Source organism: Asticcacaulis endophyticus (genome assembly GCF_014652575.1).
Lineage (GTDB): Bacteria > Pseudomonadota > Alphaproteobacteria > Caulobacterales > Caulobacteraceae > Asticcacaulis > Asticcacaulis endophyticus.
This window is the reverse complement of record NZ_BMZB01000010.1, coordinates 1-57,555: the sequence shown is the minus strand read 5'-3', so window position 1 is coordinate 57,555 and position 57,555 is coordinate 1. Positions and strand designations below refer to the sequence as shown.

At 57.1% G+C, this 57,555-nt stretch carries 49 protein-coding genes; 23 read left to right on the top strand and 26 right to left on the bottom strand.

Features of this window, described 5'->3' with window-relative positions; all coding sequences use genetic code 11:
- Nucleotides 1–315: 315 nt before the first annotated feature.
- On the bottom strand, nucleotides 316–1,125 hold the full coding sequence (locus IE102_RS17750) for an RNA methyltransferase (RefSeq protein WP_189489301.1): 810 nt from the start codon (nucleotides 1,123–1,125) through the stop codon (nucleotides 316–318).
- Between the two features lie 128 nt (nucleotides 1,126–1,253).
- Here IE102_RS17750 and IE102_RS17745 point away from each other — a divergent pair, with 128 nt between their 5' ends.
- The 5 genes from IE102_RS17745 (at nucleotide 1,254) to IE102_RS17725 (ending at nucleotide 5,915) form a co-directional block, all read left to right on the top strand.
- A complete protein-coding gene (locus IE102_RS17745) occupies nucleotides 1,254–1,727 on the top strand; it encodes an SRPBCC domain-containing protein (RefSeq protein WP_189489299.1) in 474 nt (157 codons plus the stop codon).
- Nucleotides 1,724–2,041, top strand: coding sequence for an ArsR/SmtB family transcription factor (locus IE102_RS17740; protein ID WP_189489297.1), 318 nt, complete (start codon nucleotides 1,724–1,726; stop codon nucleotides 2,039–2,041). Before IE102_RS17745 ends, IE102_RS17740 begins: the two co-directional genes overlap by 4 nt.
- A 122-nt stretch (nucleotides 2,042–2,163) precedes the next feature.
- Nucleotides 2,164–3,378, top strand: a complete 1,215-nt coding sequence (locus tag IE102_RS17735) for an NADP-dependent isocitrate dehydrogenase (protein ID WP_189489295.1) — start codon at nucleotides 2,164–2,166, stop codon at nucleotides 3,376–3,378.
- 258 nt (nucleotides 3,379–3,636) lie between these two features.
- Nucleotides 3,637–4,761, top strand: coding sequence for an SGNH/GDSL hydrolase family protein (locus tag IE102_RS17730; RefSeq protein ID WP_189489293.1), 1,125 nt, complete (start codon nucleotides 3,637–3,639; stop codon nucleotides 4,759–4,761).
- Nucleotides 4,758–5,915: an SGNH/GDSL hydrolase family protein gene (locus tag IE102_RS17725; protein ID WP_189489290.1), complete on the top strand. Its 1,158-nt coding sequence runs from the start codon at nucleotides 4,758–4,760 to the stop codon at nucleotides 5,913–5,915. Before IE102_RS17730 ends, IE102_RS17725 begins: the two co-directional genes overlap by 4 nt.
- On the opposite strand, the gene nhaA is transcribed toward IE102_RS17725, so the two are convergent.
- Nucleotides 5,916–7,082 (bottom strand): Na+/H+ antiporter NhaA, encoded by a 1,167-nt coding sequence (gene nhaA, locus IE102_RS17720; RefSeq protein ID WP_189489288.1) that lies wholly within the window; start codon nucleotides 7,080–7,082, stop codon nucleotides 5,916–5,918. It abuts the gene before it with no gap.
- Nucleotides 7,083–7,248: 166 nt separating this feature from the next.
- Between nhaA and IE102_RS17715 the strand changes: the two genes are divergently transcribed.
- A complete protein-coding gene (locus IE102_RS17715) occupies nucleotides 7,249–7,482 on the top strand; it encodes a hypothetical protein (protein WP_189489286.1) in 234 nt (77 codons plus the stop codon).
- Nucleotides 7,483–7,523: 41 nt separating this feature from the next.
- Nucleotides 7,524–9,077, top strand: coding sequence for a tryptophan halogenase family protein (locus IE102_RS17710; protein ID WP_189489284.1), 1,554 nt, complete (start codon nucleotides 7,524–7,526; stop codon nucleotides 9,075–9,077).
- Nucleotides 9,078–9,186: 109 nt separating this feature from the next.
- Here the strand turns inward: IE102_RS17710 and IE102_RS17705 are convergent, their stop codons facing one another.
- A complete protein-coding gene (locus tag IE102_RS17705) occupies nucleotides 9,187–10,398 on the bottom strand; it encodes an alginate export family protein (protein ID WP_189489282.1) in 1,212 nt (403 codons plus the stop codon).
- A gap of 199 nt (nucleotides 10,399–10,597) precedes the next feature.
- On the bottom strand, nucleotides 10,598–11,968 hold the full coding sequence (locus IE102_RS17700; protein ID WP_189489280.1) for a cation:proton antiporter: 1,371 nt from the start codon (nucleotides 11,966–11,968) through the stop codon (nucleotides 10,598–10,600).
- A 236-nt stretch (nucleotides 11,969–12,204) separates the two neighbouring features.
- Between IE102_RS17700 and IE102_RS17695 the strand changes: the two genes are divergently transcribed.
- Both IE102_RS17695 and IE102_RS17690 read left to right on the top strand, forming a co-directional pair.
- Entirely contained in the window at nucleotides 12,205–12,462 is a 258-nt protein-coding gene (locus IE102_RS17695) for a type II toxin-antitoxin system Phd/YefM family antitoxin (protein ID WP_189489279.1), read from the top strand.
- Nucleotides 12,462–12,962, top strand: coding sequence for a PIN domain-containing protein (locus tag IE102_RS17690; RefSeq protein WP_189489277.1), 501 nt, complete (start codon nucleotides 12,462–12,464; stop codon nucleotides 12,960–12,962). Before IE102_RS17695 ends, IE102_RS17690 begins: the two co-directional genes overlap by 1 nt.
- On the opposite strand, the gene IE102_RS17685 is transcribed toward IE102_RS17690, so the two are convergent.
- Nucleotides 12,959–13,726: a Crp/Fnr family transcriptional regulator gene (locus tag IE102_RS17685; protein WP_189489269.1), complete on the bottom strand. Its 768-nt coding sequence runs from the start codon at nucleotides 13,724–13,726 to the stop codon at nucleotides 12,959–12,961. The two genes, IE102_RS17690 and IE102_RS17685, sit on opposite strands and share 4 nt — an antisense overlap.
- Nucleotides 13,727–13,929: 203 nt before the next feature.
- Here IE102_RS17685 and IE102_RS17680 point away from each other — a divergent pair, with 203 nt between their 5' ends.
- The gene (locus IE102_RS17680) at nucleotides 13,930–16,632 is read left to right on the top strand and encodes an ATP-binding protein (protein WP_189489267.1); all 2,703 of its coding nucleotides are present in this window, start codon (nucleotides 13,930–13,932) and stop codon (nucleotides 16,630–16,632) included.
- Here the strand turns inward: IE102_RS17680 and IE102_RS17675 are convergent.
- Complete coding sequence (locus IE102_RS17675) at nucleotides 16,622–18,736, bottom strand: exonuclease domain-containing protein (protein WP_189489265.1); 2,115 nt, start codon at nucleotides 18,734–18,736, stop codon at nucleotides 16,622–16,624. The two genes, IE102_RS17680 and IE102_RS17675, sit on opposite strands and share 11 nt — an antisense overlap.
- A gap of 57 nt (nucleotides 18,737–18,793) precedes the next feature.
- On the opposite strand from IE102_RS17675, the gene IE102_RS17670 reads away from it, so the two are divergent.
- Nucleotides 18,794–19,018: a hypothetical protein gene (locus IE102_RS17670; protein ID WP_189489263.1), complete on the top strand. Its 225-nt coding sequence runs from the start codon at nucleotides 18,794–18,796 to the stop codon at nucleotides 19,016–19,018.
- A gap of 128 nt (nucleotides 19,019–19,146) precedes the next feature.
- On the top strand, nucleotides 19,147–19,317 hold the full coding sequence (locus IE102_RS17665) for a hypothetical protein (RefSeq protein WP_189489261.1): 171 nt from the start codon (nucleotides 19,147–19,149) through the stop codon (nucleotides 19,315–19,317).
- Between the two features lie 52 nt (nucleotides 19,318–19,369).
- Here the strand turns inward: IE102_RS17665 and IE102_RS17660 are convergent, their stop codons facing one another.
- Nucleotides 19,370–23,572 (bottom strand): response regulator, encoded by a 4,203-nt coding sequence (locus IE102_RS17660; RefSeq protein ID WP_189489259.1) that lies wholly within the window; start codon nucleotides 23,570–23,572, stop codon nucleotides 19,370–19,372.
- Between the two features lie 94 nt (nucleotides 23,573–23,666).
- Nucleotides 23,667–24,119: a MarR family winged helix-turn-helix transcriptional regulator gene (locus IE102_RS17655; RefSeq protein WP_189489257.1), complete on the bottom strand. Its 453-nt coding sequence runs from the start codon at nucleotides 24,117–24,119 to the stop codon at nucleotides 23,667–23,669.
- Between the two features lie 80 nt (nucleotides 24,120–24,199).
- On the opposite strand from IE102_RS17655, the gene IE102_RS17650 reads away from it, so the two are divergent.
- Genes IE102_RS17650 through IE102_RS17640 form a run of 3 tightly spaced genes read left to right on the top strand, consistent with a single transcriptional unit; the run spans nucleotide 24,200 to nucleotide 25,913 of the window.
- The gene (locus IE102_RS17650; RefSeq protein WP_229807863.1) at nucleotides 24,200–24,658 is read left to right on the top strand and encodes a nuclear transport factor 2 family protein; all 459 of its coding nucleotides are present in this window, start codon (nucleotides 24,200–24,202) and stop codon (nucleotides 24,656–24,658) included.
- An 11-nt stretch (nucleotides 24,659–24,669) separates the two neighbouring features.
- Entirely contained in the window at nucleotides 24,670–25,050 is a 381-nt protein-coding gene (locus IE102_RS17645; protein ID WP_189489255.1) for a hypothetical protein, read from the top strand.
- Nucleotides 25,051–25,106: 56 nt separating this feature from the next.
- Nucleotides 25,107–25,913, top strand: coding sequence for a ThuA domain-containing protein (locus IE102_RS17640; protein WP_189489253.1), 807 nt, complete (start codon nucleotides 25,107–25,109; stop codon nucleotides 25,911–25,913).
- A gap of 121 nt (nucleotides 25,914–26,034) precedes the next feature.
- Here IE102_RS17640 and IE102_RS17635 read toward each other — a convergent pair whose 3' ends face one another.
- From IE102_RS17635 to ppc, 8 genes are all read right to left on the bottom strand, one after another.
- Nucleotides 26,035–28,626, bottom strand: a complete 2,592-nt coding sequence (locus IE102_RS17635; protein WP_229807862.1) for a glycoside hydrolase family 3 protein — start codon at nucleotides 28,624–28,626, stop codon at nucleotides 26,035–26,037.
- A 756-nt stretch (nucleotides 28,627–29,382) separates the two neighbouring features.
- A complete protein-coding gene (locus IE102_RS17630; protein WP_189489251.1) occupies nucleotides 29,383–30,510 on the bottom strand; it encodes a LacI family DNA-binding transcriptional regulator in 1,128 nt (375 codons plus the stop codon).
- Nucleotides 30,511–30,648: 138 nt separating this feature from the next.
- Entirely contained in the window at nucleotides 30,649–31,293 is a 645-nt protein-coding gene (locus IE102_RS17625) for a bifunctional 4-hydroxy-2-oxoglutarate aldolase/2-dehydro-3-deoxy-phosphogluconate aldolase (RefSeq protein WP_229807861.1), read from the bottom strand.
- A gap of 60 nt (nucleotides 31,294–31,353) precedes the next feature.
- The gene (locus IE102_RS17620) at nucleotides 31,354–32,370 is read right to left on the bottom strand and encodes a glucokinase (protein WP_189489249.1); all 1,017 of its coding nucleotides are present in this window, start codon (nucleotides 32,368–32,370) and stop codon (nucleotides 31,354–31,356) included.
- Between the two features lie 6 nt (nucleotides 32,371–32,376).
- On the bottom strand, nucleotides 32,377–34,188 hold the full coding sequence (edd, locus tag IE102_RS17615; RefSeq protein ID WP_189489247.1) for a phosphogluconate dehydratase: 1,812 nt from the start codon (nucleotides 34,186–34,188) through the stop codon (nucleotides 32,377–32,379).
- Between the two features lie 12 nt (nucleotides 34,189–34,200).
- The gene (gene pgl / locus IE102_RS17610; protein ID WP_189489246.1) at nucleotides 34,201–34,965 is read right to left on the bottom strand and encodes a 6-phosphogluconolactonase; all 765 of its coding nucleotides are present in this window, start codon (nucleotides 34,963–34,965) and stop codon (nucleotides 34,201–34,203) included.
- Nucleotides 34,958–36,460, bottom strand: coding sequence for a glucose-6-phosphate dehydrogenase (zwf, locus tag IE102_RS17605; RefSeq protein ID WP_189489244.1), 1,503 nt, complete (start codon nucleotides 36,458–36,460; stop codon nucleotides 34,958–34,960). Before zwf ends, pgl begins: the two co-directional genes overlap by 8 nt.
- A 265-nt stretch (nucleotides 36,461–36,725) precedes the next feature.
- Nucleotides 36,726–39,419 (bottom strand): phosphoenolpyruvate carboxylase, encoded by a 2,694-nt coding sequence (gene ppc, locus IE102_RS17600; RefSeq protein ID WP_189489242.1) that lies wholly within the window; start codon nucleotides 39,417–39,419, stop codon nucleotides 36,726–36,728.
- Between the two features lie 99 nt (nucleotides 39,420–39,518).
- On the opposite strand from ppc, the gene IE102_RS17595 reads away from it, so the two are divergent.
- The gene (locus IE102_RS17595) at nucleotides 39,519–39,698 is read left to right on the top strand and encodes a hypothetical protein (protein WP_189489240.1); all 180 of its coding nucleotides are present in this window, start codon (nucleotides 39,519–39,521) and stop codon (nucleotides 39,696–39,698) included.
- Nucleotides 39,699–39,878: 180 nt separating this feature from the next.
- Here the strand turns inward: IE102_RS17595 and IE102_RS17590 are convergent, their stop codons facing one another.
- Nucleotides 39,879–40,283 (bottom strand): group III truncated hemoglobin, encoded by a 405-nt coding sequence (locus IE102_RS17590; RefSeq protein WP_229807860.1) that lies wholly within the window; start codon nucleotides 40,281–40,283, stop codon nucleotides 39,879–39,881.
- A 141-nt stretch (nucleotides 40,284–40,424) separates the two neighbouring features.
- On the opposite strand from IE102_RS17590, the gene IE102_RS17585 reads away from it, so the two are divergent.
- Nucleotides 40,425–40,997 (top strand): hypothetical protein, encoded by a 573-nt coding sequence (locus IE102_RS17585; protein ID WP_189489238.1) that lies wholly within the window; start codon nucleotides 40,425–40,427, stop codon nucleotides 40,995–40,997.
- Between the two features lie 6 nt (nucleotides 40,998–41,003).
- On the opposite strand, the gene IE102_RS17580 is transcribed toward IE102_RS17585, so the two are convergent.
- Entirely contained in the window at nucleotides 41,004–41,417 is a 414-nt protein-coding gene (locus IE102_RS17580; protein ID WP_189489236.1) for a hypothetical protein, read from the bottom strand.
- A gap of 251 nt (nucleotides 41,418–41,668) precedes the next feature.
- On the opposite strand from IE102_RS17580, the gene pepN reads away from it, so the two are divergent.
- Both pepN and IE102_RS17570 read left to right on the top strand, forming a co-directional pair.
- Complete coding sequence (pepN, locus tag IE102_RS17575; RefSeq protein ID WP_189489234.1) at nucleotides 41,669–44,296, top strand: aminopeptidase N; 2,628 nt, start codon at nucleotides 41,669–41,671, stop codon at nucleotides 44,294–44,296.
- 92 nt (nucleotides 44,297–44,388) lie between these two features.
- Nucleotides 44,389–44,880, top strand: coding sequence for a response regulator (locus IE102_RS17570; protein ID WP_268247498.1), 492 nt, complete (start codon nucleotides 44,389–44,391; stop codon nucleotides 44,878–44,880).
- Here IE102_RS17570 and IE102_RS17565 read toward each other — a convergent pair.
- The gene (locus IE102_RS17565; protein ID WP_189489232.1) at nucleotides 44,877–45,359 is read right to left on the bottom strand and encodes a VOC family protein; all 483 of its coding nucleotides are present in this window, start codon (nucleotides 45,357–45,359) and stop codon (nucleotides 44,877–44,879) included. The two genes, IE102_RS17570 and IE102_RS17565, sit on opposite strands and share 4 nt — an antisense overlap.
- 206 nt (nucleotides 45,360–45,565) lie before the next feature.
- On the opposite strand from IE102_RS17565, the gene IE102_RS17560 reads away from it, so the two are divergent.
- The 4 genes from IE102_RS17560 to IE102_RS17545 all read left to right on the top strand — a co-directional run bounded on the left by IE102_RS17560 (nucleotide 45,566) and on the right by IE102_RS17545 (nucleotide 50,351).
- Nucleotides 45,566–46,390 (top strand): toll/interleukin-1 receptor domain-containing protein, encoded by an 825-nt coding sequence (locus tag IE102_RS17560; protein ID WP_189489230.1) that lies wholly within the window; start codon nucleotides 45,566–45,568, stop codon nucleotides 46,388–46,390.
- Nucleotides 46,391–46,602: 212 nt separating this feature from the next.
- A complete protein-coding gene (locus IE102_RS17555) occupies nucleotides 46,603–49,164 on the top strand; it encodes a sensor histidine kinase (protein ID WP_229807859.1) in 2,562 nt (853 codons plus the stop codon).
- 127 nt (nucleotides 49,165–49,291) lie between these two features.
- Nucleotides 49,292–49,978 carry a response regulator transcription factor gene (locus tag IE102_RS17550; RefSeq protein ID WP_189489221.1) on the top strand — a complete coding sequence of 229 codons (687 nt, stop codon included), beginning with the start codon at nucleotides 49,292–49,294 and terminating at the stop codon, nucleotides 49,976–49,978.
- 10 nt (nucleotides 49,979–49,988) lie between these two features.
- Nucleotides 49,989–50,351, top strand: a complete 363-nt coding sequence (locus IE102_RS17545) for a hypothetical protein (protein WP_189489219.1) — start codon at nucleotides 49,989–49,991, stop codon at nucleotides 50,349–50,351.
- 573 nt (nucleotides 50,352–50,924) lie between these two features.
- On the opposite strand, the gene IE102_RS17540 is transcribed toward IE102_RS17545, so the two are convergent.
- The 7 genes from IE102_RS17540 to IE102_RS17510 form a co-directional block, all read right to left on the bottom strand.
- Nucleotides 50,925–51,467 carry a periplasmic heavy metal sensor gene (locus IE102_RS17540; RefSeq protein WP_189489217.1) on the bottom strand — a complete coding sequence of 181 codons (543 nt, stop codon included), beginning with the start codon at nucleotides 51,465–51,467 and terminating at the stop codon, nucleotides 50,925–50,927.
- Nucleotides 51,468–51,471: 4 nt separating this feature from the next.
- Nucleotides 51,472–51,912: a hypothetical protein gene (locus IE102_RS17535; protein WP_189489215.1), complete on the bottom strand. Its 441-nt coding sequence runs from the start codon at nucleotides 51,910–51,912 to the stop codon at nucleotides 51,472–51,474.
- Nucleotides 51,913–51,928: 16 nt separating this feature from the next.
- Nucleotides 51,929–52,504, bottom strand: a complete 576-nt coding sequence (locus IE102_RS17530; protein WP_229807858.1) for an RNA polymerase sigma factor — start codon at nucleotides 52,502–52,504, stop codon at nucleotides 51,929–51,931.
- Between the two features lie 467 nt (nucleotides 52,505–52,971).
- Nucleotides 52,972–53,328 (bottom strand): endonuclease domain-containing protein, encoded by a 357-nt coding sequence (locus tag IE102_RS17525; protein WP_189489211.1) that lies wholly within the window; start codon nucleotides 53,326–53,328, stop codon nucleotides 52,972–52,974.
- An 84-nt stretch (nucleotides 53,329–53,412) separates the two neighbouring features.
- Nucleotides 53,413–53,793, bottom strand: a complete 381-nt coding sequence (locus IE102_RS17520; protein ID WP_189489209.1) for a hypothetical protein — start codon at nucleotides 53,791–53,793, stop codon at nucleotides 53,413–53,415.
- Nucleotides 53,790–54,236, bottom strand: coding sequence for a hypothetical protein (locus tag IE102_RS17515; RefSeq protein ID WP_189489207.1), 447 nt, complete (start codon nucleotides 54,234–54,236; stop codon nucleotides 53,790–53,792). Before IE102_RS17515 ends, IE102_RS17520 begins: the two co-directional genes overlap by 4 nt.
- Nucleotides 54,237–54,280: 44 nt before the next feature.
- Nucleotides 54,281–57,226 carry a bifunctional [glutamine synthetase] adenylyltransferase/[glutamine synthetase]-adenylyl-L-tyrosine phosphorylase gene (locus IE102_RS17510; protein WP_189489204.1) on the bottom strand — a complete coding sequence of 982 codons (2,946 nt, stop codon included), beginning with the start codon at nucleotides 57,224–57,226 and terminating at the stop codon, nucleotides 54,281–54,283.
- Between the last annotated feature and the right edge of the window lie 329 nt (nucleotides 57,227–57,555).

The window sequence follows — 57,555 nt, the reverse complement described above, 5'->3', positions numbered from 1 at the left end:
AAAATCTAACCCATCAACACCACCAACCAGAACCAAATCCCATCAGCGGAGCGGCGTAAGTAGTGACTACCAAACGCCTTGTCAATCAACTTTTTGAAAGAATTTCAGAAACCGAAGTTCTTCAGAATTTTGACCGACACCCTCAGACTTTAACACCACTTTAGGCCTTAGTTATCAGTGAGTTACCTCACCGAAGAACGTCGTCGCAAAAGCGTTTGTGTGTGTTTCCGTCGTCGGGAGGTCGGCTTCTATAGGCCCCATCCGGGTGAGTCAACGCCGGTTATGACGTTTTTATGTTTTACCCACAGACAGGGGCTAATCGCCGTCTTTTTCCTGAGTTTCAGCCCGCCTAGCCAATACTTTGCCCCTACCCTTAGTCAAAGCCGTTACTACACCCCGGAATGTGCGCACTTCCTGTTCAGTAAATCGCGCCCGCCCCAGCGCAACGCGCAGGTTACGCACCATCGAGTCTTTCTTTTCCGGCGGAAAGAAAAAGCCTGCCTTTTCCAGTTCATCCTCAAGCTGACCATAAAGGCCATGCACAATATTCAGGTCGGCCGGCGCGTGCATATTTTGGGTAAACTCCGGCTTGGGCGCATCCAGCACCTGCAAGCGCCACTCATAAAGGACGATGTTGACCGCCTGGGCCAGATTGAGCGACTGAAAATGGGGATCGACCGGAATGGTTATAATGCCCTGACACAGGGCGATATCCGAAGTCTCAAGCCCCGCCCGCTCCGCCCCGAACAACAGGCCGGTTTTGGTGTGGTTGTGCGCATCCCTATATAGAGTATCGGCGCACCCCCGCGGCGTCACAATGGGAAGCTGAGTTTCACGCGGGCGGGCGGTCGTCGCATAGACATGCTTCAGATCGGCAATCGCGTCAGCCACCGTCGCAAACACCTTGGCCTCATCCAGTGGCCAGTTCGCCCCTGACGACATCGACCAGGCCCGCTCCTGCGGCCAGCCATCGCGCGGCGCCACCAGACGCAGTTCATGCAAACCGAAATTGGCCATGACGCGCGCGACCGCCCCGATATTGTCGGCCAGTTGCGGCCGATCGAGGATCACACACGGCGGGGTCAGGTTAAGATCGCGCTCAGGCGCAGGGCGTTTATCTTTCATGAGGCGGCTTATAAGGGAACTGGCAACACTCGCAAACCGGCTTTTTAAATAGTGAAGCTAAAACTTGACCATTGACTCACCGCATGATACTCAAGTTTTGACTTTACTTTCAGAAAGAGAGATACACCATGCCCGTAACTCACGCATCTTTCGTTATCGACAAGACCTACCCTCACCCTCTGGCGAAAGTTTTTGCGGCCTTTGCCGAACCGTCCTTGCGGGCGAAGTGGCAAAGCCCGGACGGCGGGGCACGCCCTGGCGACCATATCGCGTTTGAGTTTAAGATCGGGTGCCATGAAAGTGCGCGCTGGGTGATGGGCGACGATACGCCGTTTCCGGGCGCGGTCATATCCTCAGAAGGCATCTTTCTGGATATAGTGGATCAGAAGCGTATCGTCAGTGCCTCAAACATGATGATGAATGGCACACCGTTCTCAGGCTCTTTGCTCAGTTTTGAATTTGCCGAAGAGGGTGCGGGAACGCGCCTGACCTGCACACATCAGGGGGCCTTCTTTGAAAATTCGGACGGGCCTGAGATGCGCAAAGATGGCTGGGAAAAGCTGTTTGAGAGCCTGTCTGCGTTTCTGGATACCGAAGCTTGACCACCGCCGCACAGGTATTTCAGGCGCTGGGGGATGCCACCCGCCGCGACATGATGGAGCGCCTGACGGATACAGCGCTAAGCGTATCGGCGTTGGCCGCCCCCTATGACATGACCCTGACGGCAGTCGGCCAGCATCTGGCCATACTGGAGGCCGCTGGTCTTATTAAGACCGAAAAGATCGGCCGCGTCCGGTCGTGCGCCATAAATCCGGCAGGTCTTGAGGTGCTGGAGCAATGGGCCCGCGCCCGCCGCCCCCTATGGCAAAGGCGGCTGGATAGGTTAGGGGATATGCTGGATGAGGACGACGCCTGATATACGGTGTCGAATCCCCCTTTCATCCCCACCCTCTTTTCGTCTATAGGGAAACCTCCCTCGCTGCGGGAATGGCCCTGTGCGCCCTCCTGCGAAGCGCCGGTCTATTTTAAGGAAACCTCATGGCTAAGATCAAAGTTGCAAATCCGGTCGTCGATATTGACGGCGATGAAATGACCCGCATCATCTGGCAGTGGATTAAGGACAAGCTGATCCACCCCTATCTCGACATCGACCTGCAATATTATGATCTGGGCATGGAAAACCGTGATGCCACCGACGATCAGGTCACCATCGACGCGGCCAACGCCATTGCCGCCTGCGGCGTCGGCGTCAAATGCGCCACCATCACCCCTGACGAAGCGCGCGTAAAAGAGTTTAACCTCAAGAAAATGTGGAAGTCGCCCAACGGCACCATCCGCAACATCCTGGGCGGCGTTGTGTTCCGTGAGCCGATCATCTGCAAGAACGTGCCGCGCCTCGTCCCCGGCTGGACCCAGCCGATCGTGGTGGGCCGTCACGCCTTTGGTGACCAATATAAGGCGACGGATTTCCTCGTCCCCGGCCCCGGCAAGCTTACCATGAAGTTTGAAGGTGACGACGGCAAGGTGCAGGAATACGAAGTGTTCAAGTTCCCCGGCGCCGGTGTCGCTATGGGCATGTACAACCTTGACGAGTCGATCCGCGACTTTGCCCGCGCCTCATTTGAATACGGCATTTCGCGCAACTATCCGGTTTACCTGTCGACCAAGAACACGATCCTTAAGGCCTATGACGGCCGGTTCAAGGACATCTTTGCCGAAATCTTTGAGGCCGAATATGCGGCAAAGTTCAAGGAACTGGGCCTGACCTATGAGCACCGCCTGATCGACGACATGGTCGCCTCGGCGCTGAAGTGGTCGGGCGGGTTCGTCTGGGCCTGTAAGAACTATGACGGCGACGTGCAATCCGATACGGTCGCGCAAGGGTATGGCTCGCTCGGCCTGATGACCTCGGCTCTGGTCACTCCGGACGGCAAGATCATGGAAGCCGAAGCTGCCCACGGCACGGTCACCCGTCACTTCCGCCAGCACCAGAAGGGCGAAGCCACCTCGACCAACTCGATGGCCTCGATCTTTGCCTGGACCCAGGGCCTGTCGCATCGCGCCAAGCTGGATGGTAACGAAGAACTGGAGCGCTTTGCGGCGACCCTTGAAAAGGTCTGCGTCGATACGGTTGAAGCCGGCTTCATGACCAAGGATCTGGCCCTGCTGGTCGGAGATAAGCAAGGCTGGCTGACGACTGAGGGCTTCCTCGACAAGATCTCCGAGAACCTCAGCAAGGCCCTTACTGTCTAGCCAATATCATACCTCCCCAGCTTGCTGGGGAGGGGGACCGTCCGAGCAAAGCGAAGGATGGTGGTGGGGGTTCTGACTTAGCCCCCACCACCACATCTCAGCCGCAAACGGCTTCGTGCGGCCCCCTCCCCGACAAGTCGGGGGGTATAAAATGTAATGAAGGCCGTCCGTTCTGCGGGCGGCCTTTTTAGTTGGCCGCGCTTGACAAGGCTGTCATGGCCGGATTGAGTGGGGCATAATTATAAGACGGGGGCAGGGATGAAACGGATCGCAATCGCATTGCTATCGGCACTTGCCGTCTCAGGGTGCTCAACGCCTCCTGACGCTATAAATCTCGATGCCCTTAATGTCTCTGGACGCACCCAAATCGGTGAAGAACTTATCGTTAAACAACAGAGCTTGGGTACGAAAATGTATGGTGTGGAAATGCACACCTACCAGTGGCCCGGCGTTTATATCGAAGGACGATTTAAAGGGGAGTCGGTGACGGTCAAGCTTAACGACAGTGCCAATATTCTGAATATTATTGTTGATGACCGCGCGCCCATCATTCTTAACCGTCCCGGTCTGATTAGTCACCGCATCGACGGGTTAGGTCAAGGCGAGCACACCATCCGGCTTGAAAAACGCACGGAAACACAAGGCACCACCGGCACATTTTGGGGATTTTCATTGCCTGATGGTGGAAAACCTCTCCCCGCCCCTCTACCGCGCGCGCGGCAGATCGAATTTATCGGCGATTCCGATATGGTCGGATATGGCAACACCTCGACCAAACGCGACTGCACCAAGTCCGAAGTCTTTGAGACCACCGACAGTCAGCAAGCCTATCCGGCACAGGTGGCGCGCACATATAATGCCGACTTCCAACTGAACGCCTATTCCGGCATTGGCATTGTGCGCAATTATGACGGCATGGAGCCTGACCGGCCCATGCCGGTGCTGTATCCACGCGTGCTGTTTAACGATCCGACGCCCTATGACCGCAAAGGCTGGACACCGCAGGTGATTGTGGTTGCGCTGGGCGGTAATGATTTTTCAACGCCGCTCAAGCCCGGTGAAAAATGGAAAGACGTGGCCGCGTTACGCACCGATTGGGAAACGACCTTTGTGAAATTCCTAAGTGATATCCGCGCCCAAAATCCTGACGCCTTTCTGATAATGGGCGCGCTGGAAACCTTTAATGCCGACTATCTGGCCGCTACAAAATCCGTCCTTGCTGCCCGTAAAGTCGCAGGTGATGCCCGCATTGATCTGGTGACCTATCCGCAACTGGAACTTACCGCCTGCGACTGGCACCCGTCGTTGAACGACCACAAAACCATGAAAAATATCGTCGAGGCCTTTATCGATCAACAGCCCGACATCTGGCAGGGAAAATGATGAAACCGATTACAACTGCATTTCTGGCATCTCTGACTATAGCCGCTTCTGCTCAGGCGCAGGTTTCACCAACCCCACTGAGTGAACATGTTGGAGGCCGCACGATTACCGGCATTACTATGCGCCCGATCCCCGGTGCGAAACCTCAACCGATGCGGCTATATCCGGGGCGTTCGATCACACCCACCCAGATGGTGGTCAGTCATACCCATCAGTGGCCAGGTATCTACACTGAGGTCGCATTCGAGGGCACAGACCTGATTGTCAGGCTGAACGATCCCGTAAACATCCTGCGCCTATACATAGATGATCAACCGCCTGTAACGCTGACCAAACCCGGCCAGATTGATTATGAGGTCAAAGGGCTGCAACCCGGCGCTCATAGGATAAGGTTTGAGAAGATCACCGAATCCCAAAGCGATACCGCAAAGTTCGAGGGTTTCTATATTGTTGGGCACGGTCATGAACTGCCCGCGCCCCCACCCCGTCTCCGCCAAATCGAGTTTATCGGTGACAGCTTCACCGTCGGTTATGGCAATACCTCACCCAAACGCGAATGCACCACGGATGAAGTGTGGGCGACGACTGACACGTCTCAGGCGTTCGGCCCGCTGACGGCCAAAGCCTATAATGCCGATTACCAGATCAACGCTTTTTCCGGTCGCGGGGTGGTGCGCAACTATGATGGCTTTGCGGGCGACACCTTGCCCGTTCTGCACAACTACACCCTGTTTGATGGCAAGACGGAATACAAGGCCACAAACTGGCAACCACAGATCATCGTCATCGGCCTGGGCACCAATGACTTTTCAACCGCGCTCAAGCCCGATGAGAAATGGAAAACCCGCGAAGACCTGCGCGCCGAATACCGCAACACCTATGTGACATTCGTCAAAACCTTACGCGATAAAAACCCCAAGGCGCAGTTTATCCTGATGGCCTCAGACCAATCCGACGGTGAAATCCGCGATCAGGTCTTACAGGTCGAAACAACCCTGGAATCACAAGGTGAAACGAAGGTCGATACGATCATTTTCACCGGGCTTGATTACGCAGGCTGTCACGCGCATCCGTCCGTGGCCGATGATTTGAAACTCAAAGGCTTGCTGATGGACTATATCGACGCCCGCCCCACCTTATGGCAGGGCAAATGATCATCTGGCTTTCTTACCGCAGAAACTGAGCACGATATAACCGATCACGCCCGACAGGATCGAGCCCATCAACACGCCAATTTTCACCGCATCCTGGGCTTCAGGATGGGTCGGAAAGGCCAGCAGACCGATAAACAGGCTCATCGTAAAGCCGATCCCGCACAGTAGCGATAGCCCGTAGATTTGCGGCCAGCTTGTGTCCTTGGGCATGGGCGCCAGACCGCTTTTGATCGCTAAAAATGCGGCCGCAAACACCCCGACCTGCTTGCCCAAAAACAAACCGGCGGCCACACCCAGCGGAATGGGCAGCAACAGGGAGTCGAAACTGAACCCTTGCAGCGACACCCCGGCATTGGCAAAGCCAAAGATCGGCACGATCAGGAACGCCACCGGTTTGTGCAGGGCGTGCTCAAGGCGCACCAGCGGCGAATGGTGATCATCGTGCGCGCCCTTGTGGGTATGGAGCGGGATAAACAGCGCCGTCGCCACACCGGCCAGAGTCGCATGGACGCCGGACTTATAGACAAACCACCACAGCACCGCGCCCACGGCTAGATAAAGCCACAGCGGCTTGACCTTAAAGCGGTTCATTAGGAACAGCAGTACCAGCATCGCGCCCGCCGCCCCCAGCATCTGAAGGTTCAGATCAGCCGTATAGAAAATAGCGATAATGATAACGGCGGCCAGATCATCGATGATCGCCAGCGCGGTCAGAAAGACTTTAAGCGCCACCGGCACGCGCGCCCCCAAAAGCGCCAGAACCCCCAGCGCAAAAGCAATATCGGTCGCGGTGGGAATGGCCCAGCCGCGTAAACTTTCCGGCGATCCGGCATTAATCCCGATATAGATCAGCGCCGGTGCCACCACCCCGCCCAAGGCTGCGATGCCGGGCAGTGCCCGCCGTGACCAGGTCGATAACTGCCCCGTCAGCACCTCACGCTTGATCTCAAGCCCGACCATCAGGAAAAAGACCGCCATCAGGGCGTCATTGATCCAGTGCTGAAGGCTCAAACCCGCCACATAGACATGCAGCAGGTGGAAATAATCCTCAGACAACGGCGAATTGGCCACCACCATCGCCGCCACCGCCGCTGCCATCAGGATCAAGCCGCCCGCGGCTTCGCTTTTGAGAAATGACGCGGTCATGGAGAAGGTTTTGCGGATCATGGCGGGCCTTTTGTAGTCTCAACATTGAGTCTCCATCATAAGGAGAATCCCCATCAGGTCACCCTTTTTCGGGCCATATCGTCCGCTTATTTGTGACTAATGACATCGCACTGACACCTTATGGAAGGGAGCGCATAATTATCCAAAACCCATAAGGAGAGACGAAATGCCCCCTCATGATCCAAACCACATCGATACCGACGAGCCTGGTAAACCGCCGGTCAGGGGCTTTCCGTGGGTGATTATCACCGCGGTGGCTTTGGTTGTCGGCCTGCTCATTGCCTTTACAGCGATTAACCCATCCAGCACGACCAACAATGCCGCCGATGCCGTATATCAGGACAACCACAAAGGTTCGATTTCTGATCCGGCGTCAACTCAGGCCGTGGGTGTAAATTAAACCGACTTTCTCCCGCTTGAAAACCAAGCTATGTTTCGCGGATGAACTCTAAGCGGAACATTCTGATTGTTGGCGGCGGCACCGCCGGATGGCTGGCGGCAGCTTACCTCGCCAAATTTTTTGATATTGGCGAGCAGCAGCAACTCAATATCACCCTGCTGGAATCGGCTGACATCGGTATTATCGGCGTGGGCGAAGGCACGTTCCCGACCATTCGCAATACCCTGAAATTCCTGGGCATCGACGAAGCTAAGTTCATGCGCCAGACCTCAGCGACGTTTAAACAAGGCATCCGCTTTGCCGATTGGGTGAAGACGCCCCAAAACGGCCAGCATGAACATTATTTCCATCCGTTCGAGGCGCCGTTCTATACCGAAGGGGCGGGCCTCCTGCCCTACTGGCTGCTGCAGGATGAGGCGACCCGTCTGCCGTTTGCGCAGGCGGTGACCTTTCAGAAGCGTGTGGCCGAAGCGCAACGTGCCCCCAAACGCCCCCACGAAGGCGACTTCACCGGGCCGCTCAATTACGCCTACCATTTCGATTCGGTGAAACTGGCCCATGTGCTGGCTGAACGCGCCAAGGCTTTGGGCGTGCGTCACCTAAGCGGCACCCTCAAGGGCGTTGAGCTGGATAAGACCGGTGCGATTGACCGGATTTTAACCCATGAGCACGGCGCGCTCACCGCCGATCTCTACATCGACTGCACCGGCTTTCGCGCTGAACTTATCGGCAAGGCGCTGGCCGCGCCGTTTCATTCTGTGCGCCAATACCTCTTCACCAACCGCGCCATTACCTGCAAAATACCCTACGACCGGCCTGATTCACCGATCGAGAGCTACACGGTTTCGACCGCCCACGAAGCGGGCTGGACGTGGGATATCGGTCTCGATGGGATGCGCGGGATTGGCTATGTCTATTCCAGCGACCACACTACGGATGCTCACGCCGAAGCCACCTTACGCCGCTATATCGGCCCTAAATCCTATGAATTACAAACCCGCGTCATCCCGTTTGAGCCGGGTTATCGCACCACTCAGTGGGTTAAGAACTGCGTGGCGGTCGGTCTGTCGGGCGGGTTTATGGAGCCGCTGGAATCGACTGGCGTGGTGATGATCGAAGTGGCCATCAGCATGATTGCGGAGTTGTTCCCACACAACGGCCCGATCGATGCGCCCGCCGCCCGTTTTAATGAACTGATGGTCAAACGCTATGACAACATCATCAACTTCCTGAAGCTGCACTATGCCTTAAGCCAGCGCGAGGAACCGTTCTGGCGTGATAATACCGAGCCTGCGTCTGTGCCGGAACGCTTAAGTGAATTGCTTGAGCAATGGCGCTACCGCCCGCCGAACCGGTTTGATTTCCTGCTCGATCTGGAATCGTTCGCGTTCTTTAACTACCAGTACATTCTCTACGGCATGGGCTTTAAGACCGACCTGTCGGGGGGGCGATCCAACTTCCCCAATGCGGCCGAAGCCGAGCGCGTGTTTGCGCGTATCATCTCATTCGGAGAGCGCGCCACCAAAGACCTGCCGTCCCACCGCGCCCTGATCCGTCAGATCTATGATCAGGGCTTTAGTGAGACAGCGGCTTAGTTTAGTCCCTCGCCGGGCGGTGGCTACGCCACCTTGGCCGCCGCCGCAATGGCGGCTTAATTAGCCCCTCGCCGGGCGACAGCTACGCCAAGTGCGCGTCCGAACAAACCTAAAGCTTATATTCCAGCGCAACCCATACCTTGGTGCGTGACGCGGGCATGGGCGGGCCATCGCGTTCAAAGTCGGCATATTTCAGCATCAGGCTGAGGTTCTTGGTCAGATCCGTGGTCGCCATCGCATCCCATTCGCTGCCCACGGCCAGCCCGGTCGTCTCGGTCTCGAACTCGCGATAGATCAGGGTCAGAACCGGTTTTTTCAGGAAGGTCACCGGGCTTTCAGGCGTCAGAACTATACCAACATTGCGGTCAACCAGCCCCGCAGGCATAGTCTTATTGCCCGCCGTGCTGAACGCATCCGCCCAGCCGCGGAAGCCGTGATTGCTGGCGATGGGGGTAATAAAGCCGCGCACGCCATTGCCCTCCAGGCTTTCATACCCCACGCGCAGGGTGGCGATACCGTGGGTCAAACCGCCATCAAAGCTAAAGCTGTTCAGATCGAAATCCGCCGGATTATTGCCGTAATCCTTTTGGCTGGCATAGTTGGCGGCATAGGTCAGTTTCACGCCCGACAGGGTCTTTTCACCGCTTAAACGCGCGCCCAGCGTATTGGTCGAATTGGCCGGAGCCCCCTCGAAATCCAGCGCATAATCATAGACCTGAACCTTAAGCGCCGGGCTATAGGCGTAGGCGACATTGATCAGATGGCTGTCGCTATCCCAATCGGCGGTTTCGGCCGCGGTGCGGTTGACCTTAGACACATAGGCATAGGTCACCGCCCATTTGCCGTGCTTGAAATCACCGCGCAGGGCATCAAAAGTTTGCTCATCCTGACGCCAGCCGGAATTGCCAACAAACCGGCCATCATCGAGCACGATACGCTGGCGACCGGCGATAAAGGTGGCGGCTTTGTTCGGCGTCCAGGTCAGTTGCAGGCGGTTAAGCTCCGTGCCTTCGGGATCGCCGACACCGGCAAAGGTCGTCTTGCCATTGATGCCGGAATTGTAATCGTCCTTAAGTGCGCGCACGTCCTCAAATTCGACCAGCAGTTTCAGCTTATTGAACTCACCGCTCTGAAAGCCAATACGGTTGCGCCACGTCAGGGCTTCAGCCTTTTGTAAGCCCGCCTGATCGTTGGTTTCCGACCGCAGCCGGGATTCGAGAATGGGCTTTGACGCCGCCAAGGCTTCGCTGAAAGTTTGCGCATTGGCGGGCGCATAGGTTGCCGTAAACGCGGCAGCCGTCAAAAGGAAACGACGGAACATACTGTTCTCCTGGCACCCGACCCCGGATGCGGTAAAGCAAAGAAAAAAGCGCTTCATGCCTCAGCATAGAGGCCGTGAAACGCTTTCGTTACACAGGAGGAACTATATGACGCGGGCCTTACGATTCACTTAAAACCCGTCAGTTTTTTAAAGGGACTGTAACCAGTCACCGGCTACAAGTCCCTAAAAAGGTTGATTTTTAACTGCTGGCCGAGTTATCGGGCACGGCATCCAGCTCACCGCTTTCACGAGCCTTTTTACCATAAACCGCCTCAAACAGAGGGGATGCCATGACCGTCGTGACAATCGCCATCAACACCAGCATCGAGAACAGCGCCGGCCCGATAATACCTTTTTGCAGACCGATATTGATGATGATCAATTCCATTAGGCCGCGTGAGTTCATCAGCGCGCCGATCCCCAAGGCCGTGCGGTTATCCTCACCTGACAGACGCGCGGCGGCATAGCAGGCGCCGAACTTGGCCAGAACAGACACGGCCAGAATGGCCAGAGCAATCACCAGCAATTGCACGCTGTTGACCATATCGAGGCGCGTATTCAGACCCGAATAGGTAAAGAACATCGGCAGCAGCATGATAACGGCCAGCGGCTCGACCTTCTTTTTCAGTTCCTCAGCAAACTTGCCGCGTGGCATGACGACCCCAAGAATAAAGCCGCCGAAGATGGCATGGATGCCGACGGCGTCCATGACAAAGGCCGAAATGAAAAACGCCATCAGAGTGATCGCCAGCACCGAATAGCTCATCTCACCGTCGCGCTCGACCATACGGCCCAGTGGCGCCAGCAGGCGCTTGCCGATCGTGACCACAAAGATAGTCCACGCCACACCGCCGACAATCGCCACGACCGCCACACCGGGGCCACCGCCAAAGGTCGCCAGCACCACCGCCAGCACGCACCACGACACGGCGTCATCAAACGCGCCGGCCGTCAGTGACAAAGTCCCCAGCGACGAATTAGCCAAGCCGCGCTCATTGATAATCCGCGCCAGCATCGGAAACGCGGTCAGCGCGATACAGGCCCCCAGGAACAGGGTCGCGTTAAACTGCGAAATACCTTCGGCAAACAGGCCCGGCACCGTCATCAGCCACGGCGTAATCAGGATTGCCATCAGGAACGGCACGGTTATGCCCGACAGGGACACTGCCATAGCGCTTTTGCCTTTTTTGGCAAAGTGATCGGCACGGAACGAGGTTCCGACCAGAAACATATAAAGCCCGACGCCCAGTTGCGCCCCGACATAGAGCACATTCTTGGTTTCCTTGGGGAAGATGGTGCCCTGAAGCTCCGGCAGCAAAAAGCCCAAAAGCGATGGGCCTAAAATAACACCGGCGATCATTTCACCAACGACTTGCGGCTGGCCCAGAAACCGCTGACCCAGCCACCCCACCACACGGCAGGTAAATATGATCAGACAGAGCTGAAGGAAAAAATGGACGCTGAAATCGGTCGGCGTAAAGGCACCATTTGGCCCGTGGCCTGAAAGCGTCGTCGTAATAACTTCGATAGTATGTGCCCAAATATCAGGCGATGCAGGCTGTGCAGACATAACGGTTAGCCGTTCCCTTTGATTTTTTAATTATGGAAAGCGCTCGCGGCTTCCTCCCGAAGCGCACAGGGTTTGCACATTTAAAACCAAGTGCAATCTTTTTATTTTGAAAATAGAGGCCAATTAGCCTTTTGTTTTCCTTGGATAAATTTATGTTGCCAATTCAACACAACGTAGTAACATTGCTACATGACAGCGCCGTCAATATATCTATGTAGCTACGGATTTTGCGCCTGATGGCCACCCTGACCAGCCGCGAATTCAATCAGGATGTCGGCCGCGCCAAGCGCGAAGCCCGCCTTGAGCCGGTCTATATTACCGACCGCGGGCGGCCGACTCACGTCCTGATGAGCTTTGAGGCCTTTCGCCACATGACCGGAAAAACCGAAACCATCGTCGATTTGCTGGCCATGCCGGAGGCCGCAACCCCGATCACCGTCGATGATTCCGGTGCGGACTGGGACAAGGCCGGATCGTCCGGCCTTAAGTTCTGATGTACCTGCTCGATACCCACATCATTCTGGAACTGCGCAAGGCCAAGTCCGGCCAGACCGATAAGGGCCTGACCACCTGGGCGGGCGGCGTGGCGCGCCAGAACCTGTTTATGTCAGCCCTAAGCCTGATCGAGCTTGAAACCCACGTCACCCAGCTTAGCACCCGCGACAAGCTTGCCGGTGCCGCCCTGCGCGGCTGGCTGGACACTCAGGTGATGACGGCCTTTGATGGCCATATCCTGTCGGTTGATGCGGCGGTCGCCAAAAAACGCGCGCACTTAGCCATCAGCGACAGCCGCGATGCGCTGATGGCGGCGACAGCCTCTGTGCATGGGCTGGTTCTGGTGACCCGCAATGCCGCCGCCTATAAGGCCAGCCGCATCAAGACCTTCAACCCGTGGGGCTTCACTCCCGAAATTGCCGCCGAAGACAGCGCAGACTGGCGCCAGATGGCCAAAACCGGCCCGATGTGGTTCCGGAATCTTTTCTTGCGGTTCTAGTCATCAGACGGATAAACTCCCGCCAGCACCTCATCGAAATGGGCGCGCACCAGATTATTGCAGCCGCACGACAGGCCCTCCAGTTCCTCAAGGCCCTTAATGCGTAACCGCCCGCGCAGGGTCTCCAGCGTGCCGCGCCGCTTCATGGCACCGATCACGCGGCCAACATAGCTGCGCCCGACGCCCAGCATTCCGGCCAGTTGTTCCTGTGTCAGGGGCACCTCATGGTCGCCAGTGCGATCAATGGCGGCACACAGCCATTTGGCGGTGCGTTGTTCGATCGAATGGGTGGCATTGCAGGCCACCCCCTGAAACACCTGCGCCAGCAGGCAATCGGCGTAACGGGCAAAGAAATGGCGCAAGGTGGCCGATTGAGCCTTAGCCGCCTCAAGCTGTAACGCGTCAATACGCAGCATAGGCCCCGAAAACTGCACCATCGCCCGCGCATAGGCTGGCAAGCGCCCCTGACTGACAATGCCACCGACCGCACCTTCACGACCGACCAGCGCCGTCTCCACACCACGGGCATCATCCAACAAGACCATGAATGAAACCAGCGTCGGCCCGCACGGAAAATAGGCATATTTGACATTATCACCGGCCTCAACCAGCACCGTCCCGGCATCGACGCTTAAGCGTTCCAGATGCGGCTCCAGCAGCGCCCGGTCGGCGGCTTTTAACGCCTTCAACAGATTGCTGTCACCTATATCAGGGCCTGTTCCGCTGGCCCCATAGCCATTGCCCACCGACAACCGCCTGATCATGTTTGCCTCACCCATTCCCTGCGATAGACCCGGTATGCGCACAAGTGCACATACAATTCCTAGGAAAGATGTATAACGGTCTGCAAATATTCAATTATGATGCTCAGGCGAGCGGTTGAATGTTGATTGTATGAAATAATTTCATATTTCGCCCTCGGAACGGCCGCGTTCCGCCCATCATTTACATCATCCCGGAGAGCTATATGCCGTATAAACAACGGGAAGAACTGAGTGAGTCTGAACTGGACGCGGCGCTGCAAACCTGCGAGCGCGAACCTATCCACATTCCGGGCTCCATTCAGCCTTATGGTCTGCTGTTTGCCGTCCGCCCCGAAGGCCGCGTCATCGTGCAGGTCAGCGCCAATGTTGGGGTCATTTTGGGCACAGTCCCACCAGATGTGCTCGGCACTTCACTTGATGATCTGATCGGCAAGGCGCAGGTTGATTACTTGCTGCAAGTCGCCCGCGACGGCGAGCTTCAGCCGATGCGCTCAACGGTCGTCAGACTGGGCGAGCGCGATTTCGACGCTATCTGTCATTATTCCGGCCCGCTACTGGTTGTTGAGCTGGAATTTCGCCATCAGGCTCTTCTGCCCGACCATGCGTTCCACGATGAAATGCGCACCTTCACCATCGGCATTCGCGCACCGCGCACCCTGAACGAGTTGTTCGATTATGTGACCGCCAGTGTCCGCGATATTACCGGCTTTGACCGGGTGATGCTCTACAGGTTCGATGATGTCTGGAACGGTCAGGTCGTGTCTGAGTCCCGCGCCGACCATATGCCCAGCTATCTGGGCCTGCATTTTCCGGCGTCCGATATCCCGGCACAGGCCCGTGCGCTCTATATGAAGAGCTTTATCCGCCAGATTTCGGATATTTCTTACGCTCCGGTGGCGCTGGTGCCCGATATCAATCCTGAAACCGGCGCGCCGCTCGATATGTCGTTGTGCATGTTGCGCAGCGTCTCGCCTATTCATGTGCAGTATCTGGCCAATATGGGTGTTAAGGCCTCGATGTCGATTTCCGTCTTTCAAAACGGCCGGTTCTGGGGCCTGATTGCTTGCCACCACAATTCGCCGCATCATGTGCCTTACACGGTGCGGCTGGTATCGGAAATCATGGGCCATGTGTTCTCCGCCCACCTGTCGTCGATGAGCGAATTGGCCGATATCACCGCCAGAGAACAGCGCAAGTCGATCCTTGAGCGGATATCCACGGCCCTGCTTGGCAATCACGAACTGTCTGAACTGATTGGCCGTCAGCATCTCGATATCATGGATGCGCTCAAAGCCGATGGCCTCACCATCTGGCGGCGCGACCGCTGCGACAGCTTCGGTCGGATGCCACCCAAAGCCGCCATTGAACAACTGGTCAACTGGCTGGATAGCCACAACCCGGCGTCCGTGTTTAAGACGCGCGCCGTTGATCGCTTCTTTGCCGACAAGAATGACCTGCGTGAATGGAAAGGCGGACTGTTGGCCGCCCCGATCAATATGGGTCGCGGCGAATACATAATTTGGCGGCGCGACAGTCAGGTCGAGAAGGTCACCTGGGCCGGCAAGCCTGAGAAGACAGTGACCGAGACCCGCGCCGGCCATCGGCTGATGCCGCGCAGCTCATTTAAAGTCTGGAAAGAAGAGGTCCAGAACGACGCCGTGGACTGGTCGCTGGATGATATCGAAATGGTCCACGCCATTATCGGCATACTGGCGCAAAACGCCCGCCTGAACGCCGATCGCGCCAATGCCGCCAAGACCGAGTTTCTGGCCCATATGAGCCATGAGTTACGCACACCGCTAAATGCGATCATCGGCATTGCCGCCATCCTCGACCGGCAGGGCAATTTCAACGACAAACAAAAACAGCTCGTGTCTACGCTGGGGATCAGTTCCGATGCCCTGCTCAACATTATCAACAATTCACTCGACCTGTCCAAGATCGAGGCGGGCGAACTGACGCTGGAGACACGGGCCACCGACATCCGCCGCGAACTGGGTGATGTGGCGACCATGCTGACGCCGCGCGCGCTCGAAAAACACATTGCCCTGCGCACCACTATCGCGTCCGACGTGCCTGAATATTTCCTGAGCGATGGGGTCAGATTGCGCCAAATTCTGGTCAATCTGGTCGGCAACGCCATCAAATACACCGATACCGGGCAGGTCAATATCGCCGTAGACTGCCTGTCCGATAAGGGCGGTGCCTGGCTGACGCTGACGATTGCCGACACCGGCATCGGCATGTCCGAAGATCAGATCGCGCGTATCTTCAACCCCTATGCGCAGGCCGATGACACCATCACCCGCCGCTTTGGCGGTACAGGGCTTGGGCTGACCATTACCAAGAAACTGGTTGAACTGATGTCGGGCGATATAAAGGTCGTCAGTACCTTGGGTCAGGGCAGCACGTTTGAAGTGCGCCTGCCGCTGATCAGCCACATCGCCACCGCCCATCCGCCAAAGGTCAGCATTCCGACACCCCGCCCGGTTAAGTCATCGTCGATCGTAATGCCAAATCGGCGCAATATCCTTCTGGTCGAAGACTATGAAGCGAATGTATTAGTAGCGCGCACCCTGCTGGAGAATCTGGGCTATGAGATCGACATCGCCAAGGATGGCGAAGCGGCGGTTTCGGCCTTTGCGCGCGGCAGCTATGACCTGATCCTGATGGATATCAACCTGCCGCGGCTGGACGGCTATGAAGCCACGCAGGCCATCCGCCGGATCGAAGCCGACAGCCTTAAGGTCAAAACGAGTGGCCAGGGCGCGCGCATAATCGGTATGACCGCTCATGCACTGGGGGATGCCGCCCAAAAGTGCTATGACATGGGCATGGACGGTTATATTGCCAAACCGTTCAGCCTTGATGATTTCGAGCAGATCGTGGCCAAATTCATTCCTTAAGGGCCCTTTGTTCATTGACCAGCGCCAGCAAACCCGCCGCCGCATGGGCATCGTTCAGCGCCCGGTGATGCCCGATCAACTCAATGCCAAATTCCCGCGACAATGGGGCAAGACCATAGGCTGACAGGCCGGGATAGTGCTTGCGCATCGACGCGCAGGTGCAAAGCTTTGGGTGTTTAAATCCGCGCCCGATGCGCCGGTATTCCGCTGAGATCAAGCCGTAGTCGAAATTGACATTGTGGGCGACAAAGATCGCGCCCTCCATAAAGTCAGCGAACGCATCGGCCACCTGATCAAAGGTCGGCGCGTCACGCACCATGTCATGGGTAATGCCGGTCAGTTCGGTGATAAAGGCCGGTATCGGTCGCTTAGGATTGATCAGACTTTGCCAAACATCGATGACCTCACCACCGCGCACCTTGACCGCGCCGATTTCAGTAACCCGGTCATAAATGCTGCGGCCACCGGTCGTTTCGACATCGACCACGACATAGGTTTGCTGCGGATCAATGCGGTAGCTGAGGCGCACAATTTCAACGTCAAAACCGGCTGATTTCAACAGATTCAGCCGCGCCAACTGGTTGCGCCGGATCTGATCACCCTCGGCCTTGACCTCGACAAAGCGCACTTCGTCGCCCCTGATCAGTAACAGATCCGGAAAGCCATCGCGCAGGCCGTAATAGTTGTGCGCGAACGCCTCAAGCACCGTGGCTATGGCGCACGGAGCGGCATGGGCCACAAACGCATCGATCACCTCACCCCACAGGCGCTCCTCCTCCTGATCCGGCGGTCTGGCAGGCGTCAAGATGTCGGCGATGTGTCCGTCCCGCACTGCCGCAATCTTGGCCACCACGGCATCGGCATAGTCGATATGAAACCGGCCGTCGCGCAGGCATTTCGGCACCGGGTCAAAATCATTGCACACCGGCGCGGTGCTTAGTTCGTCATGAAATACCCGCCAGAATAGCGAAGGCCACAGGGTGTTTTCGACATGATAACCGCGCCAGCCTTCGGCGCTCAGGGCCTGAATGGCCCCCGCCTCCGGGTAGCCGCGATATAGATCATCGACCACCACCGTCCGGCCTGAGCGCAGCAATTCGGTAAGCACTCCGGTGCGCCGCCCGCCGAATTTGCGGCTATAGAAATCGTCGGCAAAGATATAGGCTTCGTCATGGGCCGGATTGGCCATGATATCATCCAGCAGCGCCTTAACCTCATCGACGGCCCCTTGCGCATACAGCAGCCGGATGCGCCGTTCCTGACTGTCAAACGCCTGCGAGCGGCCATAAAGATCAAGCGCGCGCCCATAATCTTTGCACGCCTCAAACCCCTGCCCCAGCCGGTACAGCAGACGATCGCGCAAACCCTGACTGTGATCGCTCAGGGCCGCCGGAAAGGTCTCGATCTGCGCGGCTAAAGGATTGGGATCGATCCCTTTGGCCTTAAGCTCGCTCAAGCGCTGACGGTAGAAATAACCGGCCCGCGCATCGTCGACACTTTCGAATCTGGCAGCGTGAGTCTCGCGCGCCTTAACCGACAAAATGCCCAGATCACGCAGGGTAAAATCGATCAGATTGTCATTAAGCTTGCCAAAATAGAGATAGAGCAAAAACCCGACCCGCTCGCGAAAGTGCGGCACGAAACTGGCCCCAATGTCCTCAATCTCGGTAAAATTATCATAGCTTAACAGGTCATGGACATAGGCGACCATATCGCCCTTCGACCAGTTGCTACGCATATCGGGCAGGCCCGCCACCTTGGCCAGCCGCACCAGATCAGGCTTGGTCATACTGTCAAGGCAGGCGCGGTAATCGCCACATTCCAGCCCGCGCACAAATCCGTGGCGGGTGAGTTGATCCATAGCGGCCGCAATATCACCGATTTCCGGATAGTTGAGATCGCGCATACGGAAAATCGCGGTCTTGCGATTGACCATCCGGATATAAAGACATTGCGCCGGCTCACCCAGTTGCTCAAATCGCGCCATAAATTCGCGCTCATCCAAGCCCAGCCCGTCGCCGTATAAACCGGTGACAAACGCCATCATCTCCCGGAAATGGGTGTGGTAGTATGTCGGCGGTAAAAGGGCTTGCACAGGTCTCATGATCGGGATAACTGTTCTATATATGTTCTACATACATAATGCAAATGTGATTGTTTGATGGTGAATTTGCGTATCCGGCTTTATGACGGCGCTTTGGTCGAAGTGCAGGGTCTACGCGGCCCGCTGACCGCAGTTCAATGCCCGCACAATTCCGCACATTTTGAGATTTCAGGTCATCTCTACGATGCCTGCGGGCGCGCAGCTTTGCCCAGAACGCGGGTGCCGAAAATCCTTATGGTCTATTCCATGGGCTGTCATGTTTTGGGGGCTGCCAGCTTTTGAAAACCGCCTGATAAATAAAGCCTCTTTATTATCAATGGCACCAAACCACATTGCCCGCTTATCAGGTCGCCGCCAGTCTCGGTAATATGAGGGTGGGGCCGGTTTCAAACAGCAGTTGGTAAGCGCTCATGTCCGATCAAACACCGCCGTCCGCCCCTAACGCCCCCCAAAACTGCCCGCGCGAATATCAAGATGACTATATCGGTCAGCAATCCCCGAAACTGGGCGCACCGCTGATCATTGCCCTGATGATCGCCGGCATTATTGGTGCGGCCTATGCCGTGATGTATTTTGGTTAGAGCGCATTCCGAAAAGTGTGAAGCGGTTTTCGGAATCAAATGCGCGTCAAATTTAAGCACTCGCCACATTAAGCAGCTTTGACAGCTTGGCTTTCAGTTCCTGCGGATTGAACGGCTTAGAGATGTAATCATCCATCCCGGCTTCCAGACATTTTTCCTTATCCCCGTGCAGGGCATGGGCGGTCATGGCGATGATCGGCGTGTGCTCACGGCTATCCTCGGCCTGTCGCAACCGGATGCGGCGCGTGGCCTCAAACCCATCGATATCGGGCATCTGAACGTCCATGAGGATAACATCGTAACGCCCGTCCTGCCATTTGCGCACGGCCTCTTCACCGTTCAGCGCGGTGTCGTAGCGATAACCGAGCGTCTCCAGCAGGGTCGTCGCCACCAGCGTATTGGGCGCATAGTCTTCGACCAGCAGAATCCGCGCCTGCCCGCCGGCGGGCACGTCATCAGCGGCTTCGGCAGGAGTCAGAACCGCCGCTGTGCCCGCCATCGGCTTTAGCGAAATCTCCACAAAAAACTCCGCGCCCTGATCGGTGTCACTGATGACCCAGATACGCCCGTCCATCGCCTCACACAGTTTACGGCTTATCGCCAGACCCAGCCCCGTGCCGCCGAACTTACGGGTGATCGAGGAATCGGCCTGAGTGAACTTATCGAAGATATGCTCGGCCTTATCGCGCGGAATACCGACGCCGGTATCTTTCACGCCAATGCGCACATTAACCAGCCCATCAGGCCGCACCGCACCACTTGCGCTGATGCGAATTTCGCCGTGCGCGGTGAACTTGACCGCATTGGACAACAGATTGGTCACGACCTGACGGATACGCAGGCCATCGGCATAAAAGCGCATATCCGGATCGAAGTCATAATCGAGCGCTTGTTCCAGCCCCTTTTCCTGCGCCTTAACCGAGATGATGCTTAAGCTGTCTTCCAGCACCTGTTTCAGATCGCACGGGCCATAGTCCAGTTCGACCTTATCGGCCTCCAGCTTGGCAAAATCGAGCACATCATTGATCAGGTCCATCAGCGCTTCGGCGCTGTCCTTCATCGTCAGCAGGTATTTCTCATGCTTTTCGGGCTGAGTGCGGTAATGCAGCATGATGTTGGTAAGACCCACAATCGCGTTCAAGGGCGTGCGGATTTCGTGGGACATATTGGCCAGGAATTCTGACTTGGCACGGTTGGCACTTTCGGCCTGTTCCCGCGCCACCACCGAGTCCTGAATGTCGGTACATGTGCCGTACCAGATACGCACCTGACCGTCGTCATCGCGCACACTGACGCCGCGTGTCTTGAACCAGCGATAAGCCCCGTCAAACCGGCGCAGACGGTATTCGATATCATAGGCTGCCCGCCCCGCCACGGCGTCGGCCCAGTGCTGCACCGTGCGATCACGGTCATCGGGGTGCAGAACCTCAACCCAGCCCTCCCCCATAAGCTGCTCCAGCGGCAGCCCGGTATAGGACTGCCAGTGCCGGTTCATATAGGCGACCCCTCCGTTAGCCGACGTCGCCCACACCAGTTGCGGCATGGCTTCGGTCAGACCGCGCCAGCGTTCCTCGCTTTCGCGCAGAGCGGCTTCGGCATGTTTGCGTTCCGTGATTTCCTGAAAATAGATTGAAATGCCGCCTTCCTCGACCGGAAAGGCGCGCACGGCAAACCACTTTTGCCAGGGCTCATAAAAGTTTTCAAAGGCGACACTGACCCGCCCGGTCATCACCTTGCGCAGGTTGCGCTCAAGCTCAGTCCCCCGCGCGTCTGGGAAGACATCATCCCAATAGTGCTGGCCGATGCGGGTGTCAGGATCAATGCCCTGCGCCGATAAGGCCGCCCGCGCCGCCGCGTTCATATAGGTAAAGCGCCAGTCCGCCCCCAGCACCTGCACCCCGTCATCAAGGCTTTCGAGCACGCGCGTCACCCGCGCCTCCCCCTCCTGACGCAGGGCGGCCATCTGAAGCTGTGAGCGCACCCGCGCCATCAGTTCACGCGCGCTGAACGGTTTGGTCAGATATTCATCGACCCCGGCCTCAAGCCCTTCGACCCGTGCCTCTTCGCCCGCCCGCGCCGACAGCATCACCACCGGGATTTTGTGCGTGGCCTCAAAAGTGCGCAATCGCGCAAGCAAGCCGAAGCCATCAAGGCGTGGCATCATCACATCGGTCAGCACCAGATCGGGCGCCTTACGCAGGATCGCCGCCCACGCCGCTTCGCCATCAGCCACGGCCTCGACTTCGTAGTGCGCTGACAACAGCCGCTGCACATAGTCGCGCATATCGGCATTATCGTCGGCCAGGACAATACGGGCCCCGGCGGTCGCGTGATCATGGTCCGCCGCTTCGGTCGGCAACAGCGTCGAGGCCCCGTGCGACGGCGGCGACAGGGCGGGCACATCCCCCGGCAGCCAGCGCAGGGCTTCTTCGACATAGGCTTCGGCCCCGATGGCGGCGACCGAACGGCCACCACGGTCATCACGCACTTGCGCCCCCGGCAGGTGATTGCGGCCGAGCGGCAGGATCACGCGAAAGGCGCTGCCCACCCCCAGTTCGCTATCGACCTCAACCCGTCCACCATGCAGAGCCACCAGTTCCTGCACCAGCGACAAACCAATGCCGCTGCCTTCATAGGTACGGCCCCCCGTCCCGGCGACACGGTGAAAGCGCTTGAACACATTCGGCAGTTCCTGCGGGCAGATGCCAACGCCGGTATCGGCAACCGTCAGTTCCGCCTGATGATCCGTGTGTCTCAGGCTGACCGTCACCTCACCTTTCAGGGTATATTTGAACGCGTTGGAAATCAGGTTCAACACGACCTTTTCCCACATGTCGCGGTCAATATAGGCCAGTTCGGGCAAGGTCTCGCACGCAATGCGGAAGGTCAGGTCTGCCTTATCCATGGCCGAACGGAACGTCGAGGCAAGGTCTGCCGTAAACGCCCCCAGATCGGTCGGCACAAAGGCCGCCTCCGCCCGTCCGGCCTCGATACGGGCGAAATCCAGCAAGGTATTGACCAGTTTCAGCAACCTGAGCGCATTGCGGTGGGCGACATCCATGCGGATGCGGTTATCGGGGATGGTCTGATGGTCGGCCAGCGCATCTTCGATCGGCCCCAAAAGCAAGGTCAGCGGCGTTCGGAACTCATGGCTGATATTGGAGAAAAACGCCGTCTTGGCGCGGTCAAGCTCAGCCAGAGCCTCGGCCCGCCGGGTTTCGGCTTCAAACGCCGTCGCACTTGAGATACTGGCGCCGATCTGGCCTGTGACCAGTTGCAGAAAACTCTCATAGGCCTCGTCATAAAGCCGGTATGGACTAAGCCCGACAACTAAAACCCCGGCCAGAGCCTCACCCGACAAGGTGACCGGCAGCAAAACGGCGCGGGTGGGTGCCTTGTCCCAGGCGCCGTTTGGCAGGTCAGTAAACTGTGCCGAAAGATCATCGACTATCACCGCCGCACCTGTGCGGCGCATCTGCTCAATCGGCCAGATGTACGGATTGGCAGCCGCGTGTTCCTGATCCATGCCGCACGCCATCTTAAGCTTGGGCGCGTCCCCGGTCAGGCAGTAAAACAAGCTAAACGGCATATCATGAGCGTTTGAGCATAGGGCCTTATCCGCCTGAGCAAACACATCTTCGGCGGTGCGGCAATTGGCGGTTTTTGCGGCCAGATCGCGCAGCAACGCCAGTTGCCGCTCCCCGATCACGCGTTGGGTATCGTCTGTATTGGCGCAGATAATGCCGCCCACGCCGCCGTCATCATCGGGGATCGGGCTATAGGAAAAGGTATAGTAGGTTTCTTCGGGGTAGCCATTGCGCTCCATAATCAGAAGCTGGTCTTCGACATAAATCCCTTCATCGCCGGTCATAGCCTTATTCAGCAAAGGCTCGATATCGGACCAAATTTCGCGCCAGACCTCGGACACAGGCCTACCCAGCGCCCACGGGTGCTTGCCGCCGATGATCGACTTATAGGCATCATTGTAAAAATAGATGAGTTCCGGCCCCCAGCCTACCCAGATCGGCTGACGTGAAGTCAGCATAATGCGGATGGCGGTCTTTAGGCTGCGCGGCCACAGTTCGAGCGGCCCGACCGGGGTATTGTCCCAGTCATGTGCCCGCATCAGCCGCGCCAGTTCCGCCTCGCCTTTCAGGAAGTCGGGTGCTGCCGATAACGAAACCTTCCCGTCATGACGCCCCTGATCCATAGTTTCGAAATCCGTATTGTCGTGAAGCCAAGCTACCGGCTCCATAGCCGATTCCGCCCATACTCATCAGAATATCATAAATAAGCTATGAGGCTTTAGGCCCCTGTATATGCGACTGACATTAAGCTTTGTTTGCGCTTTAGTCGCGCGGGCCCAGCGCCTGAGACAGGTCCTGCAGGATACGGCGCAGGGTCGCCATATCGGCCGCCCCGATCAATGCGCCGCAGTGATCCTCAAGCGTTTGACTAAGTTCGATCAGCGTCGCCCACACGGCCTGTCCGCGCGGGGTAAGCACGACCCGCTTGGCGCGGCCGTCATCGGGATCAGGCACAACCGTCACATAGCCCAGGCTTTCGAGATCTCCCACCAGATAGGCCATGCTTTGCTTAGTGATCTGTGCGCGCTCGGCCAGATCGACGACGCGTGAACCTTCGGGGCGGATATAACGCAACAGGCTGGAGTGGGCCGGGCGAATATCGGGAAAACCACGCGCCGCCAGCCCGCCGTAAACCTTAGTCTGCAAATATTCGTAAGGGCGGCGCAATAGCGCCCCAAGGGTCGCCTGCGCATCGGGCAAGGGTACATTACTCATAATTCACGGCGTAGCATATTGACAGATAAACTGTCTATATGTAAATGGACAGACTTTCTGTCTATTAAAAGGAAATTTACATGCCGCTCGATCTCAACGATCATCACTTTAAACCGCAAACCCAAGCTGCCTTCATGACCCGCGACCTGACCGAACAGAACCTTGCCATTGTCGATGCTCACATTAAGGGCGAAGGCCGCGATCCATCATCCGTCATGTCACTCTATGCGGACGATATCGTGCTCGATATGCCGACACGCGGCATCACCCTGCGTGGCAAGGCCGCGATCGAGGCCAATTACCGACGCATGTTCGGGGCGATGGAACTGATATCCATGACCCCGATTGAGCGCTTCGCCACCTTTGACCGCGTGATCGATGACTGCGTCGCCCGTTTCAAGCTGGTGCGCGAAGGCTTTGATAATGCGCCCTATCCGATAGGTTCCACAATCGACCTGCGTCTGTTACATGTCTTCCATATGAAAGACGGCAAGATCGCCCGTGAAACCGTCTTCGAAGGCTGGACACGGATAGATTAGGGGGAAACGCTATGATTGCGTCGTGGTTTTTACGCAGTGCCATTATTTTCGGTATCATCGGTATGATTATGGGCATCGTCATGGGCATCAGCCATGACCACACCCTGTCGCCGGTACACGCCCATATCAATCTGATCGGCTGGGTCGGGTTGTTTCTGGCCGGACTGTTTTATGGCAGTCATCCAGCGGCAGCGGGCAAACTGGCCACGGCACATTTCTATGTGGCGGTCATCGGGCTTATCATCATGGCGCCCGGTATTGGCGGCTCAATTCTTGGCCTGCCCTGGGGCGCGCCTCTGGCCGGTATCGGCTCAATCATTACCCTGATCGGGTTCATCCTGTTTGCCATCGGTGTCTTTCGCCACAGCGGTGCCAGAATAACCACAGCTTGACCTTTGCAATCCGCATGGGCCATCCTCCGGCCAATATAATAACCGGAGGATCGCACATGTGGCGCGCAGGATTACTCTCAGCCGTTTTACTGGTATCAGGTTCAGCACAGGCTGAGACCAGACCGGAGGCACCGATCAAGGTGCTGATCGTCACCGGTGGCTGCTGCCACAACTATTCTGAACAGCGCCAGATCTTAGAGGACGGCCTCAAAGCCCGTCTCAATGTGACCGTCAGCCACCTTTATTACGATCCAAAACCCGGTGAACAGGCCACGCGTCCCAAGCTGCCGATCTATGACAACCCGAACTATGGCGATGGCTATGATGTCATTGTCCATAATGAATGTGCCGCCGATGAAAGCGACCCAAAGATTATCGATACGGTTTTAGCCCCGCATCAAAAGGGCGTTCCCGGCGTCAACCTGCACTGCGCCATGCACTCCTATCGCTCGGAGACCTATCGTCAGCCGGTAACAGCGGGCGAGGCCAGCGCCAAATGGTTTGAATATACCGGCATCCAATCGTCCGGCCACGGCCCGCAATCACCGATTACCCTGACGGTGGCGAAAACCGCCCATCCGATCACTGAGGGGCTAAGTGGTTGGACGACCAGTAACGATGAGCTTTACAACAACCTGACCACGTTCAAGGTCACGCCGCTGATCTATGGCATTCAAACCGACTCATCTGTTGCCGCTGACCGCGATAAGACTTTTACCGTCGCCTGGACGCACACCTATGGCCCAAAGAACGTCCGCGTCTTTTCGACCACCCTCGCTCACAACGAAGCCAATATGCGCGAAGACGCCTATCTTGATCTGGTCGCAAATGGCGTCGCCTGGGCCAGCGGGCGGGTGAAGTAGCCCCCCTCCGACGGCTTCGCCGCCACCTCCCCCGGCACGCCGGGGGAGTATCTCTTTTACATACCTCCCCAGTTCACTGGGGAGGGGGACCGCCGCGATTTATCGCGGGGGTGGTGGGGGCTTACGGGCAGTTGCCGTCGCCTTCGACCGCCATCAGCTTGACCGACGTATAGGTCAGGTCGAGCGCCTTTTCCGAAGATATCGCAAACGGTACGCCGATCTGCTTCATGTCAGCGCCCGCATCGCGGAAACAACCCAGCTTGATCTTCAGCGTCTTGAACTGCCCACCCGTGGGGGCCAGCGCCTTCGACACATCGACGCGGCCCATGATGAACGGATCACGCCCAACGCCGATAGTCACGGGGCCTTCAGCGGCCTTATCCATCTTATAGGTGATCGACAGGGCCAGCTCACCGGTCGTTTGACGGCTCAGGTCAACCAGCGGCCCCTGGAACAAGGCGGCCCCAAGGCCCTGACCGTTGAACACCAGACGCCGACCGGCTTCCTGAGCACCGGCATCGACGATGGTCTGGTTGGCGATACCCTTCGGGCTCTTAAGATTGCCCTCACCCTCAACTGCGCCGCTCAGATCAGCGATGGCGAATTTCCACGGCGCGCGCACGCGACCGGCGGTGAAGTAGTTATCGACATTGACCACATCGGCATCGCTCAGGCCCGACACTTCCGACAGTGACGCCAGATCGCCCTTATCGGCATAGGTCAGCCCAAAGCCATAGGCAAACAGCGGATCATAGCCCGCCATGCCGACATTGAGCGGTTGCTGCACGGCGGTTTTCGGCCATGAGAACGACAGCTTGCCCTTGAAATCATGACGCGCCTTGCCCGCCGCATCCCCGATGATAAGGTCAGCCACCCCAGCCCCTTCGGTGCCGGGCAGCCAGGCCGCCACAAAGGCGTTCGAGGCATTCAGTTCCGGGTTCACCCACATCGGACGCCCCGACAGGAACACGGTCACCACCGGAATACCGGCAGCTTTCAGCTTTTTGATCAGTTCCAGATCCTTGGCTTCGCCGGGCTGGTAATCAAGGTTCGGGCGGTCGCCCTGGAACTCGGCATAGGGGTCTTCGCCGATGACGACGATGGCCACGTCCGGCTTCTTGCCTTTATAGGAACCGTCGACCGACAGGGTCGCCTTGCCACCCGCCGCAGTCGCCGCGTCCTTGATGCCGCCAAAGATCGACTGACCGTGCGGGAAGTCGACATTGGTATTGCCAGTGCCCTGCCACGAAATCGTCCAGCCACCCGATTGCTTACCGATATTGTCGGCCCCATCACCGACGACAAGGATATTGGCCTTACCCTTAATCGGCAGCAACGAGCCATTGTTTTTCAGCAGCACCAGCGATTCGCGCACCGCCTGACGGGCGACCGCGCGGTGCTCAGGGCGGCTCAGATTTTCCCACTTGCCGGTGATGGCGCGGTCTTTCGGCGCGCCAAATTCAAACAGGCCGCCCTTGATCTTGGCACGCAAAATACGGCGCACGGCATCATCGAGACGAGCCTGAGAGATCTCACCCGACTTGGCCTGAGCCAGTGTGTTCTCATAGATGCCCTTCCAGGAATCCGGGGCCATGAACATGTCAATCCCGGCGTTAAACGCCTGCGGACATGAACTGTTGGTGCAGCCCGGCACCTGGCCTTGCGCGTTCCAGTCCGACACCACAAAGCCGTCAAAGCCCATCCGGCCTTTCAGCACGTCGGTCAGCAGATATTTGCTGCCGGTCAGCTTTTCACCGTTCCAGCTCGAAAACGACGCCATGACCGACAAAACACCGGCTTCGATCGACGGCGGATAACCGGCATTGTGGATCTTCGCCAGTTCTTCCTCACTGATCACGGCGTCGCCCTGATCCTTGCCGCCCAGAGTGCCGCCATCGCCCAGATAGTGCTTGGCAGACGACATGATGCGGCCGAGCTTAATGCCTTCATCGCCGCCCTTATCGCCTTGCAGACCCTCGACGACCTTACCGGCATAGGCGGCGACATCGGCGGGGTTTTCAGAATAGGATTCGTAAGCACGGCCCCAGCGCTTATCGCGCGATACGGCCACCGTCGGCGCAAACGTCCAGTCAACGCCGGCCAGCGCCATCTCATAAGCGGTGACTTCGGCGATCTTTTTCATCAGGTCAGGATTGCGCGTCGCCCCCAAACCGACATTGTGCGGGAAAATGATGGCACCCACCAGATTCGAGTGACCATGCACGGCATCGATCCCGAACAGCAGCGGGATCTTGGCCTTGGACGGATATTCGAGCGAAGAACGCCAGTAAGCGTCCGCCAGATCGAGCCATTCCTGCGGCGTAGCGCGCTCATTTCCATTAGGGGACGACGATCCGCCCGCCAGAATGGAGCCAAGCGGATATTTTTTGAGGTCTTCGGGTTTGATCGAGGCGATATCGCCCTGAATGGTCTGGCCGACTTTTTCTTCGATCGACATCTGCGCCATCAAAGCGTCGATTTTGGCTTCAACATCGGCATCGATCAGACCGGCATCCTTAAGCTCCGGCCACACCGGATTGACGGCTACGGGTGCCGGTGCCGGGGCAACCGCAGGGGCCGCCGCCATCGGGGCTGCATCGGTGTCCGCGCCGCTGAAGGTCGCGCAGGCGCTTAAGGCCGTGAGCATTAGTCCGGCCGTGCTTAGCTTCAGCCACGCCTTGAACGGCGACGATTTGGTGTGTGCAGATTTCATCTCAGCTTCCCATCTGGGCCCGATACCAATGATACGGGCGTTTTTTATACGTCATATCTTATGCAGGACCATGAGGAAACGCTTACGACATCTATTCAGCGCCCGTCTTTTTGACATAGGCGCCAAAATATCCATCCCGTCACAATGCCAAAAGCCGTCGTGACGCCGCCTCTCCCTGTACGCGCGGACATCGCAACACATCAGACATTACCCTGATGATATTGCGGCCCATTACCTCTTTAATGACAGCGCTATCAGCCGCCGTCAAGGCTTAGAGCACTCGCAAATGCGAAGAGCTATTATTTTGCATTGCAGTGTGATCTTAAAAATTAAATATATAATTCAATATACTAAAAAATGTTCACCGCAGCATTAGCGCGCCGATTTCGCGTCAGGGATGATTTTTGAAATATTTTTCAAAAATATATTTGACAGCGCTGTCAGATAGGCCTAATTCTGAAGCCTGTTGTTGCCGCGTAAGCGTGCCGTCTCCCGGCCCTTACGCACTATGAGTTTAAAGCCGGACTTTGGTGAGGGTCTTTCCCTTTTTCACCTTCATCGTCTGGGTTCGGTTTTAAATACCTTCTGGAATTTGGCATTTTCGAAGGTAATGGCCTTTAGATCCCGGTGGCTTCTGTCACCGGGACTTTTTTATTAGATTATCAGTCCCTCGCCGGGCGGCGGCTTCGCCACCTTGGCCGCCGCCTCAGTGGCGGCTTGAGCGAATAATCATTCGCTCTAAAAAAACCATCAGGTTCAGACCGGCCCGACTGAATTGCGCTTGATCAGTTCAAACGGTAACATTCGGTCGGTGTCGCGTTTAGTGCCATCCGCGTCTTCTACCTCCGCCTTGGCCAACAGGATGTCGGCGGCGGCATAGGCGATATCTTCGACCGGCTGGCGGATCGTGGTGACATGCGGCCAGATCAGGATCGATCCCGGCGCATCGTCGAACCCGCAAATGGATATATCTTCGGGGATGCGGATGCCCATTTGCTGAGCGACGCCCATAATCCCAAATGCCATGTAGTCATTGCTGGAGAAAATCGCCGTCGGTCGCGGCTTCCCCTCCGCAAAGAATGACTTTCCGGCCTCTATGCCCGATTCATAAGAGAAAAAGCCTTGCTTGACCCAATCAGGGCGCGGGGTGATTCCGGCCTCGCTCAGTGCCTTCGTAAAGCCTTGATAACGCAAATGCGTGCCGCCATGTTCGGGATGGCCGAGCACAAAACCGATATCGCGGTGGCCCATGGCGATCAGGTGCTGGGTCATTTCATAGGTGGCGCGGGCCTCATCCATGCGCACAATCGGTGAGCGTCCGGGATTGAGGAACGGTGAAATCCGCACATAGGGCACGCCGGCCGCCTCAACGGCATGCAGCACCACCGCCATGTCACATAAGGGCGGTGTCAGGATCACGCCGTCCAGCCGAATGGTCGCCAAAAGCCCCGCGATATTGCGCTCAAGATCAGGCGAATGGGCATCCTGCGGTTCGATCAGCAGGTGATAGCTGCTTTCCCGGCAGCGCCGGATCGCCCCGTTTTGCACGGCATTGATATAGCTGGGGTTGGGGTTGTCGTAGAAAATGCCAATCAGAAAACTGCGCGCCCCCGCCAGCGACCGCGCCAAAAGATTGGGCCGGTAATGCAGCAGATTGGCGGCTTCCTGAACCTTAACGCGGGTCTCGGCGCGGACATTGGGTTCATTATTCATGACGCGGGAGACGGTCTTGATCGACACCCCCGCCAGACGCGCCACGTCATTTATCGTGGATACCGTGCCGCTCGCCGGTAAATTCACACCGGGCTTAAGCTCCGAAGACGCCTTGATATCCACCAATAAAGTCCCTCTCGCGTCCGTATCCGGATCAGTCCGCGAACGCATTGCGGGCCTGCCGTTTTGATTATTATACGATTTTAGGACTTCAAATTGTCTTAAGCGCGTGATTTGTCAATCAGCGATCAGCATATGACTGCTTTTTTGACAGCGCTGGCAGGGCATCCCCGCCAGCGCTGTAATGACTTAGGCCTTTGAAAAGGCAGCCACAGCCTCAGCCGTAAGGCGCGTGATTTCGGCCCAATTGCCGTCCTGCATGGCTTTGGCGGGGGCGACCCACGATCCGCCGACGCACAGGACGTTATCGAGCGCTAAGAAATCGGCGGCATTTTTGGCATCAATTCCGCCGGTCGGGCAGAACTTGACCTGCGGCAGCGGCCCGCCAATCCCTTTCAGCATCGGAATGCCCCCAGCAGGCACCGCCGGGAAGAATTTCAGGTGGGTAAAGTTCCACTCCAGCGCCTGCATGACTTCGGATGCGGTCTGCACACCCGGCAGCAGCGGCAGGCTGTCCTGCTTGGCCAGTTCCTTGGTCAGCCCCGGAGAGACCAGGAACTTGGCCCCGGCCTTGGCGGCTTTTTCGGCGTCGTGCGGCGTCAAAACGGTGCCCGCACCAACAACAGCGTCGGGACGTTCTTTGGCGATGAGTTTAATCGCATCCAGCGCGCAATCGGTACGCAGGGTGATCTCCAGCACCGTGATCCCTCCTGCAATCAGCGCGTCCGCCAGCGGCAGGGCCTGATCAAGGCTGGGGATAACCATGACCGGCAAAACCGGCCCTGTGGTCATGTATTTCGGGACGTTTGCGTGAGTGCCGGGATATTTGCTCATCGGGGGATTTCCTTTTTCTTTTTACGATTGCCGCTTAAGCGACATTTTTTATAGACCTATTCAGCCCGTGATCTCAGCGTCCGTCAAGGCATGGGCTGACCCCAGCAAGGCCGCGCACGGGTGGGTGATGATGTGACTGGGGATACCGGCCACCAGATCGGCCAGAGGCGCCTTCGCCTCCATACGCGCGCGGAAGCGGCCTTCGTCGATAAACCGGAGCAGGCGCGGCGCGATCCCGCCCGCGATAAACATACCCGCCGTCGCCCCATGACAGAGCGCCAAATCGCCGCACACCGAGGCTAAGATATCGAGGAAGGTTTCGACCGTGTAGCGGCAACCCTGCCCATCTGGGCCTTCGATATTGGTGATCTGGGCCGGGGTAAGTTCCAGCGCCTTTTCACCGCGCACGTAGGATACGGCCTGATAGAGATTGACCAGGCCGGGGCCGGACAGCAGATTCTCGATCGTCACCCGACCGAGTTTTTTGCGCAAAAAGCGATGAATATCGGCCTCAAAATCATTGACCGGCGCCCAGGACGCATGGCCGCTTTCGGTCGACAGGCAATAGGGCCCGTAAGCCCCACCGACCAGAACCGACGCGCCAAAACCTGTGCCGGCACCCATTACCGCATGGACATCGCCAAAGCCTTTGGTGACCGGCCCGATGGTTTTTATATCGTCGCCGTCCATATAGGGCAGCGCATAGGCCAGGGCTGCATAGTCATTGATCAGGCGTGATTTTTTAGCGCCCGACGACTTGGCCAGTTCACTTTCCGTCACCAGCCAGTCGAGGTTGGTAAACTTGATCTGCCCGTTCTTGACCGGCCCGGCCACTGCCAGCACGGCATAATCCAATTCTGGACGGCCCCCCAGATCACGGAAATAGTCAGCGATCACGGCATAGATATTGGGATAGCCGTGCGTCTCGAACGACTTGAAATCACGCAGCTTCGTCTTGCCGTGATCGCGCTCAGCAATGGCAAAACGCGCATTGGTGCCGCCTATATCACCGACTAAACCACGAAAGGTAACGGACGCCGCAGACGACGTTATGGGGGACTCAAAATGGGCTGTCATCTAACCTTACCAGAAGACCGCGCCGCCCTCATCCGCAGCGCCTACGACGCGCCGGAACGGGGCGAACAGCTCGCGTCCAAGACCATCAACTTCGGTCTCTTTCACAGCCGGTTCGCGGGCCAAGAATGACGCTTCATTACCTATGAAGCTTAAGGTCCCATTTTCGCAATCTACCCGCAACACATCTCCTGACCGCAGTTTTGAAATCGGTCCGCCATCTTTGGCTTCTGGAGTGAGATGAATCGCTGAGGCTACCTTACCTGATGCACCCGACATCCGTCCATCGCTAACCAGCGCGACCTTACGGCCCTGATCCAGCAAGCTTGACAAAGATGGCGTGAGCGAATGCAACTCAGGCATACCATTGGCCTTTGGCCCCTGGAATCTGACGACGCAAATAAAATCCCCATCGGGGATATTACCGGCCTTAAAAGCCGCCAGGAAATCATCCTGATCGTCGAAAACCGCGCACGGCGCTTCGATAAACTGATGCTCCGGCTTGACGGCGGAAATCTTAGAGACGGCAATACCGAGATTGCCCTTCATTTCACGCAAGCCGCCCTCAACGCTGAACGGGTTGGTGATGGGGCGCAGCACGGCCTCATCGCCGGACGCTTCCGGTAGGTCGCGCCAGATGACCTTACCGTCCTGCAATATCGGCTCACGGCAATAGTCGCCCAGCCCCTCGCCCCAGATGGTCTGGACATCAGCGTGCAGCAGACCCACACTCAGCAGTTCGCGCATCACAAACCCTACCCCGCCCGCGGCATGGAAGTGGTTAGTGTCGGCTGAGCCGTTAGGATAGACCCGCGCCAGCAATGGCACAATGCGCGAAATGTCGTTCAGGTCTTCGGGGGTCAGGATGATACCTGCGGCCCGCGCCATAGCGGGCAAATGCAGGGCGTGGTTGGTCGACCCACCGGTGGCCATAAGACCCACGACGCCGTTCACAAAGGCCTTAACGGTCAGCACATCGGCAAGACACGCCGGTTGCTTGCCATTGGCGGCGGTGAAGGCGGCGCGTTCGACTGCGGCGGCGGTCAGGGCCTCACGCAGTTCGGTATGCGGATGGATAAAGGCCGATCCTGGCACATGCAGGCCCATCATTTCCATCAGCATCTGATTGGAATTGGCGGTGCCATAGAACGTGCAGGTGCCGACGCCGTGGTAAGACGCCATTTCAGCGGCCAGCAGGGCATCGCGACCGACTTCGCCGCGCGCATAGAGCGTGCGTATCCGGGCTTTTTCCGGGTTAGGCAACCCCGACGACATCGGTCCGGCCGGTACAAAAATCACCGGCAAATGGGCGAAAGACAGCGCCCCGATGACCAGACCGGGCACGATCTTATCGCATACGCCCAGCATCAGGGCGGCATCAAAGGCATCATGGCTAAGGGCAATGGCCGCTGACATGGCAATGACATCACGCGAAAACAGCGACAATTCCATGCCGCCGCGGCCTTGGGTCACGCCGTCGCACATGGCGGGCACACCACCGGCGACCTGAGACGTGGCGCCGACCTTACGGGCGGCTTTCAGGATCTTTTCGGGATAATTATGATAGGGCTGATGGGCCGACAGCATATCATTATAGGCGGTGACAACGCCGATATTGGGCACAGTATCCAGCGCGGCCTGCAGCTTATCGTTCTCGGTCGAGGCGGCCACAACGTGGGCATAGTTGGCGCAGGACAGCTTTTTACGGCGCGGTTCCGTCGTCTTATAACGCTCGGTGCGCGCCTCGAACTTGGCGCGCAAATCTTTTGAGCGATCCGTGATGCGTTGCGTAATGGCGTCAAGAGCAGGATTGAGGGTCATGGTCATGTACTCTTAGGCCGCCCAGACGACGTCTAACGGCACAGGGGATTGTGCGATAAAGGCACCGATGGGGGATGTATAGGGATCGTCAGATAAAATGGCGCTGCGTAAAACCTCAAGCTTTTCAGCGCCAGTGATCAGCAGCAAGATGCGCTTGGAGCGATTGAGCGCAGGCACGGTCAGGGTGATGCGCGGTAGTTTTGGTTCAGCCTCTGTGCCGGATGGGGCGACCGGCAAGACCAAAGCCGTCGTGTCATAGACCTCAGCATTGATCGCATGGCCCGGAAAGATCGAGGCATAGTGGGCATCCGCCCCCATACCCAGCAGGGTCAGATCAAAAATCGGTTTGTCGCTTGTAACCTCAACCCCTTCGATAGAACGGATCACAGACTCAGCCTTTTTCGCGCACTCGCCCGCATCATCCATATCCTGAATCAGGGTCACGAAATTAAGCCCCGCCTGAATCGCCGGAGTCAGCGCCGTGGCCATCATCAGGGTGTTGGATGAGGCACTGTCCAGCGGCACAAACCGCTCATCAACCTGAGTGAGGGTGATCTTTGGCCAGTCGAGATTAAGCCCGCTTAACCCCTCATAGACCGCCTTGGGCGTCGATCCGCCCGCACCTGTGATCAAGGCATGGCCCTTAGACGCGACTTCGGATTTCAGCACGCCCGCAACCTGAGCCACCACATAGGCAACCGCATCCGCCACCGCGTCAAACGCATGCACCGTTACCGAGCCTTTGAGGCCATCAAGGGTCAGGGTGTGATCAGTCATTCCAGCTACGCCCGTCACGGTCGAGCAGGGTGTAGGCCGACACGGGGCCGTAAGAGCCTGCCGGATAAGGCTGCGGCCGCGGGTAAACCTTGGCCCAGCCCTCTTCGATGCCATCGACCCACGCCCAAGCGGCCTCGACCTCATCGCGACGAACAAAGGCGGCATTATTACCGTTGAGCGCATCAAGGATCAGCCGCTCATAGGCAATACGGCGGCGCGGGGCTTTTGTACCATTGCTATCAAAGGCATTGGTCAGCGACAGCGACAGGGCCAGAGGCTGCAAATCCATGCCACCCGCGGCAGATAATCCTGGGGCCTTATTCATCACGGTCAGCGAAATATCTTCTTCCGGCTGGAGGCGGATCACCAGACGGTTGGCCAGCACCTGCCCGCCAAAGATCGAGTGCGGCACGGCCTTAAACTGCACCACAATTTCCGTAGCGCGGCTTGGCAAATGCTTACCTGTGCGCAGGTAGAACGGTGTACCCGCCCAGCGCCAGTTGGCGATTTCGGCCTTAAGCGCCACATAGGTTTCGGTGCCCGACGGTGAGCCTTTTTCGGCTTCATAGCCCGCAACCGGCTTACCTTCGGCAAAGCCTGCGCCGTACTGGCCGCGCGCGGTATGGGTCAGCACATTATGTTCATTGATCGGCTTCAGGCTTTTGAGCACCTTGACCTTTTCGTCACGCAAAGCATCGGCATTGATGCCCGACGGCGGCTCCATCGCCAGCAGACACAGGAGTTGCAACAGGTGGTTTTGCAGCATGTCGCGCAGGGCACCGTATTCATCGTAATAGCCCAGACGCTCACCGACGCCGACGGTTTCGGCGACCGTAATCTGAACGTGGTCAATGCTTTGCGCGTTCCACAGCGGCTCAAACACCGTATTGGCAAAGCGCAGCGCAATCAGGTTCTGCACCGTTTCCTTGCCCAGATAGTGGTCGATGCGGAAGACGCGCGCTTCGTCAAAGGCAACCGCCACCGAGTCATTGATAACCTTTGAGGACGCCAGGTCGCGGCCCAGCGGTTTTTCGATAATGACGCGGTTAGGTTTGGCGTTTAAGCCCGCTTTCAGCAGGTGTTCGCAGATCGGCTTAAATAGCGATGGCGACACCGACAGGAAGAACACAATATCAAGATTATCCGTCTCACCCAGTTCGGCCTTGAGCTTAGGGCCCCATTCGACGTCCCCGACATCGAGCGACAGATGGCTGATGCGGGCGGCAAATTTGTCAATGGTACCGTCTTCGAGGTCAGAGCCAGCGCGCTTGGTCACCGCCGCCTTGACGCGCTCAACAAATTCATCGCTACCCACGGCTTCGCGCGCGACCGACACCAGCCGCACATCATCAGCCAGAAACCCGTCCTGATCGAGCATGGCCAACGACGGCCACAACATGCGCAGGGCCAGATCGCCCGTGCCGCCCACCAGAACAAACACACGCTGGCGCCCAGATGCAGACGAAGATGGTGAAGATAATCCGTTCAGAGACATAAAGCTTATCGTTCCTGGGCCGAAAACAACGGCCCCTTCTTGAGTGAGAGCCTGCTGGTGCGGTTGATCCTGCGTGCCAAATCGACCAAAGTCGATGACAGCGCTGTCATACAGGCTATTCCCAACAGGGTCAAGTCGCAGACTGACCGCATCGGTGGATTATGCCGCATTCATACATCCATAAAACCAAAAACTTCGTGAACACAATTGGTTATGTTGCACGATTTTTTCTACATGACCGTCAATTGTCCGCCTGCGGAGCAACTTACCCTGTATTCCTGAGCGCGCTGGCCGTGCCGTTGACGGTCAGTTGCAGGGCCAGTTTGACCAGCTTATGCTGATTGCCGTGACGGCGCTGGGTCATCAGTTCGACCTGCATCCGGTTGAGGGTATCGAGTACCGGCTTTGAGCGCTCAATTGAGCCGCGCAAGTGTTCGTGGGTCGACAGCAGGGTCTTGGCTCCGCGGATACGCAGGATGAGCGCAATCGTGTCATCGAACTCGAACTTGATCTTATCAAAGATACGCTGGGCCTCGACCTTATCGCGCGCCAGATGATCGACATAAAGCCCTGCGATTTCCATGTCGGCCTTGGCCAGCGCCATTTCCATATTGGCGAGGAACACATCAAAGAAATCCCAGGTCTGCACCATGTCAGCCAGCACCGAATCTTCAACGCCGGTGTCGCGCACCGCCGCCGCAAAACCGTACCAGCCGGGCAGTACAAAGCGCGACTGCGACCACGAAAACACCCACGGAATAGCGCGCAGATCTTCAATCTGACCGCTGGTGGTTCGCGACGCCGGACGCGAGCCGATCTTAAGGTCGGTGATTTCCGAGATCGGCGTGACATTGCGGAAGAAGGCCAGAAAATGTTCATCCTCATAGACCAGATCGCGGTAGGCCTTGAATGAGGCGGCGCAGATTTTGTCCATCACCGGCCCGAACTTCGCTTCGGCCTTGGCTTCCTTGGTGTCCTTATCGACCTTGGGTTTGACTGAGGCGAGGAACACCGCCGCGGCAAAGCTGTCGAGCGTCTTGCCCGCTGTGGTGGCATTGCCGAACTTACGGGCGATCATTTCGCCCTGCTCCGTCACCTTGATATGGCCGCCGACCGTGCCCGCAGGCTGAGCCAGAATGGCACCAAAGGCAGGCCCGCCCCCGCGTCCGACCGACCCGCCGCGACCGTGGAACAGACGCAAGCCCACGCCGTAATGCTCACAGACCGCCTTGATGGCCGAGGACGCCTTATGTAGCGACCAGCGCGAGGCCGTATAGCCACCGTCCTTGTTGGAATCCGAGTAGCCGAGCATGACTTCCTGCACCGCCGGACGCCCCAAAAGCGAGCGCATGGCAGGCAGGCCTAACCACCGCTTCATGATGTCGGGGGCGGCTTCAAGGTCGCCGATGGTTTCAAACAGCGGGGCGACCTTGATCATGGTGTGTGGCTGCGGCCCGCCGTAGACGAGGCCTGCCTGTTTCAGCAGCACCAGCGGCTCAAGGATATCCGACACCGACTTGCCCATCGAAATAACATAGGCGCCGATGGCCGATGGCCCGTAGGTTTTGATGACCTCAGCCGCCGCATCAATGATCTTAAGCTCGCGCCTTGTCTCCGCCGAATATTTGGCAAACGGCCAGCGCAGCAGCCGGTCATTGGTCAGTTCCGCCACCAAGGCCGACACCCGCTCATTTTCCGACAGCGACATATAGTCGAGCAGTTCAGACGACTGGGCGAACAGTTCCGCCACCACCCGCTCATGAACCGAGGAGTTCTGACGCAGATCAAGCGCCATCAAGTGAAAGCCGCAACTGCGCGCAATCTGGATGGTGGCCTTAAGCGTGCGCCCGATCAGGCGCTTACCGCCATTAGCGATCAGGCTGTCGCGGATGACCTTAAGGTCGCGCACAAATTCATCAACGGTCTCATAGGGGGTGGCGATTTCCTGCGGCACATAGCCGGAGCCCAAACCGCGCTGCTCCCCGATAATGACCTGAGCGGTCTTGGCCAGACGGGCCTTCACATAGGACAGAGCCCGACGATAGGGTTCATCGACGCGGTGGACATTCGTGTCGGACGATTTGCGCGACAACTCCATCAGGTCGTCGGACACCTTGGTCAGTTCTTCGGAGACCGTCAGCTCGGTATCAAGCTTGTTGATCTGGTCGAAGTAAAACCGGAAAATGGTGCGGGCCTGCTCGCGGAAGGCATAGCGCAAGGTGGTCTCATCGACATGGGGGTGGCCGTCACGGTCGCCGCCGATCCAGGAGCCGAGTTTCAAAATCTTCGGCAGGGTCTCATCCAGCGCGATATCACGGTCCCACTGGGTATAGAGATTGACCAGCGCCGGCAGGATCGACCGGCGCACCACGCCCAGCGAATTTTCGATCTCATCAAAGACCGTAATCCGCTCCGGCCGGTGCAGGCGCGTGTTCCACAGCAAGGCGATGGCTCGGTAAAGGTCTTCTTCGATGGCGCGGCGCTCAGAGGCCGAATTGCAGCTTTCATAACGCGACAAAAGCTGAGTGATTTCATATTCGCGCTCAACGACACTGGCACGGCGCATTTCGGTCGGGTGGGCGGTAAACACCGGTGAGGCATGGATGTTTTGCAGGGTCTTTTCGATCCGGGCCTGATCAATGCCGTCTTTGCGGGCCGAGGCGACCGCATTGGCCAGGCTGATGGTCTGAACCGAACCGTCCGAGGCCTCAAACGTGTCCTCGCGGCCCAGATTAGCGACATCTTCGGAGATGACGCTGAGTGTCGACAAACAGGTCAGGACGCGGGCGGCATGGGCGGCGTCTGACTCTGAAAAGCCCGACAGATCGAACGCGCTCGATTTGAGGATATTGAGCTTCGACAACACCTCACCGCGGCCAAAATCGGTAATGGCTTCGTTCAGAAACCCTTCCAGCATGGCGGTGTTTTGTTTGACGTGGTCGATGACGGGATCGGTCATGGTCTGCCCCTGCACAAAAAAACAGGCCCGTTAAGACATAGTGCGCCGTAAGGATTGCGCCGGTGTTCTTCTGTGGGAGCGAGAACTTCAGGGCGCAAAATGGCAGCAGATATGGTTATTCAGGCGGAATTTACCCTCTTCACGGTCACTATTAGCGCCAATTTTGTGCGTCGCAAGGTAACAATCGGCAAGATGGCGCCAACAATCCGTGAGCTGAAAAATTTACCAAACAAACTCAATAGGTTGGAAAATATCCCGTTTGAAAAAATTTTATCCTAATTTTTGCGGTAGCGCTAACATTTTTACTGCACCGGCGAACGGGTTACGATTGCAACAATTTATCCGGCAATTTCAGCGGGTTATAGTCTGACAATTACCCTTCTTATACCTCCCCCAGCTTGCTGGGGAGGGGGACCGCCGCGATTTATCGCGGGGGTGGTGGGGGCTCTTTTTCTTCCCTCACGACTTCCCCATAAACTCCGGCTTAAAGAACAGCGCCGCCTGAAACGACTGACCGATGCGGTAAGCTTTTTCGCGCAGGATCTCTGCCCGCAGTGCATCAAAGCGCTCACCCGTCACCGCCACCCATAGCTCCAGCCAGCGCTCGAACATGGCCGGGTTAAGATCGAGCGGAAAATGCTTGGCCATCGGGCGGCCTTTATAAGCCGGAATATCGGGATGAGCGCCGTTGGTAATGGTCATCCAAAATAGCGTCAGATTGTCGAAATGCTCCGGCCAGTCATGGACGGCCGCTTCAAATACCGGCCCGATCAGATCGTCTTCGCGCACCCGGCCATAGAAATCTTCGACCAGCCCGCGCACTTCATCCATTTTGAACAGAAGCTCTTTATACGTTTCTGGCACATTAACACCCGTTAAACATAAGCCGACACCAAATCCTAAGCCTTGCCGGTTAACCTCATCTATTTAGGCCCGTCTGCGCCCGATTGCTATGCGGCAATTGGACATGCACCTTCGGGTATGGTCTGCAAACCAGAGGTAACTATGGCCAAGGCGATTTTCCACCGCCGTCAGCGTGTGTGGGTGGAGCCGGTCGGCACCTGGGCTTTGATCGATAAGGTCAATCCCATTTGGGCCAAGGGCTTCGATGAACCCATCCGCGTCACCTATGACTGCGGGCTTGGCCGTGAATTTCGCGCCGAAGAACTGAAATCCGAGAGCGATGTCGAGCAGGCCCGCGATATCGGCCAGTGGCGGCTGATGCGCGCCCGCAACAAATGGCACTCCGCCGAAGAATCCGGCCATCACCCCTTCCCCGGCACCTATCCGGTTGTGGTCACCGATCCCAATGACTGGGGCGGTTGGCGCGTGCCCGGTGCCGAATATGACCGCGATCCGGCCCTGATCGAAATGCAGGCCCGCCTGATTACCTTGTCGCCCAAGCTTCTGAAACTGGCCAAGGATTTGGTGACCTATGTCCGTCAGGAAACCGAGGACCTGCCCGAAGAGGTGATGGAACTGGCCAAGCGCGCTGAAAATCTGCGCCATCTGGTCGAAACTGAAGCGCCCGAAGCTGGCGTGCAAAAGGTTCAATCCGCCGATCCGGCCGCGAGGTAATTTAAATCACAGGTTCGACGCTTCCAGCCAGTCAACCGCCTCATCGAAGCTTTCAAAGCCCCGGAATATCTCATCCGGAAACAGAGGGGTGATGGTCGACACCCGCGCCAGATCGAGGGCTGATTTCGACACGATCGCTGTGCGTCCTTTGTGGATCACGTCGCGGGTCAGAAACTGCCAGCGCTTGGCCAGATGTTCGATGTCCTCAAACTCAATAAACCCGGTAAAATCGCGCAGATCAATCAGCCGCCGCCACGCCCAAGGCCGGTCAAGCTTACGCGCTGCACTGAAGATCTGATCGACCAGATTAGTGCTTTTCATATTGCCGATGATGCGCACAATGACCAACCTGCGCTTCGGGTCGAGGCGAACCCGAAACCGGTAGCGTGTTGACGCAGGACGACGTGACGAATGGGGCATATGTGGTTTTACCGATGATACCCGATTTCATAGCGCCCCTACGTCAACTTGGGAATGAGGCGGCATCCACCACACCCGAATTTACCTGAATTTATCCCCAAGCTTTCTGAGCATTACGCCTGAATGGGGAAGTTTAGATCTGAAATTCGCCGGATACACCCCCATCACATGGCGGTAATTTGAATTGCCTTGGGCGCTTAGGTTTGAAACAGTAGAATCACAGTTTTTAATAGCCACCTTGAGTCTAAGCCATGCGCACCGAAATCGCCCGCCCGATCCGCCTCACCGATTATAAGGCACCGGCTTACCGCGTCAGCGCGACCGACCTTACCTTCCGGCTCGACCCGACCGCGACACGGGTCACGGCCCGCTTACGTTTTGAACGCATCGGCGACGGGCCGCTGGTTCTGCTTGGGGAGCGGCTGAAACTTATCACGATTAAGCTGGACGGTGCCGACCTTGCGCCCGATGCCTATGAGATCACGGCGGAGACCCTGACCATCCACGACGTCCCGGCGCAGTTCGTGTTGGAGACCGAGGTCGAGATCAACCCGCAGGACAATAAAACGCTTGAGGGCCTCTATATGTCCTCCGGTCGCTATTGCACCCAGTGCGAGGCCGAAGGCTTTCGTAAAATCACCTATTTCCCCGACCGGCCCGATGTGTTGTCGAAATATACGGTCCGCGTCGAAGCCCCCAAGGCCGGGTTCCCGCACCTCCTGTCCAATGGTAATCTGATCGAACAGGGCGATGCCGAGGCTGATCGCCATTACGCCGTCTGGGAAGACCCGTTCAACAAACCATCCTATCTGTTTGCGCTGGTCGCCGGTGAACTGGACGTGTATGAGGACACGCTCACCACCATGTCAGGCCGCACAGTCGATCTGAAAATCTATGTCGATACCGGCATGAGCGCACGCGCGGCCTATGCGATGGATGCCCTGAAACGGTCAATGACGTGGGATGAGCAGGCTTACGGGCGCGAATATGACCTCGATCTGTTTATGATCGTGGCGGTGCGCGATTTCAACTTCGGGGCCATGGAAAACAAGGGCCTGAACATCTTTAACGCCTCGCTGTTGCTGGCGGACCCGACTACCGCCACCGATGCCGACTATGAGCGGATCGAAAGCGTCGTCGCCCACGAATATTTCCATAACTGGTCGGGCAACCGCGTCACCTGCCGCGACTGGTTCCAGCTTTGCCTCAAGGAAGGGCTGACCGTCTATCGCGATCAGGGCTTCTCCGCCGATGAGCGCGGTCACGCCGTCCAGCGCATCAAGGACGTCAAGGCTCTGCGCGCCCGTCAGTTCCCGGAAGATGCAGGCCCGCTGGCCCATCCGGTACGCCCGTCGTCATATCTTAAGATCGACAATTTCTACACCGCCACCATCTATGAAAAGGGTGCAGAGATCGTCGGCATGTTGAAAACCGTGGTCGGCCCCAAGGTGTACCGCGCCGCCCTCGACCACTATTTCACCACCCATGATGGCACGGCGGCGACGCTGGAGGATTTTCTCAAAAGCTTTGAAGCGGTCACGGGTGACGATTTTTCCCAATGGCTCAACTGGTACACCCAGGCCGGTACGCCGCGCCTGAAAGTCACGCCGAGCTATGACGCCGTGGCAAAAACCCTGACGCTGAATCTTGCCCAATCGACGGCCCCAACCCCGTCGCAACCGACCAAGGCGCCGGTGCCGATCCCGGTGCGCTTGGGGATTTTAAGCGAAGACGGCATCCCACAGAGCTTCGGTTTTGAGGGTCACAGCCAGACCGAAATCACCTATGTTTTGAGCGAGGCAAGCACCGCGATCACCCTGACTGATGTGGCCGACGCCCCGGTTCTGTCGGCCCTGCGCCATTTCTCCGCGCCCGTGATCCTTGAGATCGAAGAGCCACAATCCCACGCCTATGCCCGCTTCCGCGGCGATATGGACCCGTTTAACCGCTGGGAAACCGCGCAAAGGTTGGCGCGCGATCTGATCCTGAGCGGCGGCGATCCGGCCCCCTATGCTGACGCCCTTAAAGCCACCCTGCTCGACGGCGCGCTGGAACCCGCGTTCAAGGCCCTGATCATGGCCTTGCCCACCGAGCAAGGTCTTGCGCAGGACATGACGCCGGTAGATCCCGCCGCCATCCACACCCACCGCAAAGCCGTTAAGGCCGCCCTGTCAGCCACGCTCTATCCGACCTTGCGCGACCTTTACGATGCCATTCAGCCGGCCGTGACCTTCTCACCGGATGCTCAGAGTGCAGGTGGGCGGGCTTTGCGCAATGCCCTGCTCGATCTGATGATGGCCGGTTACGGCACGGCTGATGAGACCCGCCAATCGGAACTGTCGGCACTGGCCAGCGCCCACTATGCCCGCGCGGACAACATGACCGACATGATCGCGGCCCTGAGCGCCCTGATGTCCGTGCATGGTGAGCCTTATGAGGCAGCACTCGATGGCTTTTATGCTCGCTTCAAACATGAGCCGCTGGTGATCGACAAATGGTTCGCGTTGCAAGCCGCCTGCCCGCATCCCGAAACCCTGTCGCGCATAGACCGCCTAAGCCGCCACGCTGATTTTGATCCGAAGGTGCCTAACCGCTGGCGGGCGCTGGTGCAAAATCTGGCCTCTAACAACCCGTCGGTGTTCCACGGCGTCTTTGCGCCCGATAGCTATGGTTACGGCTTTGTGGTCGATCAGATTCTGACGGTCGATGAGTTCAACCCGATGACGGCGGCCCGACTGGTCGAATCCTTGAGCGGCTATAAGCGCTATGCCTCACCTTACCGTGAGGCGATGAAGGCCGCGTTAGAGACGATCATGGCCGCCCCTAAGCTGTCGAAAAACGTCGCGGAACTGACCGCCAAGGCGCTGGACCAAAAATAATCATAAGGCACAGCAGCGCTTAAATCCGGCTTAAACATAACAGGTTATATTCCGCTTACAGATATAAAGTAGGCGTACCAGAGGGACGTGTCTTGGGCTTAGAGCGCGTAAGATTCCTGATCGTTGATGACAACAGTCACATGATCGGCATTGTGAAAACCATCCTGCGCGGCTTTGGCGCCGTGCATGTGTTTGAGGCAAAAGACGCCACCGATGCCTTTTTCCGGCTGAAAAACGACGCCATCGATATCTGCGTGGTTGACTACCAGATGGACGTGCTCGACGGCGTTGAGTTCGTGCAGATGGTGCGAAATTCGTCCGACAGCCCCAACCGCTATGTGCCGATCATCATGCTGACCGCCCATTCGGAGCGCACCCGCGTCACCAATGCCCGCGACGCCGGGGTCAATGAGTTCTGCGCCAAGCCTGTGACGGCCACCGAACTGCACCGTAAGATCGCGGCCATCGTCAATCACCCGCGCCCGTTCATCAAGACCACAACCTATTTCGGCCCGGACCGCAGACGCCGCAAAGACCCGCAATATAAGGGCCCGGAACGCCGCCAAAGCGGGCAAGTGAGTTAGCCGCGCACCGCCGCTTCGATTTTAGCGAGGTCGATTTTGCCCATGTCCATCATGGCTTCAAAGGCGCGTTTGGCGACCTCACCGCCTGCGGCCATCGCCTCGGTCAGGACGCGCGGCGTGATCTGCCACGACAGGCCCCATCTGTCCTTGCACCAGCCGCAGGCGCTTTCAGACCCGCCATTGCCCACGATCGCGTCCCAGTAGCGGTCGGTTTCAGCCTGATCGTCGGTCGCGATCTGGAATGAGAAGGCTTCGGTCTGTTTGAAAACATCGCCGCCATTTAGCCCCAGACAGGGTATGCCGCAGACGGTGAATTCGACCGTAAGAACCTGACCGGCTTTACCGCCGGGAAAATCGGACGGCGCGCGATGTACGGCGGTCACCGCACTGTCGGGGAAGACCTGCGCATAAAACCGGGCAGCGTCTTCGGCATCATGGTTGTACCACAGGCAAATGGTGTTTTTGGGCGTTTGGGGCACGGCAAGGCTCCTCTCTGTTGCGACCGAGATTACCACGCAGACACACCTTGTCGCCTAAAAAGGGGCTAGAATTTTGAGAAAGATGGTAGTTGGAAAAAAATAAGTTGTTATTTAAGTCAGGCGGCGAAATAATTTAAAATTACAATTTTAGCATGCAAAACCTATCATCACAATCACATTGGCCATTATAATAAAATTGGATTACAATGCCGAAACTTTGGCTGACATATGCGTGGAAAGACAACGAAACAGAAGATGTAGATCACATCGTTGCCGAGCTAAGAAAAGCTGGATTGGATGTCACATTCGACCGAGTTCGCCTCCTTGCTGGACGTCGTCTCTGGGAGCAAATTTCAGCAGGGATCAGCGATCAGACTGTAAATGGGTGGGCAATCTTTGCTACTGAGAACAGCTTAAAAAGCGAACCGTGCCAAGAAGAATTGGCTTATGCATTGGATCGCACCTTGCGAACGCGAGGAGCGACATTTCCCCTGATTGGCCTATTCGCCGGGGAGTTTGATAGAGCATTAATTCCGTCGGCACTGGCCACCCGGCTATGCGTAAACCTTCATAGTAACGAGTGGAAACAACAAATAATTGATGCCCTTGTCGGCAAACCTACAAGTAAGCAACTTACCCCTGAACCTTTCGGGTATAAACTGCATAACCGTGAAAATGGGTTTGTACTTGAGGTTTGGCCCAGAACAGGCACTTGGACACCTGTTATAGCATTAGTCGATGAGTCCGAAAAAGAGTGCCTGAATATACTTATGCCAGGCCCGAGAGGCATTATTAGTGGTACAGCATCGGTAATTTGTAGCAAATTTGTTATTAATGGAAGCTACGGCATTGTCATGCAAAACCCTGTAAATAGCTCAACAACAGCTCACATTTTTTTATCGAAATTACCTCGTAAAATTATGTTTGGCCCCCAATCTGGAACTACATTTACATTGGATTTCAATTTACCAACAAATTTTAATGCAAAGATGCCCATATCTTTTAAGGGCGAGCTTAGCACACGGAAATAAGTCTATTTTGACTTAAAACTTAGGTGTCCTCGCACGCCGCCCTATCCATCCACAGGGCCCATTGTCTGTGGTTACATCCATCAACCTAAACTTAAGACTCTCGACATAGGATTAACGAACCGTTTACCTTGTTTGTTAACCTCGAATCACATCAGGACGCCGTGTCTATGTCGCGCCACAACGCCCTGTCTTCTGACCAGAGGACAAAACGAGTGTCGTCAGTCAAAAAGCCGAAATCGCCGCCAGACACGGGCAGCGCGGCTTCCCATGCCCAATCCCCCCCCGATGCCAAACCCGCCCGCGCGGCCTTTGCCCCGGTTTCGCCGCGTCTGCCGCTATGGATGCGGGTATCGACGCTAGCGCTGATTTTGGGGGCCATGCTGACCATGGCGGCCTCGACGCTTCAGGTCACCAATTCATTATCCGCCGAAAAAGACGCCGATGGCGAGAAGCTGCTGCTCAATGCCCGCCTGAGCGCCAGCCGCTCTGAGGGCCGGCTTGATACCGCCCGCACGGCCATGGAAGCGACGCTGACACAGATCAGCCTCACGCCGTCTGAGCCCTTAAGCGCGGTTGAGGCGGGCCTTAAACTGTCACGCGGTACGCTGCTGTCCGTGGCCATAGTCGGCCCTGATGGCAAACTCATTGCCCACGCCGGTCAGGATGAGCCCGACCTGATCCGTGACGCCGCCACCCGTAGCGATAAGAGTCTTGAGGTGCTGACGGCCTCATCCCGGCTGGCGCCCGCGCCGCGATCCTATGTGGTGATAAGCTCCGGCCCCGGCCGCCCCAAGGTGGTCGGACGGTTGAGTGAAACGCTTGACGCCACCAATGCCGCCGTCACGCTACAGGCCCTGATCAATGCCCGCGGCACGATTGTACAATCGACCGATGCCCGCCTCAATGGCCAGGACGTGCAAAAGGCTTTGGCGGTATCGCCTGAACAGTTGCGCCAGCGCGCCGACAATGGCGACCTGATTCAGGGGGCGCGTACCGACGGCGGTTTTGTTAAGCTGGCGGCGGTGCGCGACGGTGAAACCGGCCTGATCACCGTCTATGGTCAGCCGACTGAGCCGTTTTATTCGCCGCAGTCCAGCCTGCTGAAAGGGCTGACCCTGATCGGAGCGCCGCTGCTGATCGGGCTGCTGTTCGGGGCGTTGCTGGTGCTGCAGGACCGACGCAAGCGACAGGAAGCCCAGGGCTATCAGAGCAATGAAACCCGCTACCGGCTGGCGGTTGATGCGGCGCGCTGCGGTATCTGGGACTGGGATCTGGATGTCGGCGCGATCACCATGTCGGACGTCATGGCTCAGAAACTGGGCCTGAGCGGCATTAGCGAAGCCTCCACTCAGGATATCTTATCGCGCATTGCCGCCGAACAGCGCGGGGATGTTACTCGCGCCCTTTATGAAGCCCGCCGGTCAGGCAAGCTGGCGGTCGCCTTTCGCGTGCCGATGGACAGCGGCAATATCCTGTGGCTGGAACTGCGCGGTCAGGAACTGGGCGAACGTGACGCCAACGGCTTTACGCGTCTGAGCGGAGTGATGCTGGACGTCAGCGAACAGCGCGTCGCCCAGATGCGGGCCCAGCGGGCGGAATCGCGGCTGCTGGATGCTATCTCATCCGTTTCGGACGCCTTTGTGCTGTGGGACCGGCGTCAGCGGCTGGCCATGTGGAACGCGACCTTTGCCGAAACCTTCAGCATCGATGCGCGCTTCCTTAAGGTCGGCACGGCCCGCGACCTGATCGAGCAGGTCATGGACATCGCCATCCGCCGCAAGCAGACCGTGTCGGATGGCTCAGCGATTGAGGCCGAACTGAATAACGGCCATTGGGTGCAGATTACTGAAAACCGCACCGCCGAAGGGGGCCGGGTCATGACCGCGGTTGATATCACGGTCGTCAAAAACCAGGAAGAAATGAGTCGCCGCTCCGAGGAGCAGCTTCAGGGGCTGGTCGAAAAGCTGGAGCAAAGCCGCAAGATTCAGGCCGACCTCGCCAAAAACTATGAGCATGAGAAAATCCGCGCAGAATCGGCCAATCACGCCAAATCAGAATTCCTGGCTAATATGAGCCATGAACTGCGCACGCCGCTTAACGCCATCAACGGATTTTCCGAGATCATGTCGCAGGAGATGTTCGGCCCTATCGGCCATCCGCGCTATAAGGAATATGCTGGCGATATCCTCAATTCCGGGCAGCATCTGCTGGCCCTGATCAACGACATTCTCGATATGTCCAAGATCGAAGCCGGCAAGCTGGATATGAACTTTGAGCCGGTCGCCATTGATGATGTGGTCGAGGACACCCTACGGCTGCTGCGCCAGCGGGCTGAGAAATCGGGCCTGAAACTGAAAATTCATCTGCCGTCATCCCTGCCGGACATTGAGGCAGATTACCGCGCCTTGAAACAGATTTTGCTGAACCTGCTGACCAATGCCATCAAGTTCACCCCCCACGGCGGCAGTGTGACGGTGAGTGCGGTGGCGACGGATAACAGTGTGCACCTTAAGGTCATTGACAGCGGTATTGGTATCTCTGCGCGGGATATGCAGCGCCTGGCCCGTCCGTTCGAGCAGATCGAAAACCAGATGTCCAAAACCCGCGAAGGTACGGGCCTTGGGCTGGCGCTCACTAAATCGCTGATTGAGATGCACAATGGCCGCATGGAATTTGATTCCGAAGTGGGCAAGGGCACGGTCGTCAGCGTTATCGTCCCCATCCGCCAGCCGGTTCAATCGGATGGGCCTGAGCGGTCATCCTCGGCGGCGTAAATAAAATAGGCGGGTATAAGTACATTAGCCCATTGGTTGATTTTATAAAAAAATACAATCTAAGATTGCTACCGGTATAATCAATAAGATGATCTCAATCGTATGAATAACCATGCGGGGGATATCCATGGCTTCTAGAAAAATTGGCGTTGATGCGCTGACCGATCGTCAGAAAGAGATATTGAAATTAATTTCTCAAGGTTATCAGCAGAAAGAAATCGCCAACAAGCTTGGTCTCGAAATATCGACCATCAAAGGGCATGCTGAAGAGGCACGGTTCAAGCTGAGTGCGTCGACAACCCGTATCGCCGCTCGCATTTACGTTAATCATACCCCCCTACAAAAAGCCGGGGGGGCCCAAAGTACTATCGAAATTACCAATGCTCACAGTCACACTAATAGCCATGAGCACGCCAACCTATACATCGAACGAACCCAGCCTCACCATAATGAAGTGCGATCTTTTGAGAGCCATTCAGGCAGTGACGCCATCATCCAAGCACAACGAAGTCATCTCAACGGTGGAAGTCGTATTCACCGTGATGAAGAACGAGGGGGCGGAATCAGCCGTTTCCCTTCTAGCATATGGGTTGATGGACTTGGGGAACTACGACGATGGATTGCCGGACTCATTAGACGGTTAAAAACCTCAAGTCCAACCCATTGGCTCGCCTCCATCTTAGTTTTGGCGATCTTAATCCCTGTTGTAGCCGCACTACTGATGGGGGCCGCTATGGTTGTACTGCAGGGTATTTATGAAATTAAATCCAGCATAGGGCCGTCCAATCCGCCGTCATTGGACTCCACACAATAAGGCACCACACATGAAAAGAAATGAAATGGTTCAGAACGGCGCAAGGCAACTCTTCGCCGCTGAAGATTCCCTTGAGCAATCTGTTGTTGACGTCGCCACGTTGATAGCATCCTTAAGTCAAATGCGGCTGGATGGCCAACTGTCTGCCTGCTATGGACAAAAGGCACTCAAAGCTGTCACCGCATCGTTAAACATGGTTGTTGATGCCAGGGGGGTGCTGCTTGAAGCGCACGAAGAACTCAAAGATGTTAAAACTCAGCTAGGTTGCCGAACGGTAGCCGTGGGTAATATGCCAAAGCCGTCGGCGGGTATGACCCCGGATGTTTGGGTTGAGACCACTGAAGACAATACCAACGAACAAATTGCGGCGTAAGTTTTAGATGCTTTGGGTGTACGGATGGCTATCGGTAGCAATCTTTGTTTGTTCTTATGCCCTATGGCGTGGCGGCCCTACTGAAAAAACGGGGGCCGCCATAATACTCGTGGGTTGGTTTGTATCGCTAGGAATAGCTATTGGATCAAATAACTCAAGCGCACTATGGATCAATATAGTCGATATAATCGTCTTAATAGCGTTGGTTTTGTTGTCGTTGAAATCGCGCAAAATATGGGTTTTGATCGCAAGCGCCATCCAACTTGACACAATATTCTTTCATATTGTAGCCAGCATCACCCACTATGATGTCTTTAGTTACCTTACGGCTACAGGGCTTTGGTCTGGGGAAGGATTGCTGGTATGTTTGGCTGCGGGCGTTATAAGTCATCGGCGTGAATTACACCAAAGCCTGCATCAGCCCTGAGAAGGCTTTACCCTAGCTGCGATTTTACGGTGTAACTCAGTTGCCGCCACAGGTTTGGCGCAAAACTCATCCGCCCCTTCGCCTATCGTTGGGCTCGCATCCACCGGCTCCTGCGCCACCTCCCCACGCAAGCGTGGGAAGGAGAGTTAAGACTTTCCCGCCTCACCGGTGGCGGATGCGGCAGCCTTAGTCGCCTCTTCGCGGGCCTTCTTTTCGGCCATCTGGGCCTTCCACAGCAACCGGCGCAGCTTGAACGATGACTTGATAAAGCGGTCAGCAACGATAGCGCGCTCTTCTGCAGGCAGCTTGGCCGCTTCGTCCACCAGAGTCTGCTCGATCCGCACCTTACCCTTGATCTCCAGATCGCGCGCCTGCGCCAAAAGCGTCATGATTTTCGGGCCATCATAGGGTTCGGTCTTGGCCACTTCGGCGGCTTGTTTGCGCAGTTCCCACGCCGCTTCCATATCGGCTTCACTGGCCAAAGCAGCGGCGCGCACGGCGGTAATGATACGCTCACCATTGGCGGGCGACAGGCCTTCGGTCGCTTCGGTCAGGGCGGTCACCGGCTCAGGGCCTTTGGGCCGGAAATGCTTATAGCCCCAAAAGGCCCCGCCCGCGCTCAACGCAAACACGTTCAGCGCCAGCGATATGCCCAAGGCCCACTTCAATTTGGAATTACCGGATGCCACGATATCAGTTCTCCAGATCGACAATACTGGTCTGCACCAGCACGTCCTGAACGCGCTGATCGACAATGCTGTGCAGGCTTAAACTCATGCCTAAGATAATTCCCGCCGCGCAGGCCGCCGCCAGCGAGGCGCCGGTCATCCACACGAAGGGTGATTTCAAAGTGCTGCGCGGCGTAAAAGGCAAAACCGCGGCCCCGCCACCTTGCGGCATCAGCAGGCCCAAGGTCTGCCAGTGCAGCGCTTCTGACGCCTGCGGTGCTTTGAGGAAGCCCAATAAGCTATCGACCTCTTGTGCTTCACGCATCATCTGGTTGGCCTTCTGCGGCGACTTGCGGCAGAACTCCAGCGCGGCGGCGCGTTCATAGGCTGGCCAGCGGTCAGGATTGGCCCCGTAGGCGCTGACGATAGCTTTGAAGCGTTGTGAACCAATGATCTTAACTAACATGCGCAACTCCTTTCCTTCACGCGCTACGCTTGATGAGACGGGCGGAGGTTTCCGCCGTCTCAGGTGACAACACCGTTTTCAGGTGCCGCCGGCCGCGCGCCAGAAGGCTTTCCAGGGCATCCACACTGATATCCATCAGCGTGGCGGCCTCAATATTTGACATTTCCTGATAGTAACACAAAACAATCGCCAGACGTTGCCGCTCTGGCAGAGTATCCAGCGCCTTCGCCACCTGCTCGGCGGTTTGCTTTTGCTCAAGCTGAGCGGATGGACCGGCCTGCCCGTCGTCCATCTCAAGATCATCGGACGGCACGGTATCTTTGCGGCGGCGTAGCCGATCGTAGCACAGGTTCAGCGCCACCTTATGCATCCAGGTATCGAGCCGCGCCTTACCCGGCACCCAGCTTCCGGCCTGCTTCCACACCCGGATCAGGGTTTCCTGCGCGACGTCTTCGGCTTCGGTCGCGTCCCCCAGCATCCGCTTGGCCAGCGACAACATGCGCGGCAGCTTTTTGGACACCAGCAATTGCGTCGCGCCGATATCGCCGCGGCTGATTTTCGCCATCAGATCTTCGTCGGGATCGCCACTCATGCGCGCGTGTCTCTTATCCCCTCTGGCGTCCTCACAGACTTTGCCCCCATAGCCGTCTGCGACCACCACCCCCGCAAGATATCGTACCTCACAGGTCATGCGCAACCTGCCCGCCGAAAGGGCTAAGAGTCAAGTACCCACGCCGGATTAGCGCCGCCTGTGCGGTCGCCGCATCACCCTTTTCGTGTTTTATAAGGTATCGCACCATGACCTTACCGAAAAACCATTACCCCGGCCCGCTTTGGGGCCAGATTACAAAAGTTTAACGTAGGTGTTCAGATTTTCCGTCGCGAGCTATTGCAAGGGGGCAAGCCCCCTTGACCCGTGAGTAGGTGTCGGTTGACACGACCGCGCCTCACTCTGCCCATCAAAGTATAATCTGAGACAATCTTCTTCTTATACTCCCCCGGTGTACCTGGGGAGCGGGGTGGCCCGTGCCATGTCACGAAGTGACAGAGGGGGGCCCTTCAACGCTTCAAACGCTCCAATGCCAGCAGACGTATCCCATCCGCAACAGCGTCAACATCCCTGAATACATCCGCCGCCGGAACACGGTAAATCATGATGCCTTGTTGCATAAGCCATAGATCACGCTTTGCGTCGGCGGCTGGCTGGTCACCGAGATTATGGAAACCGCCATCGACTTCGACCGCCAGCCGTGCTTTGAAACAATAGAAATCAAGCACATAAGGCCCGGTGGCATGTTGGCGGCGAAATACGGGCTGATCCGGCAGCCTGAGTTTCAGACGCTGCCACAAAAGGTATTCCGGCGGAGTCAGGTTTCGTCGCAACGTCCGCGCCAATGCGTATTTCGGTTGCGCCATTCCCCCCTCCTGTTTGCCCCCCTCCGTCTTCGAGACCTTGCGGTCTCAAATCCACCTCCCCCGCCACGCCGGGGAAGTATTATTTTAGCGGTATTTCCTTGTACTACGCCACATCATGAACATCAGAACAGTGGACGCCAAAGCCCAAAATGGACTGAAAGCGGCGACATAAAGCCATATGGTTTTATAGATTTGCCCAGGAAGAAAATAAATCCACTTCCAGAAACCAATTGCGGCCCAGCCCCAAAATACTAAGCCTCCGACTACCAGCAGTACGGCCCTGTCCTGACGGCCACGAATGAGCAATACCCATAAAGCAATCGCACAAGTGACATAAATTGCGCTAGCCGATGCCCAGTATAGTGCATTTCCCAGTACCGGCGAATAACTGCCAACGTAAATCTGCGGCACCGTATAAATCCAGCCCATTGCCAACACCAAGCACAGACACAAGCGATATTTCATTCCGACACTGCCGTAGACACATAGACTTGGTTGATTGGCTTATCGTGCAAGACAATTAGCGCTTCCCGGTATTGGTTCATCTCGCTTTGTCCCAAGGCACCGAAGGAGATCTGGACTTCATCCTTACGCATGGAAACAAAATATCTACCGGTATTGCCCTTTAGTGATAAGGCCCTGACTAAGTAGGGCTTATCAGAAGATGTGATTAAAATCTGGCACTGACATAAGGTTTGCGCTTCATCCAAGCCTATCTCGCGAAACGGCACATTCTTCAGCGTTGCAACGGCTTCATCAAGCTTATCAGCAGAAACTTTATAAAACTTTGAGCTGTCCAGTTTGCGCCATCCTGCCCATGTGTCTGGCGTTCTAACCCAGCTATCAGGACGACTTTGACAACCGGTCAGCAGCGCTGTTGCCACCAAAATAATGCAGATGTTTTTCATATCTCTCCCCCTACCCCGCCCCCAACCTGTTGGGGGCGGATGGATCAAACCCCATCCGGGTCGATGATTGTCTCAAACGCCTGCCGGGCGCGTTTGCGGATATCGCGCAGCTTTTTCTCCAGCGTATCGAGCCTGCGGGTATGGATGGCGCGGGCCAATTTGCCTTGAAACGCTTCGGGTTCATGGGTCGGATCGTGATCCTGCTCCAGCGAGACCCGCATCAACTGCGCCAAAGCCTGCTGCACCCGCCAGGCCGTTGCCAGACACTCCAGATCATCGGCTGACGCTAACCCCGTGCGCGAAAATGCCTGTAACGCCGCCAGCGTCCCGACCCTAAGCGGCCCGCCGGATGACGCATGGATCAGTTGCAGATATTGCGCCGCAAATTCGGCATCGACCTGCCCGCCGACACTGAGTTTAAAATCCCAGAACCCCTTGGCCGGACGCTCTTTTTCCATCAGGGCGCGCATATCCAGTACGTCCTGCGCCGTGGTCGCACGATCCCTCTGGCCGCGCAAAATCGTCTCAACCTTAAGCTTGACCAGATCGGCAAAATCCACCGACGTCGCCCACACCACTCTGGCTCTCGTCAGCGCCTGAAACTCCCAGGTATCGGCGCCCTTGGTGTAGTAGTTCTCAAGCGCCGCCAGCGACACCGCCACCGGCCCTTTGGCTCCGGTCGGACGCAGTTTCATATCGATTTCGTACAAAAGCCCCTCATGGGTCGGGGCCGACAAAGCCGAAATCAGGCGCTGGGTAAAGCGCGCAAAATAGGTCTCCGACGCCCAGCCCTTAATCGTAGACACTTCCGACGGATCATCGGGCAGATAGATGGTCATCAGGTCAAGGTCAGAGCGCGCCGTCATCTCCTGCGACCCCAGTTTCCCAAGCGCCACCACCGCCACCTGACCGCCCAGATCACCGGCCTGACGCGCCACATCGGCGAGGCTTAGGGGGGCCAGATGAGTGATGCAGGCATCGGCCAGGCGCGCATAAGCCGCCCCCGCGGCCTCAGTCGTCAGGCGCGCATTGATGATCTGCATCCCGATGCGAAACTGCTGCTCACGGCCCACCCGGCGCAGGGCGTTCATCACCGATTCCAGATCAGCTGGCACCCGGTCAACTTCGTCCTGAACCAGACTATCGAGTTCTTCGCCCAAGGGATCAAAGAAACCGGCATCAAGCATGGCGTCAAACACGGTCGGATGACGCGCCAGCAAAATCGCCAGACGCGGCGAGAAGCCCATGATTTCGACCACCATCTTAAACAGGCGGTGATTGGCCAGAAACAGCGACTGGATCTGCACACCGGCCGTAAGCCCGGAGAAAAACGCCGCAAAGCGCTTAAAGGCAATCGACGGCGTACCGGTCTCATTCAGCGCCTCCAGCAGGCGCGGCACCAGGCGCGTGAACAGTTCGCGCCCGCGCTCGGTCCGCGTGGCGGGGATGCGGCCATGATGCCATGACCGGACGGTCGCTGCCACGTCATGGGGATCATCAAAGCCCATGCGTTCAAGGGTTTTAAGCGTCTCCGGGTCGTCCTCAACGCCGGTAAAGACCAGCGACCCAAACGACGACGACAGGTTTTCCCCGTCCGAAAACAGCTCGCCATAGTGGCTATTGACGGTGCGCAGGGTGCGCGACACCGCCAGATCAAACCGGCTCAGATTGGAAAATCCGGCCATGACCCCTACCTTAAGGCGGTCAGTATCGTTTTCCGGCAGGGTATGGGTCTGCTCATCATTGAGCATCTGGACGCGGTGCTCCCAGTCGCGCAGACGGCCATAGCACTGCTTGAGCTCCTTAGACACTGCCGGGGCCAGATGCCCGGCCTTGCGCAGGGCATCGAGCGCGTCTGTGGTCCGCCGTGACCGCAAGGATGGATCGCGCCCGCCGAGAATAAGCTGCTGGGTCTGGGCGAAAAACTCAATCTCGCGAATGCCGCCCGCCCCCAGTTTCAGGTTCGCCCCCGCCGCATACAGCCGCTCATCGGCCTTGTGGACATGGATCTGGCGCTTGATCGACTGAACGTCGGCAATGGCCGGATAATCAAGACTGCGCCGCCAGATAAACGGCGACAGGCTCTGCATGAATTCTTTGGCCTCAACCATATCACCGGCGCAGGCGCGCGCCTTGATGAAGGCCGCCCGCTCCCAGTTTTGACCGACGGTTTCATAGTAATTCAGGGCAAACGGCACCGACACCACGGTCGGGGTCGAGGACGGGTCGGGCCTTAAGCGCAGATCAACCCGAAAGACATAACCATCCGCCGTCCGGTCGCTCAGGATATTGGACACCCGCCGGGCGATCCGGTCGGTTAAGCCTTGCGGCTCCACCCCATCGGCCAGCGGCAGGCGCTCCATCTCACAGAAAAAAGTGATGTCGATGTCGGATGAATAGTTCAGTTCTCCCGCCCCGTGCTTACCCATGGCCAGCACAAACAGGCCGGGCAGGATGCCGCGCTCATCATCGGCGGGGGTGGGTAATAACCGCTTTTTATCGCGTTCTTCGCGCACGGCCACGGCCAGAGCGGCCTGCGTCACTGCATCAGCAAAACGGGTAAGGGCTGCGGTCACATGATCCAGCTTCCAGACCTCACCCAGATCGGCCAGGGCGGTCAAAAGATGGGTGTCGGCCTTAAGCTGGCGCAAGGTGCGCTTAGCGGCCTCGGCATCGATCGCTTCTGCCGACAACGCCCGTTCCGTGATGGCTTCGGTGGCTTGCAGTATGGTTTTAAGGCGCGCTTCGGGGGCGGCGGACAGGGTTTCATAGAGCCGCTGAGGGCTGCGGCGCATCAGACCGGACAGGTAGGGTGACGCCGACACAATCGGCTCAAGCGCCGGACGCGCTGTTTCAAGGAGATCAGTCCAGTCTTCGATCTGCGCGGCCTCAGCCACGGTTTCAAACGTGAAACCGGCAGCCGCATCATCCAGCACCGGCCCGCACGGCTGCATCAGATCGGCCAGAGGCGAAAACAATACGTCAGTCATGATCTTGGATAACTGGTTAACCCTGCAAAGGCTATAAAAAGAATCTGCACATACTAAAGTACACAAAAACGCTAATGAATCCAACGATCATCGGGTTAGGAGAGAAATTCCAATGGGCGAAGCCCGAAGAATCAAGGATCGATTATCTAAAGAAGCCAGATGTGTTTATTGCGGCAATCCTCCGACGACGAATGAACATATGCCTCCCAAAATCATGTTTGTGGGCAAACACCGGCCACAAGGTCTTGAATTCCGTGCTTGTGAGGAATGTATGAGGTGCCCCTAGATTGCTAGACACCTTGCGCCTTCAAAATGCGTTGTCTGTTTTC

What these genes read in the sequence shown, in the direction of transcription:
- IE102_RS17750 (WP_189489301.1), bottom strand. Translation starts at nt 1,125, where the DNA reads ATGAAAGATAAACGCCCTGCGCCTGAGCGCGATCTTAACCTGACCCCG.
- IE102_RS17745 (WP_189489299.1), top strand. Translation starts at nt 1,254, where the DNA reads ATGCCCGTAACTCACGCATCTTTCGTTATCGACAAGACCTACCCTCAC.
- IE102_RS17735 (WP_189489295.1), top strand. Translation starts at nt 2,164, where the DNA reads ATGGCTAAGATCAAAGTTGCAAATCCGGTCGTCGATATTGACGGCGAT.
- IE102_RS17730 (WP_189489293.1), top strand. Translation starts at nt 3,637, where the DNA reads ATGAAACGGATCGCAATCGCATTGCTATCGGCACTTGCCGTCTCAGGG.
- IE102_RS17725 (WP_189489290.1), top strand. Translation starts at nt 4,758, where the DNA reads ATGATGAAACCGATTACAACTGCATTTCTGGCATCTCTGACTATAGCC.
- nhaA (WP_189489288.1), bottom strand. Translation starts at nt 7,082, where the DNA reads ATGATCCGCAAAACCTTCTCCATGACCGCGTCATTTCTCAAAAGCGAA.
- IE102_RS17715 (WP_189489286.1), top strand. Translation starts at nt 7,249, where the DNA reads ATGCCCCCTCATGATCCAAACCACATCGATACCGACGAGCCTGGTAAA.
- IE102_RS17710 (WP_189489284.1), top strand. Translation starts at nt 7,524, where the DNA reads ATGAACTCTAAGCGGAACATTCTGATTGTTGGCGGCGGCACCGCCGGA.
- IE102_RS17705 (WP_189489282.1), bottom strand. Translation starts at nt 10,398, where the DNA reads ATGTTCCGTCGTTTCCTTTTGACGGCTGCCGCGTTTACGGCAACCTAT.
- IE102_RS17700 (WP_189489280.1), bottom strand. Translation starts at nt 11,968, where the DNA reads ATGTCTGCACAGCCTGCATCGCCTGATATTTGGGCACATACTATCGAA.
- IE102_RS17695 (WP_189489279.1), top strand. Translation starts at nt 12,205, where the DNA reads ATGGCCACCCTGACCAGCCGCGAATTCAATCAGGATGTCGGCCGCGCC.
- IE102_RS17690 (WP_189489277.1), top strand. Translation starts at nt 12,462, where the DNA reads ATGTACCTGCTCGATACCCACATCATTCTGGAACTGCGCAAGGCCAAG.
- IE102_RS17685 (WP_189489269.1), bottom strand. Translation starts at nt 13,726, where the DNA reads ATGATCAGGCGGTTGTCGGTGGGCAATGGCTATGGGGCCAGCGGAACA.
- IE102_RS17680 (WP_189489267.1), top strand. Translation starts at nt 13,930, where the DNA reads ATGCCGTATAAACAACGGGAAGAACTGAGTGAGTCTGAACTGGACGCG.
- IE102_RS17675 (WP_189489265.1), bottom strand. Translation starts at nt 18,736, where the DNA reads ATGAGACCTGTGCAAGCCCTTTTACCGCCGACATACTACCACACCCAT.
- IE102_RS17670 (WP_189489263.1), top strand. Translation starts at nt 18,794, where the DNA reads ATGGTGAATTTGCGTATCCGGCTTTATGACGGCGCTTTGGTCGAAGTG.
- IE102_RS17665 (WP_189489261.1), top strand. Translation starts at nt 19,147, where the DNA reads ATGTCCGATCAAACACCGCCGTCCGCCCCTAACGCCCCCCAAAACTGC.
- IE102_RS17660 (WP_189489259.1), bottom strand. Translation starts at nt 23,572, where the DNA reads ATGGAGCCGGTAGCTTGGCTTCACGACAATACGGATTTCGAAACTATG.
- IE102_RS17655 (WP_189489257.1), bottom strand. Translation starts at nt 24,119, where the DNA reads ATGAGTAATGTACCCTTGCCCGATGCGCAGGCGACCCTTGGGGCGCTA.
- IE102_RS17650 (WP_229807863.1), top strand. Translation starts at nt 24,200, where the DNA reads ATGCCGCTCGATCTCAACGATCATCACTTTAAACCGCAAACCCAAGCT.
- IE102_RS17645 (WP_189489255.1), top strand. Translation starts at nt 24,670, where the DNA reads ATGATTGCGTCGTGGTTTTTACGCAGTGCCATTATTTTCGGTATCATC.
- IE102_RS17640 (WP_189489253.1), top strand. Translation starts at nt 25,107, where the DNA reads ATGTGGCGCGCAGGATTACTCTCAGCCGTTTTACTGGTATCAGGTTCA.
- IE102_RS17635 (WP_229807862.1), bottom strand. Translation starts at nt 28,626, where the DNA reads ATGAAATCTGCACACACCAAATCGTCGCCGTTCAAGGCGTGGCTGAAG.
- IE102_RS17630 (WP_189489251.1), bottom strand. Translation starts at nt 30,510, where the DNA reads ATGCGTTCGCGGACTGATCCGGATACGGACGCGAGAGGGACTTTATTG.
- IE102_RS17625 (WP_229807861.1), bottom strand. Translation starts at nt 31,293, where the DNA reads ATGAGCAAATATCCCGGCACTCACGCAAACGTCCCGAAATACATGACC.
- IE102_RS17620 (WP_189489249.1), bottom strand. Translation starts at nt 32,370, where the DNA reads ATGACAGCCCATTTTGAGTCCCCCATAACGTCGTCTGCGGCGTCCGTT.
- edd (WP_189489247.1), bottom strand. Translation starts at nt 34,188, where the DNA reads ATGACCCTCAATCCTGCTCTTGACGCCATTACGCAACGCATCACGGAT.
- pgl (WP_189489246.1), bottom strand. Translation starts at nt 34,965, where the DNA reads ATGACTGATCACACCCTGACCCTTGATGGCCTCAAAGGCTCGGTAACG.
- zwf (WP_189489244.1), bottom strand. Translation starts at nt 36,460, where the DNA reads ATGTCTCTGAACGGATTATCTTCACCATCTTCGTCTGCATCTGGGCGC.
- ppc (WP_189489242.1), bottom strand. Translation starts at nt 39,419, where the DNA reads ATGACCGATCCCGTCATCGACCACGTCAAACAAAACACCGCCATGCTG.
- IE102_RS17595 (WP_189489240.1), top strand. Translation starts at nt 39,519, where the DNA reads ATGGCAGCAGATATGGTTATTCAGGCGGAATTTACCCTCTTCACGGTC.
- IE102_RS17585 (WP_189489238.1), top strand. Translation starts at nt 40,425, where the DNA reads ATGGCCAAGGCGATTTTCCACCGCCGTCAGCGTGTGTGGGTGGAGCCG.
- IE102_RS17580 (WP_189489236.1), bottom strand. Translation starts at nt 41,417, where the DNA reads ATGCCCCATTCGTCACGTCGTCCTGCGTCAACACGCTACCGGTTTCGG.
- pepN (WP_189489234.1), top strand. Translation starts at nt 41,669, where the DNA reads ATGCGCACCGAAATCGCCCGCCCGATCCGCCTCACCGATTATAAGGCA.
- IE102_RS17560 (WP_189489230.1), top strand. Translation starts at nt 45,566, where the DNA reads ATGCCGAAACTTTGGCTGACATATGCGTGGAAAGACAACGAAACAGAA.
- IE102_RS17550 (WP_189489221.1), top strand. Translation starts at nt 49,292, where the DNA reads ATGGCTTCTAGAAAAATTGGCGTTGATGCGCTGACCGATCGTCAGAAA.
- IE102_RS17545 (WP_189489219.1), top strand. Translation starts at nt 49,989, where the DNA reads ATGAAAAGAAATGAAATGGTTCAGAACGGCGCAAGGCAACTCTTCGCC.
- IE102_RS17535 (WP_189489215.1), bottom strand. Translation starts at nt 51,912, where the DNA reads ATGTTAGTTAAGATCATTGGTTCACAACGCTTCAAAGCTATCGTCAGC.
- IE102_RS17530 (WP_229807858.1), bottom strand. Translation starts at nt 52,504, where the DNA reads ATGAGTGGCGATCCCGACGAAGATCTGATGGCGAAAATCAGCCGCGGC.
- IE102_RS17525 (WP_189489211.1), bottom strand. Translation starts at nt 53,328, where the DNA reads ATGGCGCAACCGAAATACGCATTGGCGCGGACGTTGCGACGAAACCTG.
- IE102_RS17520 (WP_189489209.1), bottom strand. Translation starts at nt 53,793, where the DNA reads ATGAAATATCGCTTGTGTCTGTGCTTGGTGTTGGCAATGGGCTGGATT.
- IE102_RS17515 (WP_189489207.1), bottom strand. Translation starts at nt 54,236, where the DNA reads ATGAAAAACATCTGCATTATTTTGGTGGCAACAGCGCTGCTGACCGGT.
- IE102_RS17510 (WP_189489204.1), bottom strand. Translation starts at nt 57,226, where the DNA reads ATGACTGACGTATTGTTTTCGCCTCTGGCCGATCTGATGCAGCCGTGC.